Here is a 55,647-nt window from a genome sequence, read left to right on the forward strand (position 1 = left end):
GCGCTGGACGAAAGTTTTCCCGCAAGCGACCCGCCCTCGCAGACGCAGCCCTGACGGTCGACGCTCTCCGCCGACGTGCGTGCTTCCAGAGCGCCTGCGGCGCTCCTCATCATGAGGAGGTGGGGGGTGAATGAGGAGGCGGGGTGAGGCGCCTTGAGGCGAATCGAAAGACCTCCTCATGCTGGGGAGCCTCGCGCAAGCGAGGCCTCTCGAAGAACGAACTTCGCCTGAGCCGCATCGCGCTCCTTAACGAGCGCAGCCTATCGTGCTTGCGGACAGCGCCGGATCGGGCTTCAACCGGAACGTCATGTCGACCCGCAACCTCGACGCCGTGTTCGCGCCCCGCTCCGTCGTCCTCGTCGGCGGAAGCCCGCGGCCGGGCAGCGTCGGGCGGGCGGTGCTGCAGAACCTGCGGAACGGCGGCTTCAAGGGCCCGCTGCGGCTGGTCAATCCAGATTACGCAGAGCTCGACGGCGTCCAGGCCTCGCCCGATTTCGCAAGCCTTCCCGAACCGCCGGACCTGATCGTCGTCACCACGCCGCCGCCCACCATCGCGGGCGTGATCGACGCCGCGGGCGCCGCCGGGGCGCGGGCGGCGGCCGTGATCACCAAGGGCCTCGGCCGAGGGCCGGGCTCGCTCAGGGATCACGCCGAACAGGCGGCGCGCAGGCACGGCATGCGGCTGATCGGGCCGGGTTGCCTCGGCGTGCTCAGCCCGCACGTGAAGCTCAACGCCAGCTTCGCGCCGCAGGCGCTCGCCGGCGACCTCGCGCTGCTCTCCCAGTCCGGCGGGTTCGTCTCCTCCACCATCGAGTGGGCGACCGCCCGCGAGATCGGCTTCTCGGGGATCGTGTCGTTCGGGGACATGGCGGACGTCGATGTCGACGACCTGCTCGACCATTTCGCGATCGATCGCCGCACGCGGGCGATCGTGATGTATCTGAACGCGGTGTCGGACGCGCCGCGCTTCCTCTCGGCCGCCCGCGCCGCCGCCCGCGCCAAGCCGGTTGTCGTCATCAAGGGCGGCCGGCACGCGGCCGGCGCCCGCGCCGCGGCGACCCACAGCGGGGCGCTCGCGACCTCCGACGCGGTCTACGACGCCGCCTTCCGCCGCGCCGGCCTGCTGCGCGTCGCCGACCTCGCGGATCTGTTCGCGGCGATCGAAACCCTCGCGCATGTCGCCCCGACATCGGGCAAGAGGATCGCGATCGTCACCAACGGCGGCGGCCTTGGCGTGCTCGCGGTCGACCGGCTGATCGATCTGGGCGGCAGACCGGCCCAACTGTCCGACGCGACTATCGACGCGCTCGACGCGGCGCTGCCGCCCGACTGGTCGCGCGCCAATCCGATCGACCTCGCGGGCGACGCGACGCCTGAGCGCTACGAGGCCGCGGTGGCTGCGGCGCTGGCCGACGCCCAGGTCGACGCGGTGGTCGCCATCCACGCGCCGACCATGCTGTCGGAGGCCGCGCCTTGCGCCCACGCCATCGCCGCGGCCTCGGGCCGCGCCCGGGGGCGCACCTACCCGCCGAAGCCGGTGTTCGCCGCCTTCATGGGCTCTGAGACCGCGCCGCGGCGGATTCTGGAAGCGGCGCACGTGCCGTTCTTCCGCACCCCGGAAAGCGCGCTCGCCGGCCTGATGCACCTCGTCCGCCACGTCGAGGCGCAGGCGGCGCTGGTGGAGACCCCGCCCTCCGCCCCAGAGAGCTTCACGCCCGACCCTGCCCGCGCCCGCGCCGCGATGGACGACGCGCTCAACACGGCGCGCGAGTGGCTGTCGCCCACCGACGTCGCGGAGGTGCTGCGGGCCTACGAGATCCCTGTGCTGCCGCATGCCGTGGTGGACACGCCCGAGGCCGCGGCGGAGGTCGCGCGCGGTTTCATCCGCGCGGGAAGCGCCGCGGTGATCAAGATCGTCTCGCCGGACCTCTCGCACAAATCGGCCGTGGGCGGCGTCAGGCTCGCGCTCGACACGGCGGAGGCCGTCGAGGAGGCGGCCAGGGCCATGCTCTCCCGCGTCGCCGCGCGCGCGCCGCAAGCGCGCATCGAGGGGCTTCTGGTGCAGCCCCACGTGCGGCCCGACGACGGCGTCGAGACCTTCGCGGGCCTGTTCGACGATCCGACCTTCGGCCCCGTCGTGGCCTTCGGCGCGGGCGGAGGCGCGGTGGAGATCGTCCGTGACGTCGCCCTCGCCCTGCCTCCGCTGCACCATGGACTCGCCCGCGAACTCATCGGCCGCACCCGTGTCGGGACCGTGCTCGCGGGTTACGACGGCGCGCCGGCCGCGAACGTCGACGCGGTGGCGCAGACGCTGGTGAAGCTCGCGCAGCTCGCCGCCGACATGCCGGAGATCGCCGAGCTCGACGTCAACCCGCTGATGGTGACGCCGCAGGGCGCGGTCGCGCTCGACGCCCGTATCCGCGTCCGCCTCGCGCCCCGCAACCGCCGCGCGGGGCCGGCGAACCTGCGCCTCGCCATTCGGCCCTACCCCAAGGAGTTCGAGACCGGTCTGACCCTTGCGGACGGCTCAGAGGTGCTGGTGCGTCCCGTGCGGCCGGAAGACGAGCCCCAGGTCGCGGCCTTCTTCCGGGCGGTCGCGCCGGACGATCTCCGCCAGCGCTTCTTCACGCCGGTGAAGGAGGTGCCCCGGCCCTTCATCGCCCGCCTGACGCAGATCGACTACGCGCGGACCATGGTGCTGCTCGCGATCGACCAGCGGCAGCGCATCCTCGGCCTCGCCCAGATCCACGCGGACGCCGACGGCGTCGAGGGCGAGTACGCGATCCTGCTGCGCTCCGACCTTAAGGGCCGCGGTCTCGGCTGGCGGTTGATGCGCACGCTGATCCGCCTTGCGGAGACCGAACGGCTGCGGCGGATCACCGGACAGGTGCTGGCGGAGAACTCGACCATGCTGTCGATGTGCCGCGCGCTGGGGTTCACGGTGAAGGTCGATCCCGACGACGTCGGGGTACGGCTCGTGACGCTGGAGCTGGGACGCGGCGAGAACGTGAGGGCGGTCGCGGAGTAATCAAAAATAGGACAGGTCCTCGCGCTCCGCGGTCGCCCCGGGCTTGTCCCGGGGCCCATCAGCCCGCCGTTCGCGCAGACAAATGAGCCGGCGGGGTGATGGATTCCGGCACTTCGGCCGGAATGACGGCGTGGTTCATTGCGTCAGAGCAGGCCGACACGCGCTCGCCGCCGGTATCCCCCGCTGCTCAAAACGCCTTGAACGTGATCAGCGTGTGGGTGTCGCGCACGCCCGGCGCGGTCTGCACATGCGCGCCGACGAAGTGGCCGACGTCGACGCCGTCGTCGACGTGGTACTTCACGATCAGGTCGTAGTCGCCCGCGGTCGAGTAGATCTCGGAATGCAGCTCGAGATCGGCCAGATGCTCCGCGGTCTCGTAAGTGCGGCCAAGCTCGCATTTGATCTGCACGTAGAAGGTCTGCATCCGCCTCACGCTCCGTCGCCGCCGGGGGCCGGACCATACGGCGCGAGCGGTCGGATCGGCAACGGATGGCGCGCGCCGCCTTTCGCTTGCTATGACGGCGGACCCTGATCGCCTCGACCGAGGTCCGCGCATGCCCGCTCTCGACATCCTCTGCCTCGGCGAACCCTTGGCGGAACTAAACGAAACCGAGCCCGGACGTTTCACCCTCGGGTGCGGCGGCGACGTCTCGAACGTCGCGATCGCCGCCGCGCGGCTCGGCGCGCGGTCTGGCGTCCTCGGCGCGATCGGCGACGACGCCTTCGGCGAGGCCCTGACCGCGCTGTGGGACGCGGAGGGCGTAGACCGCACTTACATGAGCCGCGACCGCGACGCGCCGACCGGCATCTATTTCGTGACGCACGGGCCCGACGGCCACCGCTTCAGCTATCGCCGCGCCGGCTCGGCCGCGAGCCTCGTCGGGCCGGACCGCATCGCGGCGGAGGCGATCGCGGCGACACGGATCCTGCACGCCTCCGGGATCAGCCAGGCGATCTCGACCACCGCCGCCGACGGCGTGTTCGCGGCGCTGGCGAAGGCGCGCGACGCGGGCGTGGTCGTCTCCTACGACACCAATCTCAGGCTGAAGCTCTGGCCGCTCGCTCGGGCGCGCGCGACGATCCGCGAGGCGCTGACGCTGACGGACCTCGCGCTGCCGGGCCTCGACGACGCCGCGCTGCTGTTCGGCGTCGAGGACCCCGACGCGATCTGCGACGCCATCCTCGCGCTCGGCCCCAAGGTGGTGGCGCTGACGCTCGGCGCCCACGGTTGCCTGGTCGCGACGCCGGAGCGGCGCGAGCGGATTGCGGCTCACCCGGTGCAGGCGGTGGACGCGACCGGAGCCGGCGACGCCTTCGACGGCGCGTTCCTGACGAGCTACCTCGACGGGCGCGACCCTTTCGCGGCGGCGCGGCGCGCGAACGTCTCCGCCGCGCTGTCGACCCGCGGCTACGGCGCCATCCCCCCGCTGCCGCGGCGGGCGGAACTCGACGCTGAAATCACGCGCGAAGGGGCTTCACAGTTAACCGCCGGTTAGCCCAGAGCGGCGTCCGGCGGGGATGTTGAGCGTCGGTTCAGACCACGGCGGCCGACGCCGGACCCCACGCCCGTTCGGGGCGGGAAGGCGCAGGAGCCGACGCGCGCGCGGCGACCGGCGCATATTCGATGACGCCGAACCACCCCATCCCGCGGTAGGTCTCGTAGCCCGGCGTCTTGTGGAAGGCGATCAGACGCCCGGAATTGTCCGCGTAGAGGCCGGAGTCGCGCCCGCCGGTCGCGAGCGGAAACGCCTCTCCGAGAGCCGCGCCTCGGGTGCCGGCGATCACGCGATGACCGGCGTCGAGCAGCAATACGCGGCTCTGCGCGGCCTCTTCGGCGGTGAGCCTTACGCCTTCCACGATGGAACGCGCTTGCGGCTCCCAGTCGAAGTGAATCGCGAGGAAGCCCAGCGGCTTGCCGTGCGGCGCGCCGTCCTCGCGCACCGAGGCGACGTAGGTCGCGACCTGCGCGCCTCCGAGCTCCGCGCAGCGGTCGATCTCGGCGACCGCGAAATCGTCGCCCGAGGCGAGGCTCTTCGCCTTGGCGAACCAGCGCGTCCGGCTCGCGTCCGCGCCGCGCGCCGTGAAGCGCTGCGGCCGACCGTTCGCGATGACCCGGCCGTTCAGGTCGCAGAGCCAGAGGTCCAGATAAACCGTGTAAGCCGACAGGATCACCCCGAGGCGGCGCTCGGCGTGCGCGACGGCCTCTGGCCGCGGCGCCGCGGCGCAGTCCACCACGGCGCTGTCGGTGGCCCACCACCGCACGTCGCAGGTGCGCTCGTAAAGATTGCGATCGATGATCTCCACGGCGTTCAATGCGAGGTCGACGAAGCGGTCGCCCCGCGCGGCGGAGGCGAGACCGGCGACCGCGTTGCGAAGATCGTCGACGCGGGCGCCGACGTCGCCGCCGAGGCCCGCCGCAAGCGTCTCGATCTCCCGCGCGACCCCCTTCACCTCCTCCGCGACCACCGCAAATCCGGTTTGGCCGGCATGGGCCGCCTCGATCTGGGCATTCAGCGCCAGCAGCCGCATCCGCCGGGTGATGTTCTGGATCGCCGCGATGTTGGAGCGGGCGGCCTCCTTCAAGCTTTCCGCCGCCTGATCCACCACGATTCCCAAGGATTGCCCCGCCTGCGTAGCCATAGCGCCAAGCTTCCCCGACTAAGTACAAACACTGAGCCGAATGAGGGGATTGCGGGGGTTAGCTGGGAGTTAATTGCGCCGAGGCCTCGTGCGGCGACACCTGCGGCAAAAACGACCCTGAATTAATTTTAGGCAGATTCGCTGGTCCGACGTGAGCGCCGCTCCGTCCAACCTGCGCCGCCCCTGTTCCTTACGCCGTGAACCAGTAACGCGTGAGGTGGAAGAACATCGGCGCGGCGAAGATGATCGAATCCACGCGGTCCAGCACGCCGCCATGGCCGGCGATGACGTAGCCCCAGTCCTTGGCGCCGAGGTCGCGCTTCACAGCGGACAGGACGAAGCCGCCGAAGAAGCCGGCGACAACGATGACGAGGCTCATCCCAGCGGCCTGCAGCGGCGAAAACGGGGTGAGTCCGTGGAGCGCAACACCGATCAGGACCGCCGTCACCCAGCCGCCGAGCAGGCCTTCGACCGTCTTCGACGGGCTGACGTTGGGCGAGAACCGTGTGCGGCCCATCAGCTTGCCGAAAACGTACTGGGCGACGTCGGAGAGCTGGGCCACCACGACGAGGTAGAGCACCAGCATCGCCGGGTCGGTCCCGGTGTCGAGCATCATCAGCGCCGGGGCGTGGCTGAGCATGTAGACGGTGAGCATCAGCCCCCACTGCACCTTGGCCTGCCGCGCGAGGAAGTCGGTGACGTCGCCCGCGAGGGTCGATATCGCGGGCAGGATCAGGAAGGCGTAGACCGGGATGAACACGGCGAAGAGGCCGTACCAGCCGGTCCCGAGCAGCAGGTAGTGGATCGGCAACGCCACGAAGAACGACAGGAACAGCGCGCGGTGGTCGCCGGCGCGCGACGGCGCGAGCGACCAGAACTCCCGCAGCGCCATGAACGACAGGCCGGCGAACAGCAGCGTGGTCGCGGCAGGTCCGAGCGCCAGCGCGCCGCCGAAGACGATCGCCATCACCCACCACGAGCGGGTGCGGGCGTTGAGGTTCTGGATGGTGGCGCGGCCCTCCGGCGTCGTCGCCCGCCGCTCCAGCGCGCGGCCGACGATGGTGGCGGCGGCGAGGATCGCGATCACGCCGACGAGCACCCAGCCGAAGGCCGCGCTCACGCGGGAGCTCCCTTGCGGCGCGGCGCAAGGCTTTCGACCGCCGCGCGGGCGCGGGCGAGAAACTCGGCCTTGGGCTCGCCCGGCACGGCTGTCAGCGGCGGACCGAACCGGGCGGTGCAGGTGAGCGGCACGATCAGGAATGAGCCCTTCGGCATGACGCGGGCCAGATTGTCGAGATGCACGGGGATCAGCTCGGCCTCCGGATGCCGCTCCGCCAGGCGATGCAGCCCGCTCTTGAACGCCGCGACCTCCTCGCCGGCGCCGCGCGTGCCCTCGGGGAAGATCAGCACCGACTCCCGACGGGCGAGCGCCTCGTCCACAGGGGCGAGCGGATCGCCCTCGCCGCGGCCGTCGCGGTCGATGAGCACGGCGCGCAGGCACTTTTCGGCGATGAAGCGCTTGAGCGCCGAGCCGCCCCAGTAGTCGCGCGCCGCCACCGGCCGGGTCCGCCGGCGCAGCTCCGGCGGCAGCGCGGAGATGACCGCGAGCGTGTCGAAGTGGCTCGTGTGGTTGGCGAAATAGATCCGCGAGCGGGGCTCGGGCGCCGTGCCCACCCATTCGCCGCGCGCGCCCACAAGGATGCGCACGAGCACGATCAGGATCTGGCGGGCGAGAGCGGCGGCGCTCATTGCGCGCGGAGCTTCGCGGCGATGGCCGCGGTGCGCGTCACGCAGGTGACAAGGCCGCCCGCGGCGATGAGCGCCACCGCGACCAGCAGCGACCAGCGCGTGTCGCTGAACGTCCACTCCACGCTCTGCGCGACCAGCGCCGCCGTCAGCGCCGCCATGCGCCGCTGCTTCGCCATGACGCCGGAAAAGTCCTGCGGCAGTCCCAACGATCCGCCGAAGACGCGGACATAGGCGGTGATGGCGGCGGCCAGCGCCGCCGCCCAACCGAGCCAGGGGTGGCCCGCGGCGTAGCCGAGGGGCACGAGCAGGAGCGTGTCGGCGATGCGATCGGGAAACTCGTTGTAGATCGCGCCCACGGCCGATTTCTTGCCGCCCTCGACCGCGACCATGCCGTCGAGCAGATTGCACACCAGCCGGAGTTGGACGCAGGCCGCAGCCGCGAGCCAGGCGAGCGGCGTGTGGCCGGCGGCGATCAGCGCGCAGCCGAGGCCCGCGAACAGGACGGAAGCGACGGAAATCTGGTTGGGCGTGACGTCGGTGCTGGCGAGGCCGCTGGCCAGCCGTATCGCCCAGCCCGACGAGCGGCTCGCGATCGGCCGACGCGCCGGCCCCTCGCCTGTGTCTAACGCCCCGGGCTGCACCCGATCGTCCCCCGCCGAAAAGCCGGCCTCCCCGCGAGGCCTCGGTGCGAGTTACACCAAATCAGGCGCAGGCTGTCGACCTTTCGCCGGAACGGCTCGGCGCCGCGGCCGGGAACACGTCCGGCGCTCGCGTCCGCCTGACTCGCGACACAGGAGCGGATAGAGTGGGCGGATGGATCCCCGCCCTCCCCTCGCCGCCCACGACGCCCAGGCGCTGCTCGACTGGTACGTCGCCATGGGCGTCGACGCCGCGCTGGAGGATGTCGGGCAGGATCGGTTTGCGGAGAGCGCCGCGAGGCTGCGGCCGCCGCCGGCCGCGGAGCCCCTCCCCGCCCAGCCCGCCGCGCGGACGCCCGCTTCGGCGGCGGCGCTGGCCGCGGCGCCCGACGAGACCGCCGCCGCGGCGCGACAGGCTGCGGCCAGCGCCGCGACGCTCGACGACCTGCGCGCGATCCTCGAGGGCTTCGACGGCTGCGCGCTGAAAGCGACCGCGAGCCGGACCGTGTTCGCGGACGGGACGCCGGGCGCCCGGCTGATGCTGGTGGGCGAGGCGCCGGGCCGGGAGGAGGACCTGTCGGGCCTACCCTTCGTCGGCCGCTCCGGCCAGTTGCTGGACCGCATGCTGGCCGCAATCGGGCTGGAGCGCTCGGAGGTCTACATCGCGAACGTCATCCCGTGGCGCCCCCCCGGCAACCGCACGCCGACGCCGCAGGAGACGGAGACCTGCCTGCCCTTCATCCGGCGGCAGATCGAGCTGGCGCAGCCCGAGGTGCTCGTGGCCCTCGGCGGCGCCGCGGCGCAGAGCCTCTTCCGCGCGAAGGACGGCATCCTGAAACTGCGCGGCAAATGGCTCGACTACGACGCCGGAGAGCGCCGGATCCGGGCCATGGCGACGCTTCACCCGGCTTATCTCCTGCGCAGCCCCGGGCAGAAGAAGTTCGCCTGGCGCGACCTCAAGGCGATCCGCCGCGTGCTCGACGGCGGCTGACACGAAGGCCCAGCCGGCGTCACGCCGCGGCCGGCGCGCTCCGCGCTCGCCGCACGAGCCGGATCAGCGGCGGCGCGAACCAGATCGCAAGCGTCGCGATCCCGCAGGCGGCGGCGATCGGGCGCTCGAAGAAGGCGAGGAACGAGCCTTCGGACTTGATCATCGAGGTGACGAAATTCTCCTCAAGCATCGGCCCGAGCACGATGCCGAGGATGCACGGCGCAATCGGGATGTCGTTCTCCTCCATGATGAAGCCGAGCACGCCGAAGCCGAGCATCAGCACCACGCCATAGGCGGCGTTGTTGGTAGCGAAGGCGCCGACGATGCAAAACGCCAGGATCGCAGGCATCAGCAGGTTGCGCGGCACCCTGAGGATCTGCTTGGCAGCTTTGATCGCCGCCCAGCCTAGCGGGATCATCGCCACATTCGCCAGGATGAAAATGATGAACACCGCGTAGATCATCTGCGGGTTGTTGATGAAGATCGTCGGGCCGGGGTTCAGGCCCTTTATGTAGAGCACGCCGATCACCACCGCCGTGATCGAGTCGCCGGGGATCCCGAAGACCAGCGCCGGCACCCAAGCCCCGGCGAGCGCGGCGTTGTTCGCCGAGGTGCTCTCGATGATGCCCTCGACATGGCCGGTCCCGAACTTCTCCGGAGTTTTCGAGAATTTGCGGGAGGTCGCGTAGGACACCCAGGCGGCGATGTCCGCGCCGGCTCCCGGCAAGGCGCCGATCGCGGTCCCCATCACGTTGCCGCGAAGCTGCTGCGGCCAGTACTTGACGAACATCCGACCCCAGCCGGTGAAAAGGTTCCCCACGGCGGCCTGCGGCGCCGACCAGCCGGCCGTGCCGTGAACCATGACGCGCAGCACTTCCGACACCGCGAACAGGCCGATCATCGCCGGGATGAAGTCGACGCCACCCATCAGGTCGACGCTGCCGAAGGTGAAGCGCGGCACGCCGGCGGGGTTGTTGAGCCCGACGGTCGCGATCAGCAGGCCGAGGAACAACGAGACCAGCCCCTTGGTGGCGGAGCCCGATCCTATGAACACCGCGCAGGTGAGGCCGAGCAGAGCGAGCCAGAAATACTCGAAGGACGAGAACTTGAGCGCGACTTCGGCCAGCATCGGCGCGCCAATGATCAGCACCGCTGTGCCGAACAGGCCGCCAAGCGCGGAGAAGAACAGGTTGGCCCCGAGCGCGATCTCGCCCTCGCCCTTGCGGGTCATGGCGTAGGCCTCGGAGGTGTAGGCGGCGGAGGCTGGGGTTCCGGGAATGCGCAGCAGCGTGCCGGGGATGTCGCCGGCGAAGATCGCCATGGCCGAGCACGAGATCATCGCGCCAACCGCTGTGATCGGATCCATGAAGAACGTCACCGGCACCAGCAGCGCGATCGCCATGGTGGCGGTGAGCCCCGGTATCGCCCCCACGAACAGGCCGAAGGCGGCGGCGAGGCCGATGACCAGCAGGACATGCCCTTGAAACACGAGCCCGAAGGCGGCTTCGATCGCCTGCATCGCGGGTCTCCCTAGAACGGCAGCAGGACGCCGCGCGGCAGCGGCACCCTGAGCAGCAGCGTGAAGGCCTGGTGGATCACCACGGCGGTGGCGACGCCGACGACCAGCGCCACCCAGGGTTTGGCGTCGAGCAGGAGACAGCAGCCGGTCACCACCGCCGCCATGGCGAGGAGGAAGCCGAGGACCGGCGCGAACAGCACGTAGCCGGCCACCAGCGCGAGGCAGGCTGCGAGGTTGAACCAGGCGCGGCCGCTGCGGCACCAGTCGCCGCGCGTCTCGCCGGGCTGGGGCGGCTCCGCGACGCGGCGGCGCCGCACGCCGTCGAAGACGAGCTTCAGCCCGCAGCCCGCCAGAAACACGGCGACCACCGTCGGGAACACCGAGGCGCCGTACTGCTGGCCGGGGATCGCTGGAAAGGCGCGGGCGGCGTAGGTCGTCGCCGCCCCCAGCCCGACGAGGGCGGCCCCGATGATGGCGTCGTTCACACGCATGCGGCTCTCTTCTCGACCGGCGTGGCGGGAGCGCTCAGCGCGCGAGGCCGACCTTCTTCATGACCGCCCCGAGTTCGGCGTCGCCCTTCGCCATGAACGCGCCGAACTCCGGCCCTTCGGCCCAGACCGCGCCGAACCCCCGGCTGCTCATGAAGTCCGTGTATTCCTTGGACTCGTAGACCTTCTTCAGCGCCGGGATCAGAACCTTCTGCACGTCCTCCGGCAGGCCCTTGGGCGCGACGATGCCGCGCCAGGCCCCCATCTCCCACACCACCCCCACGGTCTCCTTCAACGTCGGCACGTTCGGGAAGGCGGCGTTGCGTTCCGCTCCCATCACCGCGAGGCTCTTTACGCGCCCGGCGTCGATCAGCGACCGCGCCTCGGGGATCGAGCAGGGGACAATCTGCACCCCGCCCGCCACCAGATCCTGCAGGCCCGGCGCCGCGCCGTTCGAGGGCACCCACGGCACCGATTGAGGATCGATCTTTAGTTCGGACAGCATGGCGGCCATGGCGAGATGCCAGATGCCGCCCTGCCCCGTGCCGGACGCCTTCAGCTTGCCAGGATTGGCCTTGATCGCCTCGATCAGCGCCTTGATGTCCTGGTGAGGCGAGTTCGACGCCACCTGCACCGCCGCGATGTCGTGGTTCATCAGGGCGAGCGGGGTGAAGTCGGCCGGGGTCAGAGGGGTCAGCCCCTGCCAGTGCATCATCCCGATCTCGACCGTCGCGATGCCGATGGTGTAGCCGTCCGGAGCGGCGCTCGCGATCGCGGTGTGGCCCACGACGCCGGAGCCGCCGGTGCGGTTCACCACGCTGACCGGCTGGCCGAGTTCCTTCTCCAGCAGCGAGCCCACGATCCGGGCGACGGCGTCGGTTCCACCTCCCGCGCCCCAGGGGACCAGCAGCTGGATTGGGCGGTCGGGATAGGCGGCCCGCGCCGGCGCGGCGAACGGCAGCGTGGCCGCGAGCGCAAGGCCGGCGACGAGAGTCCTCAGCAGCTGGCGACGCATGGTCGGCCCTCCTCCTACGGCGCGTTTCGATCCCATTGGGCTCGCCGTTTGCGACGATGCCCGCCGCCCGGCGAGGCCGGCGCGGCTTTTGTAAGATGCGAACGGTAGGGAGCGGGCTCCGTCCCTGTCAATCAAATGTTCGATGGCCGAGCAGTTGATTCAGGCGACCAGCGCCGCGGGGGCGCAATCAGTGATACCCCTCGCCCTCGCGGACTTTGCCGCGGAACAGCCAGTACACGAACACGGTGTAGCCGATGATGATCGGGAAAAGCACGATGGTGCCGGCCCCGAGGAATATCTGCGAGGCCGGCGCCGCTGCCGCGTCCCAGAAGGTGATGGTCGGCGGCACCAGATAGGGCCAGGTCGAGATCGCGAGGCCGACGAAGCCGAGCAGGAACAGCGCGATCGACCCCAGAAACGGCAGGATTTCGCGCCCAGCCTCCAGCCCGCGCCACACTCCGAAAGCGACAAGCGCGGTCAGCACGGGCGCAGGCCACAGATAGAGAATGTTGGGCAGCGAGAACCAGCGGTCCCAGATCCGGTCGATCGCGAGCGGCGTCCAGAGGCTGACGAGCGCCATCGCCCCCAGCATCGCGACCAGCAGGCCGGGCGCCTGCGCGCGGGAGCGGCGGGCGACCTCGCCGTCGGTCTTCATGTTGAGCCAGGTCGCGCCGAGCAGCGCGTAGCCCAGCACCACGCCGACGCCGCAGACCAGCGAGAACGGCGTCAGCCAATCGAGCGGGCCGCCGGCGAACTGCAGCCCGTTCGTCGGGGTCGGCCGCACGTCGATCCCCTGCAGCAGGCCGCCGAGGATCAGGCCCTGGCAGAAGGCCGCCACGATCGAGCCGCCGGCGAAGGCGACGTTCCAGACGCCCTTGTTGGGCTTCGCCACCCAACGAAATTCAAAGGACACGCCGCGGAAGATCAGCGCCAGCAGCATGACGATGACCGGCAGGTAGAGCGCCGGCATGATCACCGCGTAGGCTTTGGGGAACGCCACCCACAGGCCGCCGCCGCCCAGCACCAGCCAGGTCTCGTTGCCGTCCCAGAACGGCGCGACCGTGTTCATCATCTGGTCGCGCTCGTGTTCGGTCTTCGTGAACGGGAACAGGATCCCGATGCCGAGGTCGAACCCGTCGAGCACAACGTACATCGCGACGGCGCCGCCGATGATCAGCCCCCAGGCGAGCGGCAGATACCATTCCATGGACGTGACGCTCCCTCAGCTTCTCGCACGCCAGCGGCGCAGCAATTCATGGAAAGGACTGGACGACTGTAATTTCGCCAACGATCGACGCGTTGAACGCCGGCAACTCTTCCGCCGGTATCCAGTACTCAAGATGATCGCGACCGCCGGCCTCCTGCGGCGCATAGGTTCGGAGAAAATCCTCGCGAACCTCGAAGCGAGTGACGTAGCCCGCACCGCTGGCGGGGACGTTCCAGTCCCGCGCGATCTTCGCTGCGTACTCCTCGGTCAGCACCGGATAGAAGATTGGCTGATCCGGCAGCCGAGGCGGAAAGGCGCGGGACCCCGCCGCGCGTATGAGGGCGAGTTCCTCCGGTCCAACGGGTCGCCACAGAGTCACTGTGCGTGGCGCGTCGCTCACCGCGCGGGCTCCATCGCGCCGTCGTGGACGACCTCGCCCACGGCCTCGCCAGCGCCCGACAGCGGACGGTTGGGCTGGCCGTGGCGCGGCGGGGCGGTGACGGTCGCGTCGGGGCCGCGGTTGATGAGGCGGTTCACGTAGTAGACGCCCATCGAGAAGACCACGCAGTAGACCAGCACGAAGAGCGCGAGCGAGGTCCAGACCGCGCCTGCCGTGACCGGGGAGACGGCGTCAGCGGTGCGCAGCACCCCATGCACCACCCAAGGCTGGCGGCCGGTCTCGGTGGTGATCCAGCCCGACAGGATCGCGACGAAGCCGAGCGGCCACATGCAGGAGGCCGGCCACTGGAACCAGGTCGCCTCCCACAGCGTCCCCCGCCGCCACAGCCAGGCGCCGACGAGGCCGGTCGCGATGAACAGCATCCCGATCGCGACCATCAGCCGGAAGCCGAAGTAGGTGGTGATGAGCGGCGGCCGCTCGTTGGCCGGAAAGTCCTTCAACCCCTTGATGCGTCCGTCCCAGTGGTGCGTCAGGATCAGGCTCGAAAGGTTGGGGATGGCGAGTTCGAAGTCGGTGCGCTCGGCTTCCGCGTTCGGCCAGCCGAAAAGCGACAGCGCGACCGGCTTGGAGCCGTCCCAGTGCGCCTCCATGGCGGCGATCTTCGCCGGCTGGTGCTCCAGCGTGTTGAGGCCATGCGCGTCGCCGACGAAGAGCTGCAGCGGAGCGACGATCGCGATCATGCCGACCGCCATGCGCACCATGGTGCGCGCGTCCTCGCCGAACCGCTTCTGCAGGAGGTAGCGGCACCCGACCGCCAGCACGACCACCGCCGTGGTGAGGTAGGCCGCGATCATCATGTGGGCGAAGCGGTAGGGGAACGAGGGGTTGAAGATGATCCTCACCCAGTCGGTGGGATAGGCGATCCCGTCCTTCATCTCGAAGCCGGCCGGCGTGTGCATCCAGCTGTTGGCGGACAGGATCCAGAAGCCCGAGATCGCGGTGCCGACCGCGACCACGCAGGCCGAGGTGACGTGCAGCCACGGCGGCACCCGGGTCCAGCCGAACAGCATGATCCCGAGGAAAGTCGCCTCGAGGAAGAAGGCGGTCAGCACCTCGTAGCCGATCAGCGGGCCGATGACGTTGCCGACGACCTCGGAGAACCGGCTCCAGTTGGTCCCGAACTGGTAGCTCAGCACGATGCCCGAGACGACGCCCATGGCGAAGGAGACCGCGAAGATCTTGGTCCAGAACCGGGCGAGGCGGTGATAGCGCTCAGCCCCGGTCTTCGACCACAGCAGCAGCAGCGTCGCGATGTAGGCGGAGGTCCCGATCGAGAAAGCCGGGAACACGATGTGGAAGGAGACCGTGAAGGCGAACTGCAGCCGCGCGAGGAAGGTGGGGTCGAAATCCATCCGCCGTCTCCCATCCAGGCGCCGGGCGCCTCGCGTCGCCTGCGTCCGCTTGGTCGCCCGACCATAGGCGCCGCGGGCCGGCTTGCACAGACCGCCTTTTGAACGGTTCGAAGGCTTCACGACCGCGCGTAGCAAGCGGCGAAAAGGGCGCTAGATACGCGCTCTGACGGGCGATGATTTGCAGGGGAACGGCCATGCGCTGGGAGGATTTCCGCCGGAGCGAGAACGTCGACGACGAGCGTGGCGGCGGTGGCGGCGGCTTCCGCTTTCCCGGCGGCGGCGGCGGCATCGGGATCGGCGGCCTGATCGTGGTGGGCCTCGTCTCCTGGGCGCTGGGCGTGGATCCGCGGGTGATCCTTGCGGGCCTCGAGACTGTCCAGGGCGGCGGCTCGGGCTACTCGCAGCAGGAGCGGCCGAGGGGCGACCCGAGCCAGCTGTCCGAGGAGGAGAAGAAGCAGGGCGAGTTCGTGCGCGCCGTGCTGGCCCAGACCGAAGACGTGTGGACGCCGCTGTTCAAGGACAGCGGCAAGGCCTACGACAAGCCGCGGCTGACGCTGTTCTCCGGCCGCACCAGCACCGCCTGCGGCATGGGCGCCTCCGCCATGGGGCCGTTCTACTGCCCCGGCGACCAGCGCGTGTATCTCGACACCGAGTTCTTCGACGAGCTCGCCCGCAAGTTCAAATCGCCCGGCGAATTCGCCCGCGCCTACGTCATCGCGCACGAGGTCGGGCATCACGTGCAGAACGAACTCGGCATCATGCGTTGGGCGAACGAGCAGCGGCAGCGGGCGCGCTCCGAAGAGCAGGCGAACGCCATTTCGGTGCGGATCGAGCTGCAGGCGGATTGCTTCGCGGGCGTTTGGGGCTATTGGGCCAACAAGCGCTTCAACATCCTCGAGGACGGCGACGTCGAGTCCGCGCTGACCGCCGCCACCCAGATCGGCGACGACACTCTGCAGAGGCGCTCCGGCGGCGAAGTCGTGCCGGACAGCTTCACCCACGGTTCCTCCGCGCAGCGGGTGAAGTGGTTCCGCACGGGCCTGTCTTCGGGCGATCCGAAGAGCTGCGACACCTTCAACCAGCGCCAGCTCTGACGCGCCGCGCCTTCGGGGACGCGACCAAGGGACGCGCCGAACGGGCGCTCTCCCCGTCGCCTCCTGGAGGGCGGGCCCCGGCGCTTCAACCCCGCCGCGCCCAAAGTCACGCCGCGGCGACGCTTTCACGCGTCGCTTCGGGTCGTTCAAAGCTGATCACGTCGCCGCGCTGGTCGCGACGTCGAATTAGACTACTTCCTAAGTAACGCATTGTTCCAGGAAGCTCTTTCCAAGCAGCACCACCTTCCTTTACTTATCGCGCCGCCGAACGGACACCGTCGGCGACGCCATACCAGGGAGATGGACGATGTGGAGAGGCTTTGTGCTGGCCGCGGCCGCGTTGATGACGATGGTCGCCGGCGCGGAGGCCGCTGAGGTCGAAGTGAAGCTGCTCAACCAGGGCGCCGAGGGGCGCATGGTGTTCGAGCCCTCCTTCGTGAAGATCAATCCCGGCGACACGGTGAAGTTCGTGGCGGCGGATCCGAGCCACAACGCCGAGACCATCCCCGGCATGCTCCCGGACGGGGCCGAGCCCTTCAAGGGCGAGTTCAACAAGGACATCTCGGTGACCTTCGACAAGGAAGGCGTCTACGGCGTGAAGTGCCTGCCCCACGCCGGCATGGGCATGGTGGCGCTGGTCGCCGTCGGCGCGAACTACCCCAACGTCGACGCCGCCAAGGGCGTAAAACAGACCGGCGTCGCCAAGAAGAAGTTCGAGGCGCTGTTCAAGAAGCTGGAGGAGACCAAAGGCGCCGCCGCGCAGTGACGCGTGATCGCTCCGCCGACTTGTCCGTGAGCCGGTGGCTTCGCTGGTCTTCGAGAGTTCCACGCAGATAATCGGGACGGCGGGTGACGCTCCCGCCGTCGCCCGGGCCTGTCCTCAGGCCCATCGCCCCGCCAGTCGAGGCTGTTCCAAACCGGCACGCCGATGGATTCCGGCGGCGCGGCGGAAATGACGGCCTGGTTCGGCGCATCGACGAAACCTTGAATAGCCCAATCCTTCGTCGCCGCGCCGAAGCGCGAAGGCTTCAGCCCGCGCGACGGGACGGCGCGCCGATGCGGGCCTCCACGATGGCGAGCGCCGCCGCGAAGGCTTGGTCAGCGTCGAGCGTCGTGGTGTCGAGCAGCACCGCGTCCGCGGCCTGCGCCAGCGGCGCGACCGCGCGGCCCATGTCACGGGCGTCACGGGCCAGGATGTCGGCGAGGATCGCCGCCTCGTCCGCAGGTTCCCCCCGGCCGGCGAACTCCAGCGCGCGGCGCCGCGCGCGCTCCTCCGGCGCGGCGGTGACAAAGATCTTCGCCTCGGCATGCGGGCAGATCACGGTGCCGATGTCGCGGCCGTCGATCACCGCGCCGGGCGGCTCCGCGGCGAACCGTCGCTGAAAGTCGAGCAGCGCCGCACGTACTTCCGGCACGGCCGACACTACGGAGGCGCCCGCCCCGGCAGCCGGACCGCGCAGCGCGGGATCGCCCAGAGTCTGCGGATCAAGCGCCTGCGCGGCCTTGGCCGCCGCCGCCGCGTCGTGCACGTCGCCGCCGCGAGCGATCAGCGCCAGCGCCACGGCCCGGTACAGCAGGCCGGAATCGAGGTGGGGCAAGCCGTAATGCGCCGCAATGCGCCGCCCCAGCGTGCCCTTGCCGGACGCGGCCGGCCCGTCGATCGCGACGATCATGCGCCGGCCTCCAGCGAGATGTCCGCGCCAAGGCCGCGCATGAGGTCCACGAACGCGGGGAAGCTGGTCGCGATCATGGCGGCGTCGTCGATCGCGACCGGCGCGTCGGCCGCCAAGCCGAGCACCAGGAAGCTCATGGCGATGCGGTGGTCGAGATGGGTCTTCACGGCCTCGCCGCCGCCCGGCGCCCGCCCCCGGCCCACGACGATCAGGTCCTCGCCCTCGATCCGCGCCTCGACCCCGCAGGCGACGAGGCCCGCATGCACCGCCGCGAGGCGGTCGCTTTCCTTGACGGTTAGCTCGTGCAGCCCCCGCATGCGCGTCTCGCCCTGCGCGAAGGCGGCGGCCGCCGCCAGCACGGGGTATTCGTCGATCATGGTCGGCGCGCGCGCCGCAGGCACGTCGACGCCCTTCAGCGCGCTCGCCCGAACCACGAGGTCGGCGACCTCTTCGCCACCCTCATCGCGCAGGTTCGTCAGCTCGATGTCGGCGCCCATCTCGATCAGCGTCGCGATGAGGCCGGTGCGGAGCGGGTTGGTCATCACGCCCTCGAGCGTGACGTGGGATCCGGGCGCGATCAGAGCCGCGACCAGCGGGAAGGCGGCTGAGGATGGGTCGGCAGGCACCACCACATGGGCGGGCGTCAGCTCCGGCTGGCCGACGAGCCGCACCAGCCGTCCGTGCTCCCCATGCGGCTCCACCGTAACCTCCGCGCCGAAGGCCTTCAGCATGCGCTCGGTGTGGTCGCGCGTGGCCTCGCGCTCGATCACTACGGTCTCGCCCGGCGCGTTGAGGCCGGCGAGCAGCACAGCCGACTTAACCTGTGCGGAGGGGACGGGCGTCTCGTAGGTCAGCGGCAGCGCCGTCTCCGGGCCCTTCAGCGTCAATGGCAGGCGCCCGCCCTCGGCGGCGGAGACCACGGTCGCGCCCATGAGGGCGAGCGGATCGAGGATGCGGCGCATGGGACGCAAGCGCAGCGAGGCGTCGCCGTCGAAGGTCGCCTGGATGGGATGGCCGCCGACGACGCCCATCATGAGGCGCGACCCGGTGCCGGCGTTGCCGAAGTCGAGCGGGGCGTCGGGGCTCTTCAGGCCGCCCACGCCGACGCCGCGCACGCTCCAGCGCCCCTCGCCGAGCCGCTCGACGGTCGCCCCCAGCGCCGCGCACGCCCGGCCGGTGGCGAGCACGTCGTCGCCCTCGAGCAGGCCCTCGATGCGCGTCTCCCCGACGGCGAGCAGGCCGAGAAGCAGGGAGCGATGCGAGATCGACTTGTCGCCGGGAACCCGGACGCGGCCCCGAAGCGGACCGTTCGCACGGGAGACGGCGGGCTGGGGGACGACGGCGGACGACACGGGGGCGCGGGCTTTCACAAGGGCTTGGACGGAACTTTCACGCCGGCGGGACCCTTGGGACGGTGGGGATGGGCCGCGGCGGCGCATTGGCTCTTGACAGCCCGGTCCCGCCACGTCAATCCACCGCCTCGTTTCTCGACAGCAGGGATCCATCCCCTTGGCCAAGCCCGAACTCGGCGTCAAACGGACCTGCCAGGCCTGCGGCGCAAAATACTACGACCTGGCGCGCGATCCGATCGTCTGCCCGAAATGCGGGACGCAGTACGTCGCGACCGTCCTCGTCTCCAGCGCGGCGGCGGTGCGCGCGGCCAAGGCCGAATCGGCCCGGGCGAAGGCTACGGCGGCGGCCGACGAGGACGAGATCGAGACCGACGAGGAGGCCGAGGTGGAGGCGATCTCGCTGGAGGACGCCGACGAGGAGGCGACCCCCGCGAAGAAGGTCGCAGGCGGCGACGACGATGACGACGTCGATGTGGACATCGACGACGTTGAAGCGGACGACGAGGACGAGGCGGACGACGAAACTTTCCTTGAGCCTGATGAGGATTCCGACGACGACATGACGGAAATCATCGGCGATCGGGAAAAAGACGAAGAGACTTGAACCGGCCTCCGAAACATGGTTTGAGATGCGCCGCTTCGGGTCGCCGAGGCGGCGGCGCCAGCCGGGGTTGGCCCGGACGGCGGCCTCCCCGAACGGGGCGGCGAGCCAGAACTGCCCGGTCCGGCGGATGCGTTTCCCAACGCCGCCAACCAAGGACCGACAGCCCGGTGGGGCCATAGCTCAGTTGGGAGAGCGCTTGAATGGCATTCAAGAGGTCGGCGGTTCGATTCCGCCTGGCTCCACCAATCACTCCCTGAAAACTCCCCGTTCTGACGCCAGCGGCAATGTCTGCGAGCTGTCCGCGACTTAGCTCCGCCCGTTTGGCCCGCGCGCGTCTCTGACGCGCCTCATTCGCGCCGTATGGCCGTTTTTCGACGCGCCTGTCTCCGCCGCCGTCGCGCCATGTCGTACGTGACGGTTGATGGCGCCATCGCCAGAAGATTCTCAGCGGCCGCACGGATGCAGAAAACCGCCGGCGCTTTTAGCCGGCGGCTTCATTGATTCGGGGTCGACGAGAATCGCCGGTTATCGGGAGGGCTGCTCGAGTCCGATCGCCCGCCACTGTTCGGACCAGAGCATCGGCGCATCCGCGAGCACGCTTGCGGTGACGCCGCGCGGCAGGCGGCCTTCCGCGATGGCTGTGACGATGTCAGGCGCGAGGAAGGCGTAGCCGATCACCCGATCCACGTGACGACGGGTGCAGCCCTGGCGCTGCGCCAGCTGATCGAGGTCGAGCGTGGAGGAGCGGCTGAGCTCCCCGATCCACTTTCGGCCAAGCGCGATCCACCGCAGCAGCACCGCGCGGGCCTCCGCCTTCATCGGACGGGCCGTCGCATCAGAGGCCGCGAGGATCTGCCGGCCGCAGGTCCGGCGCGGCGACGGCAAGCGAATCACCTCGCCATCCGCCAGCGTGAGCTCGATCTCATCAGCGGATGAGGATCGCGCGCCTCAGATGCTCCGCGACCAGCGCTGTGTCGTCGAGGCCTGCGATGTCCCTCAGTCGCAGGACAGCCAGGATCGCCTGCTCGATCTGCGGCGCCGAGGTGCGCTTCACTGATCCCGCCTCGGCGCCCCTGCCCTGCGCGATCACCGACGAGACGTAGTAGCGGTAGACCACGCCCTTCCGGTTCGTAGCGCTGCTCGGAGTCATCGGATGCCCACGATCGTCGATCAGCCTTCCGAGCAACAGCGCGCCAGAGGCCGCTCGACTGGTTGTCTGACCGCTGCGGTTCGCCGCGATCCTCCCTTGCACCGCCTCGAACAGTGTTGGGTCGACGATCGGAGGATGCTCACCGGGATAGCTGCGGCCCTTGTGGTTGATCTCCCCGAGATAGACCCGGTTCGCCAGCAGATGCGCGAGAGGTCCGTTTGTCAGCGGGACACCGCCGGCGACACCGCCTGACTTGAGGATGCGCGTCCGCGTGACGACGCCCTGCTCCCTGAGCTCTCGCTGCAGCGCCGAAAGCGACCCGAGCGCGAGGTAGCGCTCGAAGATCAGCCGGACGGTCGCGGCCTCCGCCTCGTCGATCTGGAGCTTCTTCGCCTCGACGCGGTAGCCGAGTGGCACCACCCCGCCGACCCAGATGCCCCGCTTCTTCGACGCCGCGATCTTGTCGCGGATGCGCTCGCCGGTGACCTCGCGTTCGAACTGCGCAAACGACAGCAGCATGTTGAGCGTCAGCCGCCCCATGCTCGTCGTCGTGTTGAAGGACTGCGTCACAGACACGAACGACACGCCGCTGGCGTCGAACAGCTCGACCAGTTTGGCGAAGTCCGCAAGCGAGCGCGTCAGGCGGTCGACCTTGTCTACCACGATGACGTCCACCCCGCGCGACCGAACCAGCTCGAGCAGCCGCTGCAACGCCGGACGCTCCATCGAGCCGCCGGAGAAGCCGCCGTCAGAAAACACGCCGTTACGAACGAGCTTCCACCCCTCCCCCGCCCGGCTGCGCACGTAAGCCTCGGCCGCCTCCCTCTGAGCGTCGAGCGAGTTGAAGTCCTGCTCCAGCCGGTGGTCGGTTGAGACGCGGGTGTAGACCACGCAGCGGCGCACGGTCAGGACAGGACGGCTCACGCCGCCCTCCCCTTGTCCCCCAGTCCGAAGAACCGCGGACCGTTCCAGCGTACGCCGGTGATGGCCAGCGCCACCTCCGACAGGCTGCGGTAGATACGATAGCGGTAGCGAGCTGAGCGTCTGGCCGCTGTGGGGGCTTAAGGGCGCGCGGCGACGTCTCTTCGAAGCACGCGTGCGAGATAGGGCGCGGTGCGGCTCTCCGGGCAGGCGGCGACCTTCGCCGGCCGGCCGCTCGCGACGATCCGCCCGCCTTCGTCGCCGGCGCCGGGGCCGATGTCGATCACCCAGTCGCTCGCCGCCGCCACGGTCATGTCGTGATCGACCAGGACGACGCTGTTGCCAGCGTCGACCAGCGCATGGAGCTGGCTGAGCAGGCGCTCAACATCGGTCGGATGGAGGCCGGTCGTCGGCTCATCGAGCACATAGAGCGCGCCGCCGCGCTGGGAGCGCTGCAGCTCGGTGGCGAGCTTCACCCTTTGCGCTTCGCCGCCTGAAAACTCGGTCGCGGGCTGTCCGAGGCGCAGATAGTTCAGCCCGACCTCGCGGAGCACCTCGAGCGACCGGCGGACGTTGGGCGCGTCGTCGAAGAACTCCCAGGCTCCCCCGACGGTGAGCGCCAGCACGTCGGCGATGGTCTTATCCCGGTAGCGGATCTCGAGCGTCTTCGGGTTGTAGCGGGCGCCGCGACAGGCGGGACAGGGAGCGTAGACGCTCGGCAGGAAGAGCAGCTCCACCATCACGAAGCCTTCCCCCTCGCAACGCGGGCAGCGGCCCGTGGCGACGTTGAACGAAAAGCGTCCGGCGTCGTAGCGGCGCTTCCTCGCTTCTGGCGTCGCCGCAAAAAGGGCGCGGACATGGTCGAACAGGCCGGTATAGGTGGCGAGATTGGAGCGCGGCGTGCGGCCGATCGGCTTCTGGTCGACCTCGATCAGCCGCCTGATCCCCTCGAGGCCGACGATCCGTCCCTCCGTCGCGCCGGCGGGACGGTCCTCCAAAGCGGTTTCGTGATCCGGCTCCTCTTCCGCCGCGGTCGAAGCGCCGAGGGCGGCGGAGACCAGTTCGACCAACGCTTGGCTGACAAGACTGGATTTTCCAGAGCCGGAAATCCCGGTGACGGTCGTCATCACGCCGAGCGGGATTTCGCAGGCGACCTGCTTCAGATTGTTGCGAGAGACCCCCTCCAGTCGCAGCCAGCCGGCGGGCTCGCGGTTCCGGCTCGGTGTCCCACCGCCGACGTCGAACAGATGGCGCCTCGTCTCGGAGGCCGCGACCGCGCGCAGACCCTCGATTGGGCCGCTGTAGAGGATCTCGCCGCCATGCTCGCCGGCGCCGGGGCCGACGTCGACGATCCAGTCGGCGCAGCGGACGACGTCCATCTCATGCTCGACGACGAACAGCGAGTTGCCGACCGCCTTCAGTCCGTCGAGCGCGCGCAGCAGCGCCTCGGTGTCGGCGGGATGAAGCCCGGCGGAGGGCTCGTCCATCACATAAACGACGCCGAACAGGTTGGAGACGACCTGGGTCGCGAGCCTCAAGCGCTGCAGCTCGCCAGGCGACAAGGTCGTGGTGCCACGTTCGAGCGCCAGATAGCCGAGCCCGAGGTCGAGCAGCACCGACAGCCGGCGGCGCAGATCGCCGGCGATGCGCTCGACGACCAGCGCCTTCTCCGGATGGGTCTTTCGCAGCGCCTTGAGCTTGCCTGCGTTCGCTTCGGCGTAGGGCGCGAAGATCTCCGAGAACCGGGCCATGGGCAAGCGGCTCATCTCGGCGAGGTCGAGGCCCGCGAATCGGACCGCCAGAGCTTCGCGGCGCAGCCTCTTGCCGTCGCAGACCGGGCAGAGCCGGGCGATCATGAAGCGCGCCGCGCGCTTCTTCATCATCGCGCTCTGTGTGGTCGCGTAGCTGTGGGTGACGTGGCGCTTGGCGCTTGAAAAGGTGCCCATGTAGGCGGGCTCGATCTTGCGCCGGATGGCGCGCTGGATCTCGTCGCGGCTCCACCCGGGATAGACCGGGACCTGAGGCTGCTCGTCGGTGAAGAGGATCCAGTCGCGGGTCTTCTTGGGCAGGGCCCGCCAGGGGGTGTCGACGTCGACTCCAAGGCTGACCAGAATGTCGCGCAGGTTCTGGCCGCCCCACGCCGTCGGCCAGGCGGCGACGGCGCGCTCTCGGATGGTCTTCGTCGGATCGGGAACCATCGAGGCTTCGGTGACCTCGTGGATTCGGCCGAGGCCGTGGCAGCGCGGGCAGGCGCCCTCGGGCGTGTTGGGCGAGAAGGATTCGGCGTCGAGATGGCCTTGGCCCGGCGGATAATCGCCGGCGCGCGAGTAGAGCATGCGCAGCAGGTTCGAGAGGGTGGTGACGCTGCCGACCGACGAGCGGGTCGTCGGCGATCCGCGCTGCTGCTGCAGGGCGACCGCCGGCGGCAGGCCCTCGATCTCATCAACCTCGGGCGCCTCCATCTGGTGGAACAGGCGACGCGCGTAAGGCGAGACTGATTCCAGATAGCGCCGCTGCGCCTCGGCGTAGAGGGTAGAGAAGGCGAGCGACGACTTGCCCGATCCCGACACGCCGGTGAACACCACCAGAGCGTCGCGCGGAATGTCGACATCGACATTCTTGAGATTGTGCTCGCGCGCGCCGCGGACGCGGACGAAGGGCAAGGCGGAGGGGGAGTCCTTGATGTCGCGCACGCGAGGCGCCCTCAGGCGCGAGCCGCAAGCTCTTTGATCAACGCCCTGGCCGTAGGCGCCGAGGACGCCGGGTTCTGGCCGGTGATCAGCAGGCCGTCCTGAGCGACATAGGGTTGCCAGTCGGCGCCCCTTGAGAACAGGCCGCCGTTCCGTTTGAGCTCGTCCTCGACCAGGAACGGGACGACGCCCGTCAGCCCCACGGCCTCCTCCTCCGTGTTGGTGAAGCCGGTCACGTTGCGGCCCTCGACCAGCGGCTTGCCGTCGTCGGCCTGCGCGTGACGGAGCGCGCCGGGCGCGTGGCACACGAGGGCGACGGGCTTGCCGGCCGCGAAGGTCGCCTCGATCAGCGCGATCGAGCGGGGGTTCTCCGCCAGATCCCAGAGGGGACCATGGCCGCCGGGATAGAACACGGCGTCGAACGTCTCGTGCGAGACCGTGTCGAGCCGGGCTGTCGCCGCAAGCGCGGCCTTGGCCTCGGCGTCGGCTTCGAAGCGCCTCGTGTCATCGGTCTGCGAGTCAGGTTCGGCGCTCTTTGGGTCGAGCGGCGGCTGGCCTCCTTTGGGCGACGCGAGCGTGATCTCGGCGCCCGCGTCCTTGAAGGCGTAGTAAGGCGCGGCCAGCTCCTCAAGCCAGAAGCCGGTCTTGCGGCCGGTGTCCCCAAGGCTGTCATGCGAGGTGAGCACAATCAGAATTTTCACGTCGTTTTCCTCTTCGGCTGGCGCTCAGTGGGGGACAGTGACGACAATTTTCCCGAACTGCTGGTTCGACTCCATGTAACGGTGCGCCTCGACGATTTCGTCGAGCGGGAAGGTCTTTGCGATGATGGGCTTCAGGCGCCCGTGGGCGAGGCCATTTTGGATGAAAGCCGATGCGCGGGCCATCCGCTCTTCGTCCCGGACGAACTCGAACAGCGTGTAGCCACGCATCGTCAGCGCCTTCTGCAGGGCCGCGATGACCGGGAATGGCGTGGGAGCTGCGGCGAGAGCGCCGTAAACGACGAGGACGCCGTGATGGCTCATCGCCTCGGCGAGCGTTTCGACTTGAGGTCCGCCGACCGGGTCGAACACGAGGCGCGCGCCCTTGCCGCCGGTTGCGCGGTTGACCGCGGCCACCAGGTCCTGCTCGGACGTGACGATGACATGCGCCGCGCCGGCGCCTTCCAACGCCGCCGCCTTGTCGCGCGTCCGGGTCGTCGCGATCGAGATCGCGCCGACGCTGTTCGCGACCTGGATCGCCGCGAGGCCGACGCTCGAGGACGCCGCCGGAATGACGACCGCGTCGCCCTCCCCGAGGCGACCGATGTCGATGAGCGCGCCCCACGCCGTTAGGTAGGCCATCCAGATCGCGGCCGACTCGATCGGCGAGGCCCCGGTCGGGCGCCGCAGGACGCTGTAAGCCGGCACGATGGCCGTGTCGGCGTAGACTCCGTAATCGTTCATGGAGAAAGCCGGGATGACGCTGACGGGATCGCCCGGCGCGAAACCATCGACCTCGTCTCCGACAGATTCGACCGTCGCGGAGGCTTCGTAGCCGAGGCGCGCCGGCAACCGCGGCGTTTCGAGGTAGGCGCCCGATCGGAACATCGCTTCGGCGCGATTGAGCCCGATCGCCTCGATGCGCACGCGGAGCTCCGCTCGTCCCGGATCGCCGACCGGGAGGTCGTCGAACTGCATCACCTCCGGTCCGCCAGTGCGATGAAACCTGACCACCCGCGTCATGGCGACGTGTCCTTCCCTGGCGACACCGAGCGACCGAGTGCGCTCCACACGTGCCAAAGCGCGCCCCGCCCGCGCCGGAATAGCTACCACCGCTTCCGGCCGATCGCGCCGCGCGTCCTCCCCGTCTGCCCATCAGCTCGATGTCTGCACGGGTGGAAGCGGCCGCGAACTGCGGTCCGCTGAGATTTGAACCGGCGCCGAGACCTCGCGATGTCGCCCCTACGCATCAGGTCTCAGGCACGAGCACGCAGCCCTGACGATCGTCAATTCTTCAGACCTTCTTTCGATGCTCGCGGTCGGGCTGAGGGTGCAAGCGTCGATGCGTAATCTTCGCTGCGACGCGTATCTGGCGACGACGTGCGGCCAGTGGTCGTCGCGCCAAGGACGACGAACCGGCGGGGATCCGGTCGCGCTCGGTTCCTGACGCTCGTCAATGCCGGCCCGGCGTCAGTTCGGTACAAGGCGCTGCAGATTGCCGGCTCAACCGGCCGCCCGATCGATACGACCGCGCTGCGTCCGTTCGGTCCGGGATGATCCGGTGATGCGGCGGGCGAGGTGATCGTGGCGGCCGGGACCTTGCCTGCCTTCTCGGCCATCACGGAAGGGATCGCGCGCCGGAGCCAGATTTCATCGAGACGCCTGGCGGCGCCTCTCGGCAGAGGTCCGCCAAATACAGCGCACGGCTGCGAATGCCCCAGCCCGCCGCGGCGTGGCAAGGAGACCCAGATGTCCGACTCGACCGGCGACCGCCAGCCCGAAGCATCTTCAGAGATGGTGTTCGTCGCCTGTCCGGTCGATGCATCCGTGAACCGCGTCCCCCGCGCGAAACTCGACCGCGGCCCGAAATGCGGGACGTGTCATGCCCCCCTTTTCGTGGGGAAGGTCGTCGATCTCACCGGCGCCATCTTCGATGCGCACGCGCTCAGGAGCGACCTTCCGGTCGTGATCGACTTCTGGGCGGAATGGTGCGGTCCATGCCGGATGATGACGCCCAATTTCGAGAGGGCGGCGCCGCGGCTGGAGCCGCGGGTGCGGCTCGGCAAGCTCGACACCGAGGCGGAGCCCGCCATTGCGGGGCGCTACGGGATCCGCAGCATTCCGAGCATGATCATGATCAGGAAAGGCGAGGAGATCGCTCGCACGTCAGGCGCTATGCCGACGGCCGCGATCGTCGATTGGGTCGAGCAGGCGCTGAAGCGGACCTGACGGCCCCCCTGCACGCTCTGTGCCGGTGGCGAAAGCGGCAAGCGCCGCTCTGGGTCATTCGCGTCCGTCGATCTGCCGAGCACGGATGCGCGCGCCCAAGGAAAGCGCTTGCGGCTCGATCGTCGCCGATTGGCGGCGGCCCGCCCTGACGACCGTCAAGGCCGGGCGGGGCTGCGTCGTACATGTTCGACTGTCCAGCAGGGAGGTCCGCCATGGCGACCATTCATCGACTCGAGAAGATGTTTCGGCGGGCGGGCGATCTCGCCCTCGACAAGAGCGATCTCGAACGGCTCGAGAACTTCCTTCGCCGCAAGGTCCAGGACCTCGTCCTTCGCGGCGAGGCGAACGCCAAGGCCAACGGCCGCGATGTGGTCGAGCCCTGGGATCTCCCCGTCACCAAGGGGCTCCAAGAGACGATTCACCGGTTCCGGCAGATCGACGCCGAACTGCAGCTCACGGACTACCTTAGCGGGCTGACAGCGTTGCCGCCAACCGATCTGGCTATCGGCGACAATACCGGGGCCCGGTTGCCTGAACTTGCTGGAGGATTGTGCCTCGCCCTCGCGGAAACGTTCAGGATCACCGACCCGGATCTCAGAAATCCGGCCGCCAGGGATTGGGACCGGGCGTATCGTTTGTTCGACGTGCTCCTCTAGCGGCGGACTGTCGCTCCACAGGAAACGATTGGGCCGAAGCCGATCGACGGGTGAATGCCTGCTTCGCCCCGCCGCCTAGCGTAGGTTGCCCGCATTGAGAGGTGGCGCGCCGCCGCCTTTCCCCAGGCGCGGGAGCACCTCTCGGCCGATCTCCTCCAGCACCTCGCCGGCATCGCGTCGTCCATACTTGAGGTTGAGGATGACGTGATTGACGCCGACGCCGGCGAGTTCATTCAGGAAGGCGAGCATGAAGTTGCGGCCGGCCCGGAACCCGAGATGAATCGCCCGGGGGGGCTCCGCGGGTTCGTCGGCTAGGTCGACATAGAGCGACTGCACGAAGGGCTTGAACACGCCTGGCGACCTAACCTCCACGGTTGAGCGCCATTTCGCGACCAGCTCCGCCTGCTGCGCGAGACCACGTGGATAGGTGATCCAACCGTCCGCATTCTCGGCGATCCACTCAAAGCTTTGGCGGCTCGAACCGGTGATCAGGATCGGCAGGCGAGCGACAGGTTTGGGCACGAGGTCCGCCGTCCCCGTCAGCGCGCCATAGCTCGACTGGATGCGGGGGAATTCCTCCGTGAGGACCCTGCGGATCGTCGACAGGTTGTCGCGAAAGAGGACGTCGCGCCGATCCCAGTCGACGCCGAACGCCGGAAACTCGACCGGGCGGTCGCCGGAGGCGACCCCGAGGACGAACCGGCCGCCGGTCAGCTGGTCGACCGATGCGGACGCCTTCGCGGTGTGGAGCGGGTGGCGCAAGGGAAGAATGATCGATCCGGTCGCAAGCGCGATCGTCGAGGTGTGCGCAGCGATCCAACCCAGCCACACCCAGGGATCGAAGATCTGGCCCAGATCTCCGAAACTCGGATCCCGCAGAGGCACGTCTCGTGTCCAGAGGCCTGCGAAGCCGAGCTCCTCGGCGCGCCGAGCGAGCCGCGGCTGATCGCGCATGCTGGGCTCGTCCCTTTCGAAAGCCTCGATAGGGAAGAACACTCCGAGCGATAGTCGGCCAGGCGAGAACATGCGCCCAAAACCGGGGGAATCACTTGTGGACGCAGCTTTGTTTGCTTTCAGCATGATGCATCATTCTGGTTGGGCCGGGCATCGACGCCATGACGATCGTCAGTTGTTTGACGGGATGGGAAGCTGCGACATCAGCCTCGTGCGAGGTCCGCAGGGTCTGATCACCGACACGCGATAGCCGCGTGCGGCCATCGCGGCGACCCGAGCCAAGCGCCCAAGTGTGGAAGCCGCTGAGCGCGCGGTCCGCCCACGAAGGGCCTCGAAGCTCGGGCGAACGGATTCGTGCGGGAGGCTGGATTCCCGGCGGGAGCTCGGCCACCGCCAGAAACCCAGTTTGGGGCCATGTGCGGACGCCAAGCCTCTCCCCGACATGCCCCCGTGTAGCTCCACAGCCCGCGGGGCTGACACCCAACCGTCGCCCCATCGCCGTGTTGGTCTCGCCCTCAGCCGACCGCTCAGCCTCAGCGGCGCGCCCGGCCTCGATCTGCTCATGAGCGACGGCCAACGACGAGGACACGGCGGTGGACGTCGCGCGGGCTTTCATCGCCCGCACAGCAAGTTCGACCTCGCCCGCGGTGTTGTCTTCGCGTTCTCGATCACGTTCGTGATCGCATCTGCGCCGTACTCGACGCCGAGACTATGTCGATCAGCCCAAAAGAGGTTTCCCTCGTATCTCACCCGACCGCGCTCCGGGCGGCCGCAAGGTGGCGTGCGATCTCCTCGACCCGGAGCCCAATCAGATCCTTGGCGATCGATCGCGATTGCAGCCTGATCTGAACAGGCAGCGCTTCGCGCAGGAACGCTAGGAAAGCCGGCGGCGACACGATCGTCAGCTGATGCGCCCAATGCGCCGCGTTGATCTCGACGAGCGCGGCGGCGATCTCATCCGCAAAGCGTTCCTTAGCCAGGCGATGCCAGTCCGTCTGCTCCATGGCGCTGCGTTGACGCCCGACGCTTTGAAAGGTGCGGCCGGGACGGTCGGCGCCCTGTTGGCCGGTGGGTGGATTGTCGGGCGCCTGAAACACGCTGCGCAGTTGCAGGCGCGGTCGCAGCAACGAGCCGAAATCGTCGAAAAGCAGGGCTTTTCGGCTGTCACAGACCAGGATCGTTTTGCCTTTTCTCATCATGGGCGATTGTGATGCGACCCTGCGGATCCGCTTTGACGATCGTCAGTTTTGCTCCGCCGAGTCGCCAAAATGGCCCGTCGCGCCCCACCGACGAGCTAGCTTTCTTTCGGCGAGCCTGCCCAGATAAGAGGCTGGCAAGCTGCACTTGAAAGGAAAGCGTCGCTGATGAGTTTTCTTCCCCATGTGTCGGCGCTGACGCGCGAGCGGATCGCACGGGAGTTCGACGACCTTGGCCCCGATGCCTGCATGATGGAAATCGTCGACGCCATGCGGCGCGACAATCCGGAGCTTTTGGAGATGGCGCAGAAATGCGCCGAGGATGTCGGCGAGGCTCCCAGGGTGATGGCCGGCTTCGGCATGTTCTACAAGGCGCTGGCGTTCGAGGCCGCGGTCGCGCTGGGACATCAGACGATGAGCGCGCTCCCGCGGGTCGCTCCCGAGACGCGGGAAAAGATCGTCCGAGAGATCGACGAGCATGGCGCCGAAGCGTTCACGGTCCGCTCCCTGGACAATCTCGAGAGGACCAATCCCGAACTGATGCAGATGGCGCATCAGTTCGGGGCTCGGCACGCGGACTATCTTGGCGTCATGCAGGGCTTCGCCCTGATGCACCGGAGCCTCGTCGTCCAGTCCGGCGCCGACAAGTCCAAACTGCATTGATCGTCGACCGTCGCCGGGCTTCGCGCCCGGCGGCGCGCGGCGCGAGGCGAGACGTCACGGCTTGTACTGGAACTCCGGCAACTTCCCGAGAGCCTCCTTCGAACCGCCGGCCAGCGTGATCTTGGCGCCGTCATCGCTGATGTTAAGGCTGGCGTAGGGCACCGCAACCAAGTGGCCACCTAGGCCGAGGAAGCCGCCCACCTGAAGAACGGCGAACAGCTCCCGCTCTTTTGTGATGATGAGATCGTCCAGCGAGCCGATTTTTTCGCTCTTGTCGTTCTCGACCTTCGCGCCGATGAGCTTGGACGCCTGATAGCCTTGCCCGACGGTTTTTACGTCGACGACTACGAGACGAACGGCTTGGGCTTGGGCGGCGCCAACCAACCCTGCAAACATTCCGGCCGCCGCCCACAGAACATAAGCTGAGGCGGCGCGGCGATTTAAGGCAGAAACGGGCGCAGAGACGCCGCATCTGGCTCGGCCGACATGTTGCGATTGCTTTGCGGATGCCATGGCATGCTCCTCTCTTTCAGGATCTAATCTGGCGGGTGGAGCGACAGTGACCCTTTGTGGGGGCCATTGCGTTGACGACCGTCAGTTCCTCGAGGAAGAGCTATCGCGCCGCCGCCGGGAGGAGCCGATCGCTGGCCTCTTCAAGTCCGAACAGGCCTTTGGGCGCGCCGGTGAACTCGGCCGTCTCCGCCGCCGGACCCGCATTCGGCGGCACTCCGTCAAAAGAAAATTGCGGAACGCCAAAGCGAAGTTCGCGACTGACGCGCGCCTGAGCCTGTCTTTTGAAGATGAGTTCATATGCCGACGCGGTCGCGTAGCTCTGGGCTAAGTTCGGCCCGCATAGCGGTGACGACGCGCCCTGCTTCCTCCTGGGTCAGCCCGGAAAGCAGAAGGGTTTGGTCGGCGAGGCCGAGGCCGGCCGCCAGATTCTCGGGAAATACGACGCTTGCGCCAGCCTCGACGAAATCTTCGACGCCACGATCGTCGTTGGTGCTGACGATGCACGCGACGGTCGGGTTCTGCCCTCGGGCGAAGGCCACGATGCGCTCGACGATCGGGCGATGGTCGAAGGTGACGATCACCAATCTGACGCTCGTGATGCCGGCCGCCGAGAGAATCCGGTGGTGGCCGGCGTCGCCGTGAACCACATTGTGGCCGAGGCGCTGAGCTTCCTTGAAGCGCGCATGGTCGGACTCGATCAGGATGTGCGGGAGCTTGGCGGCTTCCAGAGCCGTCGCCACCAGCCGGCCGACGCGGCCGCAGCCGCACAGCAGGATATGTCGATCAAGTCCCGCGGCTTTAGCGCGTAGCTCCGTTTCTCCGGCGGTCATCCGCGCGCGCCAGCGCTCGGAAAACCGTGCGAACATGGCGTTGCGCTGGATGAGCAACGGCGCGAGCCCCATGGTCAGCGCCAGAGCGATCAGCACGGGCTGGCCGATCGCTACGGGCATCAGCCCGGCCGCCATGGCCAGCGTCAACAGGAGCAGCCCGAACTCTCCGCCGTGACCGAGGATGACCGCCATCCGGAGCGAGGTCGCGAACGGACGGCCGAGCAGCGTGCAGACGGCGAGAACGACGATCGGCTTTCCGACAAGGAACACGGCCGCCCAGGCGAGAATGACTCCCGGATGCTCGAGGATCAGACTGGGATCGAGCGACATGCCGATGGTGATGAAGAACAGCCCGACCAGCACATCGCGGAAGGGCCGGATGTCGTCCTCCACCCGATGACGGAAATCGCTCTCGCCGATCACCATGCCGGCGATGAAGGCGCCGACCGGCAGCGCGAGGCCGGCGAGATGAACAAGATACGCGGCGCCCAGAGCCGCAAGGAGCGCGGCGAGAAGAAACAGGTCGCTGGAGCGAGATTTCACCACTCCGGCGAACAGCGCGCGCACCACCGGGCGTGAGATCATTGCGGCGGCGACGAGTGCGAGGGCGGCGAGCCCGAGATGCCGCAAGAGGTCGAGCGGCGCGACGGAGTCCTGTCTCGACCAGCTGTCGAGCAGCACGAGCAAGGGAATGGTCGCCAGGTCTTGGAACAGCAGGATGCTTATCGCGCCCCTGCCATGATGCGTACTGAGCTCGCCCTGTTCGGCGAGCTGCTTGGCGGCGATCGCGGTCGACGACATGGCAACTGCGCCGCCGAGCAGCACGCAAAGCCGCGGGTCGAGACCGAACACCCATAACGGCGCCGCCACCGCCGCCATTGTCGCGCCGACCTGCAGGCCGCCGGCGAGAAGCACGTCGTACCGCGCCGCGAGCAGCGTCGACGGCGAGAACTCCAGCCCCACCATGAACATCAGGAAGACGAGGCCGAGCTCGGCAAGGAAGCGCGTCTCGTCGCCCGCCGCGATCAGGTCAAGAGCATGCGGGCCGATCGCCACGCCGGCGACCAGATAGCCCATGACCGCGGGCGCCCCCCATGCCGCGAACAAGCCGACGGCGAGGGCCGAAGCGAGGACCAAGAGCAGGCTCTGGGTGAGCAGGGCGTCATTCATGGCGGGTTGCGGTTCCCAGGCTGGCCGCCTGCGGCGTCAGCGGGTCAGACGTTCGGCCCGACGCATCCGCCGGGCCGTCGCGAACCGAAGCCGCCTCAAGATCAGATGCGAATCGTGATGCGGTTTTCGACCTTGGTGACGCCGGGGGCGCGCCAGGCCGCGCGTTCGGCTTCCTGCCGCTCGGCCCAAGATCTGACGGAGCCCCTGAGGATCACCTCGCTCCCGTGAGCTTCAACGGTGACCTGGTCGGCGTCGACTTCCGCGCTGCGGCGAAAGGCGTCCTCGATCTTGGCCTTGATCTCCGTCGCGCTGACGCGCGGCTTGAGGACGATCATGTTGCTGACGCCCTTGATGCCGCGAACGCGCCGCACGGCGTCTTCCGCGCGCGCGCGCTGGTAGTTCCATTCCGCACTGCCTTCGAGCGTGACCCAGCCGTCCTTCACCACCACCTTCATGGTCTCGTGAGAGAAGGGCAGCTCGTTTTTAAGCGCCGCCACCGCGTCGCGCGCGAGCTCCGGATCGGGCCGTTCGCTGCCGCTCGGCAGACGCACTACGATGTCGTTGGCCACGCCCATCACGCCGCTGACGCGCTTCACGTCACGTTCGGCCTGCCATTTCTGCGTAAAGCTGCGGACGAAGCCGGTCAGGGTGACGACCCCGCCTTTGACCGACACGGCGATGTCGGTCGCGTCGATATCGGCATCCCATTTGAGTTCGGCTTCCACGTCGCGTTTGATGTCGGCGTCGGATTTCATCTCGCTCTCCCGTGCTGTCGATCAGCTTTGGAACCGCAGGCGCGGTCGTGGGCTGCGTAGCCTCAGGCTGGCTTGGACGTCGCGGGGGCGCCTTGACGGTCGTCAGCTTTCCCCGGCCAAGCCTCTTCGATGAGCGTCATGAGGGCACGCGCTGCTGAAGGATCGCCTCCAAGCGACGGAAGCGCTCTTCAAAGCGTCGACTATGCTTGTCGAACGCCACGCCCCGCGGGGAGCTGCGAGAACCACCGCGTGATGACGCGGGAGCGAGATCAAGCCATTGCGACTCGCGTTCATGGCAGTCTCCGGACATGCAAGGCCCGCCCGAGGGCGGGCGGGGGAGCATGATAAGGTGGCCTGCCTGAGCGAGACGCGATCCAGATATTTTGGTATTCACACTGCATCGCTGAAGACTTTACGGCTCTCAGCGACTGAGAGACGTTCGTGCTCCCGCCTAAAAACGGGAGATTTCAATGCCGAAGTTTCATTTTAACATCTATGATGGCATAACTTTGCTAGATGAGACAGGCATAGAACTGCCCTGATCTGACGTTCCGCCGAGAGGCGATCCGCTACGCGGCCACTCTGCTCGAAACTGCGGGCAAAAAGGATAGGCTTGGGCAGGACTAGTGGATGGAGGTTACTGACAGCGAGGGGTTGATGATGTTCCGGCTCGACTTTGTCGTGACGGATGCACCTGCGGCCGCAAGCGCCTCAAAACAGAAAGCCTAGCGTGGCGCTGTCGTCTGTTCATCGAATTTTCTCCTGTCGTCACCCGCCCTGCCCGACGGGTTGGCATCGGCCAGTCGGCGATAAGCAGCAGCCTCGCGGCTTCGAATATTGACTGGCGACGAGTTGCTCACGCGCGCGCCCGACCCATAGACCAGGTTCAAGCGCCGCTTCGTAAAATGAATCGAAGATCTTCGGCCACTCGAGCATCGGCGCGCCTCCGGATGGCGTGCACATTCTCATGGATTGCATAGAGGCTTCAACGCAGCCGGAGACTGGATCAGCCGGCTGTCAGGGCCTCAGGCGCGTTCTCGGTCAGCTCCGACATGGAGAAGCTGCGGATGCGCTCGATCTCTTCGGCGGGGATGTCATCCTCGTCGCGATCGCAGATCCGCGAGAGCGCAATCGGCTGCAGCGCCCATTCCGCCATGCGCAGGTAAAGCACCGTCCCTTTCGAGGCTCCCTCCTCTAGGTCGGCCAGGTGCCGTTCCTCGAGGTTCGCCGTGGCGAGCGCCTCCATGATCTGGTCTCCGTGGGGCAGCGTCTCGTGCTGATGGAGAACCAGAAATTTGGTGTTCTCGCGGGTGAGGAAGCTCCCCGTGAGCGCGCGTTTCACCCAAGGACGGGCCGCTCCGGCTGAGATGTTCTCCAGGATCGTAGCAGCGCCCAGGCGCACGAACGGTCGGTCAACCACGATCTACTCGAAATATGCGTGCCAGAGCTCAACGTCGAATGACACGGGGAGCGGCTTAAGGCCGAACTGGAGGAGGTCGCTGGCGGCCACAAGGTAGTGCAGCTCCTCCTCGCTCGCGAAGTCGACGAGAAAGGCGCGAAGCCGGCGCCGGCGAGCAAGATCCGGGTGGGCGGCGGCGGACAGGAAGTACCGTTGGACGCCCCGGGTGAGGTGGTATTGAAACGAGAGGTAGCGGATGTACTGATCGACGGTGGTTTTGCCGCCGTTGCTCAGCACGCTCTGAAAAAGTTCGGCGAATAGGACCTGCGCATCTGCGATGCGCCCTTCAATGCGTTCCATGTCGGTCACGCGAGCGTTTGTGAAGCTGCGGATTTGTAGGGCCGTTCGGCAACCGGGGCGTCCCTTGTGTCGAGCAACATTGTAAAAAGCCCACCCGCGCAAGCATCCTCGGAATAGAAACCGGTCTCGATGAACCCCTGGCGCTGGAAGAACGGGATTAGGGATTGGGCGGTCTGCATCAGGCAGTAGCGCCAGCCGCTACTGACCGCCTGCAACCGGGTGAACGCTATCAGGTCGACGGCATGACGCCAGGAGTGCCGCGGATCGCGAACGAGACGGGTGCAGGTCAGGGGCGCTCTGGATCGATGCAAAGGACCCGCGCCGTCGCCTGAAAGTGCTCCGCGCGCGGATGCTCCGAGCCAAGGACCGGGCCGACCCTCATGGCGGCTGTAATCCCTAGGCTGTCAACCGCGTAAATGTTGACCGAAGAGAAGTCCGGTGCCTCAAGGAGGCAGCATGGCACGCTGACCGCTGAAGAGTAGCGCTTGCCCTGAGCCTGGACGAACTGCCGGTGCCGCAAAGCGCCAATCTGGCGAAGTCGCCCGAAGGTGTCCGCGACCCGCACGTGCGGGAAAGCGACGCGGTTCTCGACTAGCGCATCGCGAAGTGGAAGAGGCGACAGTTCCTTAAAGGTTTTGGTAGTCGAAAGGATTTCTGCGTAGGGCGCGAGGTCAGGACGCGCGCCAGCGTCCTCAAGTTCAAGCATCGCTAGGTCGCTCCCGGAACCGGCCGTTGCGCCGTCGCCTTTAAGGTGACGGGCTCGGCCGGCTCTGGCATCAATCATTTGCACTACGTATGGACGCGGAGTGCCGAGGCTCTGACTTAGCGTCAGGGGGTGAGGTTATACACGCGGCGGGCGGTTCCAGGTGCCGATCAACACTGATGACAACTCGGGACGCAAGCGCGTGTCCGCTCGTGGCCACTTTTAGCCACCAAGGTGGCGAAGTCGCGTGTTCCCTTCCGGTACCGAGCCGCCTTCCGCGCTTGACGCTACAGCGTCATGGCATGCACAGCGCTCCAGTGTAACCAGAAGTGCAACAGGCAGTTCAAAGTCGATCGGCATCGTACGTGCTCGCTTTTCTCACTCAGACTCGCAGCGAACAAAGCCCGCCCGGCGGTGCCGGCGCTGCGCTCGCGCCTGCAGACCTTCACTACCTCGGCGAACTGGGTACGATCGAACAAGCTCCCGCTCGAAGGCAACATCGTGAAGCGCGAATGGCTGCGGTTCTACGACGAAGCGCCCAGGGAGCTTGATTTGGGCATCGCGAGCTGGAACACGGCCTTAACGCTCTCAGAAGCCCCCGACTGGTCAGTCGGGACGGTGTGGGGGGCGAAGGGCCTAGATTTTTATCTGCTCAAGTGCCTCCGCATCCGAGCGATGTTATTCGGACGAGGCCACAACCTGGCTATTGGCAGTCGGCCGCGGTTCGTTCCTTTGGTCGCAGGAGCGGTTGCTCACGAAAACCATGACGCTGATGATCGCCATTGCGGCGACAACGAACACGACGAGGGACCTGCCGTGGCTCGAGGCCGGTCCCTCCGCGGGAAGTGTCCTGATCTTCTTCGTGCGTCTTAAAGTCGTCTCGCATCCGGGGTTCACGAAGCCGGCGCCGTCACGCCGTCGCGCGCGGCATGGAAGGAGGTAGCGGACACTCCGATCCTCGGCGGCAGGCGGTCTACTCGGCGGCCTCACGTCGCTCCGCAGGCTCCAGCGCGGCGGCGACGGCCTCGTCGACGCGCTCCAGCCAGACGAACTCGAGCTGGTCGCGCGCCTCCTTCGGGATGTCGTCGAAGTCCCGCCGGTTTCGCGCGGGCAGCATCACCCGCTTCAGGCCCGCGGCGGCGGCCGCCACGACCTTCTCCTTGATGCCGCCGACGGGCAGAACGAGCCCCCGCAGCGAAATCTCGCCCGTCATCGCCGTGTCGCTGCGGACCGTGCGTCCCGTCAGCAGCGAGGCCAGCGCCACATACATCGCGACGCCGGCGCTCGGGCCGTCCTTCGGGGTCGCGCCCGCCGGCACATGGACGTGGATGTCGCTCCGTTCGAACATCCCCGGCTCCACGCCAAGCGCGTCGGCGGTGCTCTTCGTTAGGCTGAGGGCAGCCTGCGCGCTCTCGCGCATGACGTCGCCCAGCTGGCCTGTGAGGGTGAACGCGCCCTTGCCGGCGCTCCGAGTCGCCTCGATGAACAGGATGTCGCCGCCGACCGGCGTCCAAGCGAGGCCGGTCGCGACGCCCGACGTGCTGGTGCGCATGGCGACTTCGCTCTCGAACCGCGCCGGCCCGAGGATCGCCACGAGATCGTCGACGCCGATCCGCACCTGCGTCGCGCTTCCGTCGGCGATGCGCAGCGCCGCGTTGCGCAGCGCCCGTCCGATCTCGCGCTCGAGCCCGCGCACGCCCGCCTCGCGGGTGTAGTCATGCACGATTCGGCGCAGCGCCTCGGCATCGATCGAGGCCTGATCCGGCGTCAGCCCGTTCGCCTCAAGCTGGCGGCGCACGAGGTACCGCGCGGCGATCTCCAGCTTCTCCCCCTCGGTGTAGCCGGCGAGGCTGATGACCTCCATGCGGTCGCGCAAGGGGCCAGGGATCGTGTCCAGCATGTTGGCGGTGGCGATGAACGAGACCTTCGAAAGGTCGAAGGGCACGCCGAGATAGTTGTCGCGGAAGGCGCTGTTCTGCTCGGGATCCAGCACCTCCAGCATGGCGGCGGACGGATCGCCCTGGATGCCGCGGCCCATCTTGTCGATCTCGTCCAGCATCATCACGCAGCCGCGCGAGCCCGCCTTCCGGATGCCCTGGACGATGTTTCCGGGCAGCGCCCCGACGTAGGTGCGGCGGTGTCCGCGGATCTCGGCCTCGTCGTGCACGCCGCCCAGGCTGACCCGCACGAACGGGCGGTCGAGCGCACGGGCTATCGACTGGCCGAGCGAGGTCTTGCCGACGCCGGGCGGCCCGACGAAGCAGAGGATCGGAGCCTTCCCGTTCGGCGCGAGCTTGCGAACCGCGAGATACTCCACGATGCGGCTCTTGATCTTCTCGAGGCCGAAATGGTCCTCGTCGAGGATGCGGCGCGCTTCGCCGATATCGATCAGCTTCGCTTCGGGCGCCTTCCAGGGCAGCTCGATCAGCCAGTCGAGATAGGTGCGGATCATGCCGCTCTCCGCGGCGGCTTCAGGCAGGCGTTCGTAGCGGCGCAGCTCCTTGCGGGCCTGGTCGTCGACCTCCTTAGGCATTTCGGCTTTGGCGATCGCGGCCGAGAGCTCCGCCACCTCCTGCGCTTTGCCTTCGTCTTCGCCGAGTTGCCGCTGGATAGCGGCCATCTGCTCGCGCAGCACGGCTTCACGCTGGCGCTCGTCGAACGTCGCCTTGGTCTGACGCCCGATCTCCTGGCTGATCCGCAGAACCTCGATGCGCTCGGCAAGCAGCCGGGACACCTTCTCCATTCGCGCGGCGAGATCGATGGTCTCGAGGATCTCCTGTTTCTGCTGCGGCGAGACGTCCAGGTACGCGGCCGCAAGATCGGCGAGCGCCGCGGGCGAAGCCGCCTGTTGGATGGCGGCCACAAGTTCCGTCGGCGCCTGAGGCAGGAGGTTCACGGCCTCCAGAGCCTGCGCCTGGAGGTGCAGGAACCGGGCTTCGATCTCCGGAGACCGGCCGTCCGGCTCAGGGATCTGCAGCACGCGGGCCACGAGGAAGGGGGTCCCGGGATAGTAGTCGAGCGCGCGCATGCGCTGCACGCCCTGCGCGACGATGTGGTGCGAGCCGTCCGGCGCGGTGACGTAGCGCAGGATATTGGCGACCGTTCCGACCGTGTGCAGGTCGCCGGGCGCGGGCTCGTCCACCTCCGGATCGCGCTGCATGACGACGCCGATCTGCCGCTCCTCCCGGATCGCCTGCTGGATTGCGGCGACGCTCTGGACGCGGCCGATCGCGAACGGCGCGACGAGGTTTGGGAACAGGACGGAGTTGCGCACCGGCAGGATGATCATCCCGTCGGAGGGAAGGTCGGGGCGCGCGCCGCCGGCAGTTGGGGCGTCGGCTGCGGCGGGGCCGCTCTGATGTTCCATGCTCATGACGCGTTTCAATCCGCTTTGGCCAGCCCGAAGACGAGGCAGCCCTGCGCGGCGGCCCGGCGAACGCCGGCGTAGCGGCCGGCGGGAAGAGGGATGCGGCGTTCGAAACGGCCTTGCGGCAGCTCGAGACGGTGGATGACCGCGTCGCGCAGCTCCGGCGGCAGCGTCCGGCGCCCGGCGACAACGAGCGCGCCGTCCTCGATCGCAGCTTCGACCTCGTCGGGGTCGACCCCCGGAAGGGCTATGAGGATCAGCACCTCGCGCGCGGTCTCGATCATGTCGACCGGCGGCTCCCAGGACGGCGCCCGCGGCGTCGCGGTCTTGAGCGCAAAGACCTGCCGGTGCATGCGCTCGGCGCGCGCGAGGCTCTCGACCGCTTCGGCGAGCATCCAGTTGAGCGGGTCTCGGTTCGACACGTGCGTTCCTTGTTGAAAGATCAGGACGACGGCCCTTCAGATCGGGGCCCGAACGACCGATGACAAGCGGCTGTGCGAGCCGGGCATGCCACCCGTCCCTTTCGCAAGTTTGCGCGGGTCGAAGACGAGCCGCTTCCGACCGTCACGCGAGACCCGCCCGTGATCCGTCCTGGAACGTGATCGCGCGCCGCGCGGCCCCGACGCGCAGGGCGGCGGCCGGCCCGCTCGCTTGGCCTCAGCGGTCCTGCTGATACCCTTGATGCGTCGTGTTCTGCTTCACGTCGCCGAGCTGGCCGCGCTGATCGGGGGCGCTGGTCTCATCGCCTCTGGCCGAACCGCTTTTCAGGGGAGCCCACTTTTCGTCGCCGGCGCCCTTTTGGCTTCGGTTCTCCGCGGGGACCGGCGGCGTCTTCTTGACCGTCATTTTTCTGGCTCCGAGTTGTCGGATTCGGGGTCGCGGGCGTGAGGGTTTTCCTGCATCTACTCGGTCTGAGCGCGTTTGCTGTCGTAGCCGCGCGTCTCCGGGTGCCGAGACTTGTCGCGGTTCGACAGCACCATGTTCTCGCCGATCTGGTCGTCGGGAGCGTCCGTCATTGCGCCCACGCCCGCCTGCTTGCCCTGGGCGCCCGCGCCCATGTCGTGTTTGCTGGCTTTGGCCATCTCGAACCTTTCCTGTTCGCCTGAACCGAAAAGAATCTCGCGGCGAATCATGTTCCCCGCCGCGCCAGCCTCTCCGCTTCAGCGAGCCAGCTCCGCTGAACACCCGCAGAAGCGCCTCCTTCGGCTCATCGGCCGTGAACCGCGAAACGGGTTCCGGTCAAGCGATCGGGTGGCCGTGCATTTCGGAATCAACAATCTGCGCGCCCAGTCGGTTAAGTATGTCCGCTCTTGGCGGCCAACGGCTGTCGGCTGAAGTCGTATGTCGATCCACACGTCTAAACGTCCGATCTTGGACTTCGCCAAGGCCGAGACTTCGCGAAATGTAACTTCTGACGCAGAGCGGCGATCCTGCTCCTAAGGAAGCGCGATTCCAGAATGGTTGCGAACGCGTCGTGCCGTTCCGGTGCCAGGGAAGGCGTCTCATGGAGGACTCGAAGGATCTTCGCGCTGACCTGTCGGCGCGGCCGTCCCGTGAGGGGCGTGCATCGCGCCCGGCTGAAAGGCGGCGGACAGGACTTGCTGTCGTCGGCCGCTAGGTCCTCATGCTTCATGGAGCGCCGAGCGCTCTCGCCAGCATCGATGAGCTAACCCAACCCGCTAACGGTTTGACCAAGGAAAGCCCGGCTGCTCCCCAGCAACCGGGTGACCTCGCGCCGCTCGAAACGGAGAGGGGCGGAATTCCGTTCCGACGCCTTTCCCAGGCGGGGGACGATGCGCAAGGCAGTAGGACACAACCAGCCCGCGCCCGAGAGCCCGCGCTTGTCGACCGACCAGAACCTACTTGCGCAACCTGTCAGTCGGCTGTCGGGAGAAGCGATCGCCAGTGGGTCAGCCGCCGAGACTGAGCTAGATCCGTCTGAGGGGCGCACGCTGCGCGAGGCGAAGACGTGACGGAACGGATGCGTGGTAGCGTATGAGGCTGCTTCTTGTCGAAGACAGCGCAAGGCTGCGTTCGCTCGTGAGCGAACTGGTAAAGGCAGCGGGTTGGCGGATCGACACAGTCGGCGGGATCGGCTCTGCGGAGACGGCGATCGCCAGCATCAGCTATGACCTCATCCTGCTCGACCTCAGCCTCCCGGACGGTGACGGGGTGTCATTCATCCGGTCGATGCGGACCGCCCGGAATGCGACGCCAATCATTGTGCTTTCAGCCCGAAACGCCATCGACGACCGCATCGGCGCGCTCGACGCCGGAGCCGACGACTACCTGACGAAACCCTTCAATAGCCGGGAGTTGCTCGCGAGAGCGCGCGCGATGATGCGCCGCGCGCCGCTGTCGGCCCAGCCGGTGATCGAGGCGGGCGCGCTCCGGTTCGATCCGGCCGACGCCTTGGTGACCTGCGCAAACGAGCGACTTGCGCTCACGCCCCGCGAGCGCGCGGCTCTTGAAATTCTGATGCGGAGCGTCGGCCATGTCGTCGTGACCCAGCGCCTGGAGACCGCGCTGTCGCAGTTCGCCGAGGAAATGAGCCGCAACGCCATCGAACTCGTCGTGTCGCGGCTGCGGCGCAAGCTCGCGCCGTTTCCGACCGGCGTCGCGATCGAAACGATCCGCAGCGTCGGCTACTTGCTTCGTGAAACGACATGAGCGGCTCCCGCGCCAGCAACGAATCGCTTCGGCGGAAGGTCGTCCGCCAAGTCTGCCTGTTCGCGGCGGTCGCGATGATCGCGCAGTTCGCGCTGACGATCGGGCGGTATGCGAGCGACGTGGACCATATTTCGGACCACCTGCTCGACATCGAGATCGGAGCCCTCGCGGCCGGCCTGACCGTCGAAAACGGCAAGCCGGTCTTCACCCTGCCGCGCAGCCTTCGCGCCCGCTACGGCGGCGGCGAGACCGGCTACATCGCGCGCATCAGAACGCGCGCAGGAGTCGTCCTGTTTGAAAGCTGCGACGCCGTTTGCATGGCCGCGAGGCTTCCGCAGGAAACGCCCGACACCCTCTCGTGGCTTCGGCGCAGCCGCGACGGCTATCCGATTTCCGTCGCGGGCGGCCGAACGTTCGAGCTCGCGGGCCAATCCGTTCTGGTGGACATCGCGATCGAGCAGGATCCCGCCGGTCGCGTTTGGTCGGTGTTTGGCGAAGAGCTCGTGGAGGAGATGCTCCTGCCGACGGCGATCACCCTCGGCTTCGCGCTCGTCGCGTCGCTCTTTGCAATCCGCCGGTCGCTCGCGCCGGTGAAGGCGGCGGCTGCGAAAGCGGAAGCTCTCGACCCGGCCGGGCCCTACGTGCGGGTCGAGACGGACGGGATGCCGCTTGAGATCGCGCAGTTCGCCGGGGCCATGGATCGCGGCTACCGCAGGGTGCGCGAACTCATGGAGGCGCAGAAGGTCTTCACGGCGGCCATTTCGCACGAAGTTCGCACGCCGCTGGCGATCGTCAGGCTTGAGCTCGAAGCGATCGACCATGAAAGGGCCAGAGCCGCGATCAAGGAGATCGACGATCTGGTGGCTTTCGTCGAACAGCTCACGGCGCTGGCGCGGATCGAGGCGGCCGAGCGCCCGTCGCTCGTTCCGACCGATCTGGACGGCGTGCTTCGGGACGCGGTCGCCGCCATGGCGCCTTGGGTCTACGACCGCGGCGGGACGATTGCGTTAGCGGACAGCGACCCCGGGGGGCGGCTCGTGTTGGGCGACGCCACCCTGCTCCGCAGCGCTGTGCGCAACCTGATCGAGAACGCCGTCGAACACGGGGGCGCGGGCGTCTCAGTGGAGGTCAGAAGCGGCGAAGGCCCCTCGATCGTCGTGAGCGACAACGGCGACGGCGCGCTGCGCGACGATGAAGCAAGCTTTCTAAATACGCGCAGGGATGGGAGGCTGGGTTTGGGATTACAGATCGTCCGCCGAATCGCTTCGCTGCACGGCGCGAGGTTGACCGTCTCTCAGGACCGCCCCGGTGGGGTGCGAGCCACCCTGACGTTCAACCCTTCGAGCGAGCCGTCGGCGACAGCAAAGCGGAAGCCTCACGCCGTGTAGCGTCGCAGCGTCGTCAGGTCGAAGATGCCGCTCGGCGCATTCCAAAATGAGCCCAGACAGCCTTCAGGCCTGCTAGTTGCAAGCATGCTTGGTTGCGGCCGTCACGCTATCCGCAGGTTGGGGCACATCATTCCCGCCTTGCGTCAGCAAGGACGCCGGACCCGCTTCTAGGAGCCATAGCAAAAAGCGCGTCCCACGGCGTGGGCGACGGAAACACCTCTTCGAGGAAGGCCAGGAACGCCTTCACGTTCGGGTTTCCGCGCCGGCTCTCCGGCCACGGCGCCGTGACGACGGAGCGTTCGACCGCGAACTCACGCAGAATCGGCACAAGCGCGCCGCGCTCGACATACGGCGCGGCAATGTACGTCGGTGAGCTGCCGATACCCCCGTCCGCCGCGAGTATCTCCGCGACTGCGTCGCTGAAGTCTGTGACGATGCCGGCTTCCGGCGTGATCTCGACCGTACGCCCGCCTATTCTGAAGGGCCACCGCTGGGCCTGTCCCGTGCTCTGGAACCGGAAGTTCACGCATCCGCCGTCTCGCGCGCCCGCATCGGCTATGCGCCTTCGCCTCTCAGGGCTATCTGGCGCGCGATGGCGCCCCCGATCACCCGGACGAACTCGTTCGCCATGTTCCGACGCGCAACCAGCGAGTCCGCTTAGAGCATTTGTCATTAAGGACCGCTTCTGGCGCCAAGCGGAAGCGCCTACTCGTCGAAGTTTATCGGATTGCAGCACTGGCAACGCTCGGAATTGAACCCGTAGCGCGCCAGTTTCCGATGATGCGACCACGCTGCTCGACGCTTTACCGGTCACACGCCGTTGCGTTGCAGGAAGTCGCGAATTCTGCCGGCGATCTCGGCCGAATGCGTCTCAAGCGCGAAGTGGCCCGCGTCGATCAGGTGGATCTCGGCCTTCGGCAGATCGCGCGCATAGGCCTTCGCTCCTGGGGGGATGAAGAAGGCGTCGTTCCGCCCCCAGACCGCGAGCAGCGGCGGCTGATGCTTGCGGAAGTAGGCTTGGAACTCAGGGTAGCGCTCGACATTGGTTCGGTAGCTCAGGATCAGGTCGAGCTGGATATCCTGCGCCTCCGGGCGGCGCATGTAGTGCATGTCGAGCGTGTAGCCGTCGGGCGAGACCCGGCCCTCCGGCGCGCCATGGGTCCACTGGAACCGTATCGCCTCGTCGGTCAGCGCCGCGCGGCAGGCCTCACGGTTGTCCGGCGTCGGGTCGCGCCAGTAGCGCTGCCAGGGCTCCCATTCCTGGCTGAGGCCCTCATCATAGGCGTTCCCGTTCTGGCTGATGATGGCGGTCACCCGCTCCGGGTGCGCCATCGCGAGCCGGAAGCCCGTGGGCGCGCCGTAATCGAAGACATAGAGCGCATAGCGGGTCAGTCCCATCGCCTCGACGAAGCCCTCGATCACCTCGGCGAGCCTGTCAAAGCTGTAGGTGAAGGCGGCGCGTGGCGGGGCGACCGTGTTGCCGAAGCCGGCGAGGTCCGGCGCGATGACGCGATACCGGTCCGCCAGCAACGGCATCAGGTCACGGAACATGTGTCCGGCTGTAGGAAACCCGTGCAGCAGCAGAAGAACGGGCGCGTCCGGACGGCCGGCCTCGCGGTAGAACACCGTCACGTCGCCGACTTGTTTGGTCCCGAAGCGCAAAGCCGCTGCGTTGTCGGCGGAAGCCGGCCCCTGATCCGCGGCCGCCGCCTTCGGCGCAGCCGCCGCGTCGATGACCGTGAGGCCCGTCAGGCCCAGGCCTGCAATCACGGACCGCCGCTCAACACCCTTCTCGATCGTCGTCATGGCCTCGCCTTTCGCTTCGCCTGTGTCTCCATCGAGGACAATTTAGTCATTGCGCAAATCCGCATAAGAGACATGGATGGCACTGTGTTATTTCAGGAACTGAAATCATGGACCGGCTCGACGCGATGATGATGTTCGTCGCGACGATCGACGAAGGGTCGCTCGCCGCCGCCGCCCGCAAGCTGGCCTGCTCGCCCGCGACGGTGACGCGGGCCCTGCAAATGCTCGAGGAGCGGCTAGGAGAACGGTTGATCCACCGCAACGCCCGCCGCCTGCGGCTGACGGAGGCGGGCGAAGCGCAACTGAGGGTCTACCGGACGGTGCTGGCGGAGCTCGACGCGGCGGACACGCGGTCGGGCGGGACGATCGACGGGATGATCCGCGTGACGGCGCCAGAGCTGTTCGGCCGGCTGCATGTCATGCCCGTGGTCGAGTCGTTTCTGTCCGCTCATCCCGCGGCGCGCGCCCGAACGCTGCTGCTGAACCGAGTGGTCGACCTGGTGGAAGAGGGCGTGGACGTCGCAGTGCGGCTCGCGCCGCTTCCGGATTCCGGGATCGTGGCGACGCGGCTTGGCGAGGTGCGCAAACTCGTATGCGCCTCGCCGTCCTACCTCGAAACGGCCGGTGTCCCCGCGACGCCCCAAGATCTGAAGACCCATGCCTGCGTCGGCGATCAGGACGGCGACGCCGGCGCGCTTTGGCGTTTCGTGGACCCGGCCGCGAAGCGGACCAAGCATTTCTCCGTGCCGATCAAGCCACGGCTTTCGCTGAACTCCGCCGGCGCGGCAATTGACGCGGCGGTCCGCGGACACGGCGTCTGCAGCGCGCTCTCGTATCAGGTGGCCGAGCACCTCGACGCGGGCCGGCTGGTGACTCTGCTCGACCCATTCGAGCCGGAGCCGACGCCTGTCAGCCTCGTGTTCCATCCGGTGCCGCGCCGGAATGTGACGCTCCGCGCGTTCATCGACCATGCGACGCCGCGCCTACGGGACAGGCTCCTCGCCGTCGCGCAGCGGACCGGAACGCCGCGCAACCGGGTGCTGACCCCGTGACGCTAGCCCCTTTGGAGCTGTGTTCGCGCCGCGGGTCCGCCGGGCCCGTTCGCGGTCCCGTCTGATGGAGGAACGGTGGAGATGACCTGAGGACTTGGTGCGCGCATGCACCGCCTATGTGCGGTCGAGCCGATCGAGAACCTTCTCGGGCGCAATGTTCCTTTCGGCGTCCTTGACTTCCGCTTTATTCCTCACTGGGATGTCAAGCTTATCCGCGATCTCGCGGACCATCTGTATTAGCGTTGTGAGCTCTCGCTCCGTCAGTAGGTTGACGTGCAGATCCAGCTCCGACCGGCGTAGCGCTTGGGCGGCGTCGCGGTTTTGACTGATCAAGACGAAGGTCGACAGAAAGATCGCCTCCACCGAAGCCACGGTGGCGAGAATGACGAAGGTCGGGTCGAAGGGCGCGAGGCCCGGCACCGAGCCGGTGTTGACGCCCACCCATGCCATGACGACCGCAGCGTGAATGTAGACAAACGCCATGCTGCCGCTCACAGCGGTGATCTTCTCTGCGATCGCTTGACCCAGAGAGCTCTTAGCGTCTCTCTCTTCCTTCCGCCGCTCGAGCGTGCCGATGTTCCGGTCCAGGACGGGGCTTAGATCTTCGTTCGCGGTCTCGTGGGTGACCCGGCTGTCAGTTCGATCGGACCCGGTCTTCATCTCAGTGGCAATCCCCTATTGCTCTGGACCTCGTCGCCTCAGGCGGCTGCCCTTGTGGCGGCGGGGGCCTTTCGCCCGTGCTGCGGGAGGTCAAAAGCATGGAGCCGCCGTCATGTTCCGGCACGCTCGCTTATGAGGAAGCGCTTCGACGCCTTCGCGCGGACCGCGATAGCGTTTCGTGGTCAGCGCTGCATATCCGCCTTCGACGAACGAGAGCACGCCGCTGCGAAGGCGCAGCGTGAGCGTGACCAATACGTCGTGGCGTTCAAGTCTTCGGTGCTGACCGCGCTCGAAGACGTCGAGAACCCGCTGGTGTCGCTCGCCAAGGAGCGCCAGCGGAGCGGCCAGCTTGCGACCGCCGCCTCGAGCTATCGCGAGGCCGCGCGGCTCTCCCGGGAGCTCTATCGCGCCGGCTCGGCCGACTTCCTCGACGTGCTCGACGCCGAACGCTCAGCCTTCGAGGCGGAGGATGCGTTGCTTCAGAGTCGAGCCTCGGCCGCAACCGACTACGTCGCGCTCAACAAAGCGCTCGGCGGCGGCTGGGATCGACCCGTCGACGCCTCGAAGCCTGAAGTGGTCGACGCCGCGACGGCGACGGGGCCGAGGCTGGCGGCGCGACCATGAAGACGGAGAGGCGCCTCACTGAGAGATGTGGATCCGAGCAGGCCCGTGGCGGTCGAGAACGCTGACCGTGACGTCCGAACCGTGGCGAAAGAGGCGCAAGTTGACCTCGGACTCGCCCAGTCGCAGTCGCTTGATGAGAAGCTCGTCCATGAACCGCGGCAAGGTCGGGTTGATGAAGGCGATTTCGTCCTGCTCATGCCGGAGTTCCAGCCCAAGGCAGGCGCGCAGCAGGGCGAAGGGCGACGCCGCGGCCCAGGCCTGCGGCGAACAGGCGACCGGATAGGCCACGGGCCCGCGATGCCGTTTCCGGACGAAGCCGCAATAGAGTTCGGGGAGGCGCCGCTCCTCTTGATAGATCGCCGCCTCGAACACCGCTTCGAACACGCGGGTCGCATGGTTCATCAGGCCGTAGCGCCCGAATCCGCATCCGAGCAGGGCGTTGTCGTGCGGCCAGATCGAGCCGTTGTGATAGGACATCGGATTGAACCGCTTCTCGGCGCGAGACAGCGTGCGGACGCCCCAACCGGTGAGGTTGTCGGTGTTCATAAGAGTGTCGGCCACGCGCGCCGCGCGCTCGGGAGACGCGATCCCGGCGAAAAGCGCATGGCCGGCGTTCGACGCCACCACCCGGCAGGGGCGCTTTGCGCCGTCGAGCGCGAGCGCGTAGGTCCCGAGATCCTCGCACCAGAACTGCTGTTCGAAGCGCGCGCGGAGCGTTTCGGCCGCTCTCGACAGGCGCTCCGACTCGCCCGTATGGCCAAGCGCCGCCGCCATCGTCGCGGCGTGGCGATTGGCGGCGAACATGTAGGCCTGCACCTCGCAGAGCGCGATCGGACCATCGGCGGCCGCGCCGTCTGCGTGGAAGACGCTGTCGTGGCTGTCCTTCCACCCTTGATTGGCGAGGCCCTGATCGGTCTTGCGGAAATATTCCAGGAAGCCGTCGCCGTCGCGATCGCCGAAGCGGTCGCACCACTCAAGAGCGGCCTCTATGTTCGGCCAGATCGCCTGCAGCAGCGCCTTATCGCCGGTCCGTTCGAAATACATGCCGGCGAGCATGATGAAGAGGGGCGTGGCGTCGACCGTGCCGTAGTAGCGCCGGAACGGCACTTCGCCGGTGCGCGCCATTTCGCCCAGGCGCCGTTCGTGGAGGATCTTGCCGGGTTCCGCGTCGGCGGCCGGATCGAAATCGGTCGCCTGCGTCCGAGCAAGATGTTTGAGGACGCCCGCCGCGATTTTGGGCTCGATCCAGAGCTTCATCATCGCGGTGATGATGCCGTCGCGGCCGAAGACGGTGCTGTACCAGGGGATCCCTGCGTAGGGATAGGGACCGTCCTCGGTGTTGGTCAGCAGCATCGACAGGTCGGCGGTGGAGCGACAGATCACTTCGTTGAAGAGCGCGTTCGACGTCTCAATCGTCGTGATCCCGGCCGTGTTGGCGCGGATCTGCCGGCGCACGTCGCGAAACGCCGTCAGGAAGTTCGGCGCCGGATCCCTTGAGCCTTCTTCGAATTCCGTGCGCACCAGGATCGAGGCGCGTTGCCTCGGCTCGAGCGTGATGAGGAAGCTCGCCCGGTTTGGCTCAAGCCGCGCGGGCGGGGGCTCGAAGACGAGGCGCGTGCAGCGGGTCACGCCATCGAGGCCCTCGTACCGGAAGCCTGCGCGATCGACCCCGGTCTCGCTTGAGGAAACCATTCCGCGCCTCAGGCGCCCTATGCCGCGCACCTCGAAAAGATCACGGAAATCGGCGTCGAACAGGAAGTCGATCCGAAATTGCCGTTCGTGCGTGTCGAAGTTCCGAAAGCCGATCCGCTCGTAGCAAGCGTTCGACCACAGGAACTTCGTCCGCTCGACATAGATGATGTCGCGCGGGAGAGTCGCCTCTCCCACTTGGCTGTCGGGGTTGGTCAAATCCACCGTCAGCGCGGCGTTGTCGTCCTGAATCGCCGAGCCAAGCAGCAGGAGCCGCCGTCCTTCGAAGCGCATCTCAAACTTCGAGAGATAGCGGGTGTCGTTGTAGAAAAGGCCTTCCGCTCGGCCGGGCTCGGTCCCCATGTCGCCATAGGCGTCGAGCACAGCGAACGCATGGTCCTGCTTCAAGGCGCGCAGCGACCCCTCCACCAGCGACGTCTGAGCCGTGATGTAGTGTTCCGGCAGGTGCTCCTCGCGTTTGGAGCGATCTCCGGCGGGCCACGAGGCGGACTTCATCGAGCGCATCCGGACGCGGGCAGGGAGTATCTCGACTCGATTTCGAAGGGTGGAATCCGGTTCTCCCGACGTCCGCCCGCGGCGTGAGGGGGCACGGAGATCCCGCCGGCCCGAGCATCAATCCGGATCGGGCGACCGCGGGCGAGCAAAGCGTCGTACAACCTGCAATATCTCGCCGCCATCTGCTGGACGGTGAACCCGGCCTCGAAGTGGCCGCGCACCGCTTGGCGCGATAGGGCGCTCGCTTTATGGACCGCGCTTACAGCCTCCTCGACGGAGGACACGAGGAAGCCGGACACGCCGTCGGCGACGACCTCAGGAACCGAGCCGGTCGGCCAGGCGATCACCGGCGTTCCAGCGGCCATGGCTTCGATCATCACCAGCCCAAAGGGTTCGCACCAGTCGATCGGAAAGAGCACGGCCAAGGCCTCGCCGAGGAATCTAGGTTTCTCTTGGTCGCCGATTTCTCCGACGAATTCGATCAGCGGATGATCCATCAGAGGTTTGATGCACTCGTTGAAGTAACTCCGATTGGCGACAGAGATTTTGGCCGCGATTTTCAGAGGCACGCCGGCCCGCTTGGCGATCTCGATCGCGCGATCCGGGCGCTTCTCCGGCGACATGCGTCCGAGGAAGACGAGATGGTCTCCCCCCCGTGGATTCAAAGGGATCAAGTCCGGCGGGAGGCCATGGTGGATCGTGGCGGCGACATTAGCGCCGATCGGCATGCTGAGCCGCTGGCTCTGCGAGATTGAAACGAGGGGGAGCTGCGGAAAAGCTCTATAGACCGGATGACAGTCAGGAAGATCGACCCGCCCATGCAGGGTCGTCACCGTCTTCGAAGCGACGTCTTGGAACAGGGGAAACTGGATCAGATCGGTGTGGAAATGGAGAAGATCGAAGTCGTCGGCGAGCCGACGCACCTGATCGAGCAGAACCAAGTGACTGGCGAGATGGTCCTCGACGCCGGCGAGCCGCAGCGCCTTCGGGCACAGCGGACACAACCGCGCCGAGGTCTTTGAATCGCCGCTTGCGAACAGCGTGACCTCATGGCCCTGCCGCACGAGCTCCTCGGTCAGCCAGGACACCACGCGTTCGGTTCCGCCATAAAGCAGTGGCGGCACGCTCTCCGCCAGCGGCGCGATCTGAGCGATCCTCATCGGCTTTTCCTTGTTGTGTTGCCGCCGAGCGCGCGCTGCTCGTCTAAAGCATGGGAAGTCGACCCGGCCGGGGACCACGCGGGAACGCCGCGTCGATCCGGGCGAGCTCCGCCGCCGTCAAACGAAGCGCGCCTGCGCCCGCGTTGTCGGCGGTGTGCTCGGGGCTGGACGCCTTGGGGATCGCGAACAGCGACGGCCGCCGCAGCAGGAACCGAAGCGCCACTTGGCGCGGGGTCGCGCCATGGCTTGCGGCGATATCTTCGAGAACTTGGCCGCCCGCCGTGTTCGGCCCCGGAAAGTCGCCATGGCCGAACGGGCTGTAGGCGACCGTGGCGATGCCGTGCGCCTCGCACCAGGGCAGGACGGCGTGCTCGATGGCGCGCTCCTCTAGATTGTAGAGGACCTGATTGCAGGCGATGCGGCCTTCGCCGCCTGCGTTCCAGGCGTCCTCAAGGTCCGGCGCGTCGAAGTTGCTCACCCCCCAGGACAGGATCTTGCCCTGTGCGCGAAGCCGCTCGAAGGCGGCGAAGGTGTCCTCGAGCGGGTGCGACCCCGGCCAGTGGAGGAGGTAGCAGTCCAGCCGGTCCGTGCGCAGGCGCGCGAGCGAGCGCTCGCAGGCCGCCACGGTTCCCTCGCGCGAGGCGTTGCTTGGGACGACCTTGGAGACGAGGAAGACCTCGTCGCGCCGCCCGCCGATCGCCTCGCCGACCACCGTTTCGGCGTCGCCGTACATCTCGGCCGTGTCGATGTGGGTCATCCCCAGATCGAGGCCGCGGCGGAGCGCGGCGACCGCGGTGGGCCGGTGCGCGTCGTCGATGTACCAGGTTCCCTGGCCGATCGCCGCGACCTCGCGCAGCGCCGGACCGAAGGGCCGCCGCTCTATGGCCTCCGGCCCCGAGGCGGAAAGCCGCCCCGGCGCGGCGTTGGGGCTCATTGGGCCGCGGCCTGCCGCGATGGCGAGCCGACGCTCGCCAGCAGCTTGATTACCTCGCGGTTGAAGGCCGGAATGTCGTCGGGCTTGCGGCTCGTGACGAGGCCTTGATCAACGACGACCTCCTCATCCACCCACTCGGCTCCCGCGTTTTCGAGATCCGTCTTGAGCGACGGCCAGGAGGTCAAGCGCCGTCCGCGTGCGGCGCCCGCCTCGATAACGGTCCACGGCCCATGGCAAATCGACGCCACGGGTTTGCCCGCGTCGAAAAAGGCCTTTGCGAACGCGACGGCCTTCTGGTCCATCCGAAGCGCGTCGGGGTTGATGACGCCGCCCGGCAGGAGAAGCGCATCGAATTGATCTGGCGACGCCTGGTCGAGGGGCACGTCGACGGGGAGGTCGTCCCCCCATTCCGTGAACTTCCAACCGCGAACCTGACCGTCCTTGGGCGATACGATCGAGGTGTCCGCGCCGGCCTCGTCGAGCGCCTTGCGCGGTTCTGTCAACTCGACCTGCTCGAAGCCGTCCGTAACGAGGATGGCGATCTTCAGTCCGTTGATGTCGGCCATATCGTTGCTCCTTCTGACGTAATCTGTGGGGCGTCCGCCGCCGTTACTTCGGAAGCTTCGAGGCGAGCACGTCGACTTTTGCGATCGAGATTGGCTCGGAGAACAGGTCGGACTCCCGCTCTTTCAGAGCCTGCGCGACGCCGCCGGAAAGATGGGCTTGCCGGCCCCCCTCGTCGGGAAAGGCGTCGAAAACGCCGAACGTCGACGGTCCAAGCCGAACCGCGAACCAAGCTGTCGTCGCCGGCTCCTGCTCGACGATCGAGAGACCGCCGCGCAGAAAGTCTTCTACGTCGGCCTCTTTTCCGGGCTTCGCTTCCAGTCGTACCATCAGAGCTTTGGTCACCATGGCGGACCTCCTTCAGTGGCGAGCGGTTCCGCTCCAAACCCGGCGTCGGCCGCCCCCAAAGCGGAGGCGGTGACGATCGTGAAGGCCTCCTTGCCCGCAGGCGCGGCCGGTTGCCGACAGAGCGCTGAGGATCGGCGACCAACGTATGCGCCCGCCAGAACAAGTGGCCGGCAAGGCCTATGTCGCCGGCGCGGGCCACCGACTAACCACGTCGTCAGCTTCGCTCGCTGCACCCAGTCGGCTCTTTGCTCAAGCATCTTGTAGCCTCATAGCGATGACGTCTTGCTGAACTACGGGCTGTGCGCATTCTTCCGCTTTAGCGCGCCGATCGCTGAACTCAGGACGCCAAATCGCTATGGAGGGAATTAAGCGTTAGTTCTTCGGAAGGCCTATCCGGCAGGTCCCCTAGTAGGTTTCCTTATTAAGGCCGTTTGAGCGCTATGCGCGTAAGCCCTATGCGTTGGTCGCGGCGTAGCGAGGACCGCGAGGACGCTGGCTCATCTCAAGCTGGGGTCACGCCGACCGCTCCGCGGGACTTGGCCCGGACGTCCGGGGCGCAACGCGGGATTGGACCGGACGAGCTGCGGCCGCGCCGCCGAGCAGGAAGCGCAACGCGACCATCTCGAGGACGCCGGCCTTGACCAGACTTACGGGTCGTTCGGCGCAGTGGTCGACGGTACGGCCGGCGGCGCCGCCGCGGACCGAAAGGCGTTTGGAAGGAGCCGCGGCGGGCGACGACGTCCGCCCAGCGATCACGCCTCCCCCCGGCGGTCAGCTGGCGATCCGTCGCCGGCGTCATCGGCTGCGCTGACTCCGTGAGCAGCTCAAGGTGGACGGCTCGGCCGCCCTCAGCGCCCCGCGGCCTTCAGGATAAGCGCTGCGATCGCGTCGGGCTGGGAGATGAGCGACAGGTGGCTCGCCTTGACCTCGATCGTCGTGGCGCCCATGCGCTTCGCCATGAAACGCTGGAGATCCGGATTGATCGTGCGGTCGTCGGCGGAGACGGCGTAGAAGCTCGGCTTGGACCTCCAGGCCGCGTTGCTGGTCCTGCCCGCAAGCAGCGCCTTCTGGAACGGCTGCTGCACGGCGTGAAGGACGAGCGCCTTCTCCCGCGGCAGGTCGCTCGCGAAGTCCCGGAGGAACGCCTCGCGCGTCAGCCGACCCTCTTCGCCGTCGAAGACGATGCCGGCGCTTGCGGGCGGCGTCGGGTAAGTCTTTGCGAGCGCCGTGTAATCTTCTCCGGCGTCGGGGGCGCGAGCGGCCACATAGACGAGCGACGAGACCTTCGGATGGACGCCGTTCTCGGTGACCAGCACGCCCGAGAAGGAATGCCCGACCAGCACCGTCGGGCCGTCCTGGCGGTCCAGCACGCGCTGGACCGCCAGGACGGCCTCAGGCAGCGTGGTCAGTGGGTTCTGCACCGCCGTGGCGTTCATTCCCGCCGCCTGAAGCCGCGCGATGACCTCGGTCCAGCATGATCCGTCGGCGAAAAGGCCGTGAGCGAGGACGATATTGTCGGCCCGGACCAGGCCGGCGGCGGGCGTGGCGAGTGCGGGCTTGGTCGAGGCGGCGGCCGCGACCGCGGCGGCGAGAACGGTGTTGAACGTGCGGCGGTCCATCACGATCGGCTCCTTTCATGACATCCTTGGCGTTCGCACGACGGAGGCCGTGGCGAAGCTGCGTCGGAAGACCCAGCCCTTCTGAAGTGCCGTGGAACCGAGCGGGGATCGATCAGATCATCAGATCCGGCGCCTATACGTGCGTATGCCGGCCTCCAAATCCCCGTATGATTTTGCGCGCTTCCTCGTCATGTCACTGATCTCTTGATCAAAGGCCGAGGCGGGAGTCTAAGGCTTGAGCTGAGGAGCGCCTCTCACGCCCGAGGGGCGTGGTACCTCTGAAGGGCTCGCGCGGCGTCGCTGCGGGCCGCGGAGCCGATGCGAGGCTGCCCTCGATGCGATTGGGGCGCCTGTGGGGGAAGACGTTGACGATAGCAGCGACCGAGCCGGCGACTCCGGTCTGGCCCCGTAGCATAACCTTACGCGTGCTGGCGGGGGCTCTGGCGCTCGGAGTCTTCTTCATCGACGCGTTCACGCCGCTTCAGAGCGCGGTGGCGGTGCTCTACGTCCTCGTTATCCTGATCGCCGCCAAAGTTTCCGAGACCGATCTGCT

General features: G+C 67.7%; 53 protein-coding genes, 1 tRNA gene and 2 pseudogenes (2 of these 56 running past the window's edge). 16 read left to right on the forward strand and 40 right to left on the reverse strand.

Features of this window, described 5'->3' with window-relative positions; translation table 11 throughout:
• Both METY_RS13750 and METY_RS13755 read left to right on the forward strand, forming a co-directional pair.
• Positions 1–54 carry the final stretch of a LutC/YkgG family protein gene (locus tag METY_RS13750; protein ID WP_103121965.1) on the forward strand. Its footprint begins 900 nt before the window's first position, so only the last 54 of its 954 coding nucleotides appear in the window; its start codon lies off the left edge, out of view; its stop codon occupies positions 52–54.
• A 253-nt stretch (positions 55–307) separates the two neighbouring features.
• Positions 308–3,028, forward strand: coding sequence for a bifunctional acetate--CoA ligase family protein/GNAT family N-acetyltransferase (locus tag METY_RS13755; protein ID WP_103122047.1), 2,721 nt, complete (start codon positions 308–310; stop codon positions 3,026–3,028).
• Between the two features lie 187 nt (positions 3,029–3,215).
• Here the strand turns inward: METY_RS13755 and METY_RS13760 are convergent, their stop codons facing one another.
• Positions 3,216–3,452 carry an Lrp/AsnC ligand binding domain-containing protein gene (locus tag METY_RS13760; RefSeq protein ID WP_020186136.1) on the reverse strand — a complete coding sequence of 79 codons (237 nt, stop codon included), beginning with the start codon at positions 3,450–3,452 and terminating at the stop codon, positions 3,216–3,218.
• Positions 3,453–3,582: 130 nt separating this feature from the next.
• Here METY_RS13760 and METY_RS13765 point away from each other — a divergent pair, with 130 nt between their 5' ends.
• Positions 3,583–4,524, forward strand: a complete 942-nt coding sequence (locus METY_RS13765; protein ID WP_103121966.1) for a sugar kinase — start codon at positions 3,583–3,585, stop codon at positions 4,522–4,524.
• Between the two features lie 37 nt (positions 4,525–4,561).
• Here the strand turns inward: METY_RS13765 and METY_RS21620 are convergent, their stop codons facing one another.
• The 4 genes from METY_RS21620 to METY_RS13785 form a co-directional block, all read right to left on the reverse strand.
• Positions 4,562–5,668, reverse strand: a complete 1,107-nt coding sequence (locus tag METY_RS21620) for a methyl-accepting chemotaxis protein (RefSeq protein ID WP_103121967.1) — start codon at positions 5,666–5,668, stop codon at positions 4,562–4,564.
• 190 nt (positions 5,669–5,858) lie between these two features.
• Positions 5,859–6,767, reverse strand: a complete 909-nt coding sequence (locus METY_RS13775) for a phosphatidate cytidylyltransferase (protein ID WP_444849092.1) — start codon at positions 6,765–6,767, stop codon at positions 5,859–5,861.
• Positions 6,768–6,784: 17 nt separating this feature from the next.
• Complete coding sequence (locus METY_RS13780) at positions 6,785–7,417, reverse strand: lysophospholipid acyltransferase family protein (RefSeq protein ID WP_103121969.1); 633 nt, start codon at positions 7,415–7,417, stop codon at positions 6,785–6,787.
• Positions 7,414–8,058 (reverse strand): CDP-alcohol phosphatidyltransferase family protein, encoded by a 645-nt coding sequence (locus tag METY_RS13785; RefSeq protein ID WP_244593650.1) that lies wholly within the window; start codon positions 8,056–8,058, stop codon positions 7,414–7,416. The genes METY_RS13780 and METY_RS13785 overlap by 4 nt, the downstream gene beginning before the upstream one ends.
• A gap of 172 nt (positions 8,059–8,230) precedes the next feature.
• On the opposite strand from METY_RS13785, the gene METY_RS13790 reads away from it, so the two are divergent.
• Positions 8,231–9,046, forward strand: a complete 816-nt coding sequence (locus METY_RS13790; protein WP_103121970.1) for a uracil-DNA glycosylase — start codon at positions 8,231–8,233, stop codon at positions 9,044–9,046.
• A gap of 19 nt (positions 9,047–9,065) precedes the next feature.
• Here the strand turns inward: METY_RS13790 and METY_RS13795 are convergent, their stop codons facing one another.
• The 6 genes from METY_RS13795 to METY_RS13820 form a co-directional block, all read right to left on the reverse strand.
• A complete protein-coding gene (locus METY_RS13795; RefSeq protein WP_103121971.1) occupies positions 9,066–10,565 on the reverse strand; it encodes a tripartite tricarboxylate transporter permease in 1,500 nt (499 codons plus the stop codon).
• A gap of 11 nt (positions 10,566–10,576) precedes the next feature.
• Positions 10,577–11,056, reverse strand: coding sequence for a tripartite tricarboxylate transporter TctB family protein (locus METY_RS13800; protein ID WP_103121972.1), 480 nt, complete (start codon positions 11,054–11,056; stop codon positions 10,577–10,579).
• A gap of 34 nt (positions 11,057–11,090) precedes the next feature.
• Positions 11,091–12,068, reverse strand: coding sequence for a tripartite tricarboxylate transporter substrate binding protein (locus tag METY_RS13805; protein ID WP_103121973.1), 978 nt, complete (start codon positions 12,066–12,068; stop codon positions 11,091–11,093).
• 187 nt (positions 12,069–12,255) lie between these two features.
• Positions 12,256–13,275: a cytochrome d ubiquinol oxidase subunit II gene (gene cydB, locus METY_RS13810; protein WP_103121974.1), complete on the reverse strand. Its 1,020-nt coding sequence runs from the start codon at positions 13,273–13,275 to the stop codon at positions 12,256–12,258.
• A gap of 46 nt (positions 13,276–13,321) precedes the next feature.
• Positions 13,322–13,675: an ADP-ribosylation/crystallin J1 gene (locus tag METY_RS13815; RefSeq protein ID WP_103121975.1), complete on the reverse strand. Its 354-nt coding sequence runs from the start codon at positions 13,673–13,675 to the stop codon at positions 13,322–13,324.
• Positions 13,672–15,087 carry a cytochrome ubiquinol oxidase subunit I gene (locus tag METY_RS13820; RefSeq protein WP_103121976.1) on the reverse strand — a complete coding sequence of 472 codons (1,416 nt, stop codon included), beginning with the start codon at positions 15,085–15,087 and terminating at the stop codon, positions 13,672–13,674. Before METY_RS13820 ends, METY_RS13815 begins: the two co-directional genes overlap by 4 nt.
• Positions 15,088–15,281: 194 nt before the next feature.
• On the opposite strand from METY_RS13820, the gene ypfJ reads away from it, so the two are divergent.
• Both ypfJ and METY_RS13830 read left to right on the forward strand, forming a co-directional pair.
• Positions 15,282–16,181, forward strand: a complete 900-nt coding sequence (ypfJ, locus tag METY_RS13825) for a KPN_02809 family neutral zinc metallopeptidase (RefSeq protein WP_103121977.1) — start codon at positions 15,282–15,284, stop codon at positions 16,179–16,181.
• 307 nt (positions 16,182–16,488) lie between these two features.
• Complete coding sequence (locus tag METY_RS13830; RefSeq protein WP_200819684.1) at positions 16,489–16,947, forward strand: pseudoazurin; 459 nt, start codon at positions 16,489–16,491, stop codon at positions 16,945–16,947.
• A 262-nt stretch (positions 16,948–17,209) separates the two neighbouring features.
• Here the strand turns inward: METY_RS13830 and cmk are convergent, their stop codons facing one another.
• Entirely contained in the window at positions 17,210–17,854 is a 645-nt protein-coding gene (cmk, locus tag METY_RS13835) for a (d)CMP kinase (RefSeq protein ID WP_103121978.1), read from the reverse strand.
• A complete protein-coding gene (gene aroA, locus METY_RS13840) occupies positions 17,851–19,206 on the reverse strand; it encodes a 3-phosphoshikimate 1-carboxyvinyltransferase (RefSeq protein WP_103121979.1) in 1,356 nt (451 codons plus the stop codon). Before aroA ends, cmk begins: the two co-directional genes overlap by 4 nt.
• A 157-nt stretch (positions 19,207–19,363) precedes the next feature.
• Here aroA and METY_RS13845 point away from each other — a divergent pair, with 157 nt between their 5' ends.
• Together METY_RS13845 and METY_RS13850 are read left to right on the forward strand one after the other, a co-directional pair.
• Positions 19,364–19,810: a TIGR02300 family protein gene (locus METY_RS13845; protein ID WP_103121980.1), complete on the forward strand. Its 447-nt coding sequence runs from the start codon at positions 19,364–19,366 to the stop codon at positions 19,808–19,810.
• A gap of 169 nt (positions 19,811–19,979) precedes the next feature.
• Positions 19,980–20,055: transfer RNA gene (locus tag METY_RS13850), tRNA-Ala, on the forward strand.
• 280 nt (positions 20,056–20,335) lie between these two features.
• Here METY_RS13850 and METY_RS21785 read toward each other — a convergent pair.
• The 6 genes and pseudogenes from METY_RS21785 to METY_RS13875 form a co-directional block, all read right to left on the reverse strand.
• Positions 20,336–20,704: a resolvase gene (locus METY_RS21785; protein WP_444849088.1), complete on the reverse strand. Its 369-nt coding sequence runs from the start codon at positions 20,702–20,704 to the stop codon at positions 20,336–20,338.
• A gap of 31 nt (positions 20,705–20,735) precedes the next feature.
• Positions 20,736–21,884, reverse strand: coding sequence for a recombinase family protein (locus METY_RS13855; RefSeq protein ID WP_444849089.1), 1,149 nt, complete (start codon positions 21,882–21,884; stop codon positions 20,736–20,738).
• Positions 21,881–21,988: pseudogene (locus METY_RS13860) on the reverse strand (DUF2924 domain-containing protein); the annotation flags it as partial. The gene METY_RS13855 and the pseudogene METY_RS13860, both read right to left, overlap by 4 nt.
• A gap of 33 nt (positions 21,989–22,021) precedes the next feature.
• Positions 22,022–24,574 (reverse strand): excinuclease ABC subunit UvrA, encoded by a 2,553-nt coding sequence (locus METY_RS13865; RefSeq protein ID WP_103121981.1) that lies wholly within the window; start codon positions 24,572–24,574, stop codon positions 22,022–22,024.
• Between the two features lie 11 nt (positions 24,575–24,585).
• Entirely contained in the window at positions 24,586–25,272 is a 687-nt protein-coding gene (locus tag METY_RS13870) for a type 1 glutamine amidotransferase domain-containing protein (RefSeq protein ID WP_103121982.1), read from the reverse strand.
• Positions 25,273–25,296: 24 nt separating this feature from the next.
• Entirely contained in the window at positions 25,297–26,292 is a 996-nt protein-coding gene (locus METY_RS13875) for a zinc-dependent alcohol dehydrogenase family protein (protein WP_103121983.1), read from the reverse strand.
• 726 nt (positions 26,293–27,018) lie between these two features.
• Here METY_RS13875 and trxC point away from each other — a divergent pair.
• Together trxC and METY_RS13885 are read left to right on the forward strand one after the other, a co-directional pair.
• Positions 27,019–27,498: a thioredoxin TrxC gene (trxC, locus tag METY_RS13880; RefSeq protein ID WP_444849090.1), complete on the forward strand. Its 480-nt coding sequence runs from the start codon at positions 27,019–27,021 to the stop codon at positions 27,496–27,498.
• A 212-nt stretch (positions 27,499–27,710) separates the two neighbouring features.
• Entirely contained in the window at positions 27,711–28,154 is a 444-nt protein-coding gene (locus METY_RS13885; RefSeq protein ID WP_244593651.1) for a DUF1931 family protein, read from the forward strand.
• A gap of 75 nt (positions 28,155–28,229) precedes the next feature.
• On the opposite strand, the gene METY_RS13890 is transcribed toward METY_RS13885, so the two are convergent.
• Both METY_RS13890 and METY_RS13895 read right to left on the reverse strand, forming a co-directional pair.
• On the reverse strand, positions 28,230–29,234 hold the full coding sequence (locus tag METY_RS13890; RefSeq protein ID WP_103121984.1) for an LLM class oxidoreductase: 1,005 nt from the start codon (positions 29,232–29,234) through the stop codon (positions 28,230–28,232).
• 620 nt (positions 29,235–29,854) lie between these two features.
• Positions 29,855–30,307, reverse strand: coding sequence for a host attachment protein (locus METY_RS13895; RefSeq protein WP_103121985.1), 453 nt, complete (start codon positions 30,305–30,307; stop codon positions 29,855–29,857).
• A gap of 165 nt (positions 30,308–30,472) precedes the next feature.
• On the opposite strand from METY_RS13895, the gene METY_RS13900 reads away from it, so the two are divergent.
• Complete coding sequence (locus METY_RS13900) at positions 30,473–30,967, forward strand: hypothetical protein (RefSeq protein WP_103121986.1); 495 nt, start codon at positions 30,473–30,475, stop codon at positions 30,965–30,967.
• A 54-nt stretch (positions 30,968–31,021) separates the two neighbouring features.
• Here METY_RS13900 and METY_RS13905 read toward each other — a convergent pair whose 3' ends face one another.
• From METY_RS13905 to METY_RS13955, 10 genes are all read right to left on the reverse strand, one after another.
• Complete coding sequence (locus METY_RS13905; RefSeq protein WP_103121987.1) at positions 31,022–31,480, reverse strand: PRC-barrel domain-containing protein; 459 nt, start codon at positions 31,478–31,480, stop codon at positions 31,022–31,024.
• Positions 31,481–31,773: 293 nt separating this feature from the next.
• Positions 31,774–33,480 (reverse strand): cation:proton antiporter domain-containing protein, encoded by a 1,707-nt coding sequence (locus METY_RS13910; RefSeq protein ID WP_103121988.1) that lies wholly within the window; start codon positions 33,478–33,480, stop codon positions 31,774–31,776.
• Positions 33,481–33,581: 101 nt separating this feature from the next.
• Positions 33,582–34,235, reverse strand: a complete 654-nt coding sequence (locus METY_RS13915) for a BON domain-containing protein (RefSeq protein ID WP_103121989.1) — start codon at positions 34,233–34,235, stop codon at positions 33,582–33,584.
• Positions 34,236–35,241: 1,006 nt separating this feature from the next.
• The gene (locus METY_RS13925; RefSeq protein ID WP_146035724.1) at positions 35,242–35,655 is read right to left on the reverse strand and encodes a hypothetical protein; all 414 of its coding nucleotides are present in this window, start codon (positions 35,653–35,655) and stop codon (positions 35,242–35,244) included.
• Between the two features lie 3 nt (positions 35,656–35,658).
• Positions 35,659–36,003 carry a hypothetical protein gene (locus METY_RS13930; protein ID WP_103121991.1) on the reverse strand — a complete coding sequence of 115 codons (345 nt, stop codon included), beginning with the start codon at positions 36,001–36,003 and terminating at the stop codon, positions 35,659–35,661.
• A gap of 277 nt (positions 36,004–36,280) precedes the next feature.
• Complete coding sequence (locus METY_RS13935) at positions 36,281–36,700, reverse strand: hypothetical protein (RefSeq protein WP_103121992.1); 420 nt, start codon at positions 36,698–36,700, stop codon at positions 36,281–36,283.
• A 970-nt stretch (positions 36,701–37,670) separates the two neighbouring features.
• Positions 37,671–40,070 (reverse strand): endopeptidase La, encoded by a 2,400-nt coding sequence (gene lon, locus METY_RS13940; RefSeq protein WP_444849091.1) that lies wholly within the window; start codon positions 40,068–40,070, stop codon positions 37,671–37,673.
• An 8-nt stretch (positions 40,071–40,078) separates the two neighbouring features.
• Positions 40,079–40,486, reverse strand: coding sequence for an Hsp20/alpha crystallin family protein (locus tag METY_RS13945; protein ID WP_103121993.1), 408 nt, complete (start codon positions 40,484–40,486; stop codon positions 40,079–40,081).
• Positions 40,487–40,721: 235 nt separating this feature from the next.
• A complete protein-coding gene (locus METY_RS13950; protein ID WP_103121994.1) occupies positions 40,722–40,910 on the reverse strand; it encodes a hypothetical protein in 189 nt (62 codons plus the stop codon).
• Positions 40,911–40,966: 56 nt separating this feature from the next.
• Complete coding sequence (locus METY_RS13955) at positions 40,967–41,146, reverse strand: hypothetical protein (protein WP_103122053.1); 180 nt, start codon at positions 41,144–41,146, stop codon at positions 40,967–40,969.
• A gap of 913 nt (positions 41,147–42,059) precedes the next feature.
• On the opposite strand from METY_RS13955, the gene METY_RS13960 reads away from it, so the two are divergent.
• Both METY_RS13960 and METY_RS13965 read left to right on the forward strand, forming a co-directional pair.
• A complete protein-coding gene (locus METY_RS13960) occupies positions 42,060–42,734 on the forward strand; it encodes a response regulator transcription factor (RefSeq protein WP_103121995.1) in 675 nt (224 codons plus the stop codon).
• Complete coding sequence (locus METY_RS13965) at positions 42,731–44,122, forward strand: sensor histidine kinase (protein WP_103121996.1); 1,392 nt, start codon at positions 42,731–42,733, stop codon at positions 44,120–44,122. Before METY_RS13960 ends, METY_RS13965 begins: the two co-directional genes overlap by 4 nt.
• Before the next feature lie 127 nt (positions 44,123–44,249).
• On the opposite strand, the pseudogene METY_RS13970 reads toward METY_RS13965, so the two are convergent.
• Positions 44,250–44,651 (reverse strand): annotated as a pseudogene (locus METY_RS13970) (LysR substrate-binding domain-containing protein); the annotation flags it as partial.
• Between the two features lie 281 nt (positions 44,652–44,932).
• Positions 44,933–45,928, reverse strand: a complete 996-nt coding sequence (locus METY_RS13980; RefSeq protein ID WP_103121997.1) for an alpha/beta fold hydrolase — start codon at positions 45,926–45,928, stop codon at positions 44,933–44,935.
• A 107-nt stretch (positions 45,929–46,035) separates the two neighbouring features.
• Here METY_RS13980 and METY_RS13985 point away from each other — a divergent pair, with 107 nt between their 5' ends.
• Entirely contained in the window at positions 46,036–46,980 is a 945-nt protein-coding gene (locus METY_RS13985) for a LysR family transcriptional regulator (protein WP_103121998.1), read from the forward strand.
• Positions 46,981–47,094: 114 nt separating this feature from the next.
• Here METY_RS13985 and METY_RS13990 read toward each other — a convergent pair whose 3' ends face one another.
• A complete protein-coding gene (locus METY_RS13990) occupies positions 47,095–47,640 on the reverse strand; it encodes a DUF1003 domain-containing protein (RefSeq protein ID WP_103121999.1) in 546 nt (181 codons plus the stop codon).
• A 132-nt stretch (positions 47,641–47,772) separates the two neighbouring features.
• Here METY_RS13990 and METY_RS13995 point away from each other — a divergent pair, with 132 nt between their 5' ends.
• The gene (locus tag METY_RS13995; protein WP_103122000.1) at positions 47,773–48,264 is read left to right on the forward strand and encodes a TolC family protein; all 492 of its coding nucleotides are present in this window, start codon (positions 47,773–47,775) and stop codon (positions 48,262–48,264) included.
• A 15-nt stretch (positions 48,265–48,279) separates the two neighbouring features.
• Here the strand turns inward: METY_RS13995 and METY_RS14000 are convergent, their stop codons facing one another.
• The 6 genes from METY_RS14000 to METY_RS14025 all read right to left on the reverse strand — a co-directional run bounded on the left by METY_RS14000 (position 48,280) and on the right by METY_RS14025 (position 55,100).
• Positions 48,280–50,469, reverse strand: a complete 2,190-nt coding sequence (locus METY_RS14000; RefSeq protein ID WP_244593652.1) for an amylo-alpha-1,6-glucosidase — start codon at positions 50,467–50,469, stop codon at positions 48,280–48,282.
• Positions 50,466–51,629, reverse strand: coding sequence for a glycosyltransferase family 4 protein (locus METY_RS14005; protein WP_103122002.1), 1,164 nt, complete (start codon positions 51,627–51,629; stop codon positions 50,466–50,468). The genes METY_RS14000 and METY_RS14005 overlap by 4 nt, the downstream gene beginning before the upstream one ends.
• A gap of 43 nt (positions 51,630–51,672) precedes the next feature.
• Complete coding sequence (locus tag METY_RS14010; protein WP_103122054.1) at positions 51,673–52,512, reverse strand: aldo/keto reductase; 840 nt, start codon at positions 52,510–52,512, stop codon at positions 51,673–51,675.
• 47 nt (positions 52,513–52,559) lie between these two features.
• Positions 52,560–53,129, reverse strand: a complete 570-nt coding sequence (locus METY_RS14015) for a type 1 glutamine amidotransferase domain-containing protein (protein WP_103122003.1) — start codon at positions 53,127–53,129, stop codon at positions 52,560–52,562.
• Between the two features lie 43 nt (positions 53,130–53,172).
• On the reverse strand, positions 53,173–53,475 hold the full coding sequence (locus METY_RS14020; protein ID WP_103122004.1) for a putative quinol monooxygenase: 303 nt from the start codon (positions 53,473–53,475) through the stop codon (positions 53,173–53,175).
• A gap of 848 nt (positions 53,476–54,323) precedes the next feature.
• A complete protein-coding gene (locus METY_RS14025; RefSeq protein WP_103122005.1) occupies positions 54,324–55,100 on the reverse strand; it encodes an alpha/beta fold hydrolase in 777 nt (258 codons plus the stop codon).
• Between the two features lie 419 nt (positions 55,101–55,519).
• Here METY_RS14025 and METY_RS14030 point away from each other — a divergent pair, with 419 nt between their 5' ends.
• Positions 55,520–55,647, forward strand: the 5' portion of a protein-coding gene (locus tag METY_RS14030; RefSeq protein WP_244593653.1) for a PAS domain-containing sensor histidine kinase. The gene runs 1,726 nt beyond the window's last position; 128 of the gene's 1,854 nt are visible here — the first part of the coding sequence; its start codon is at positions 55,520–55,522; the stop codon falls past the right edge of the window.

The sequence above is a fragment of the Methylopila sp. Yamaguchi genome, assembly GCF_002897035.1.
GTDB lineage: Bacteria > Pseudomonadota > Alphaproteobacteria > Rhizobiales > Methylopilaceae > Methylopila.

What these genes read in the sequence shown, in the direction of transcription:
- METY_RS13755 (WP_103122047.1), top strand. Translation starts at nt 308, where the DNA reads ATGTCGACCCGCAACCTCGACGCCGTGTTCGCGCCCCGCTCCGTCGTC.
- METY_RS13760 (WP_020186136.1), bottom strand. Translation starts at nt 3,452, where the DNA reads ATGCAGACCTTCTACGTGCAGATCAAATGCGAGCTTGGCCGCACTTAC.
- METY_RS13765 (WP_103121966.1), top strand. Translation starts at nt 3,583, where the DNA reads ATGCCCGCTCTCGACATCCTCTGCCTCGGCGAACCCTTGGCGGAACTA.
- METY_RS21620 (WP_103121967.1), bottom strand. Translation starts at nt 5,668, where the DNA reads ATGGCTACGCAGGCGGGGCAATCCTTGGGAATCGTGGTGGATCAGGCG.
- METY_RS13780 (WP_103121969.1), bottom strand. Translation starts at nt 7,417, where the DNA reads ATGAGCGCCGCCGCTCTCGCCCGCCAGATCCTGATCGTGCTCGTGCGC.
- METY_RS13790 (WP_103121970.1), top strand. Translation starts at nt 8,231, where the DNA reads ATGGATCCCCGCCCTCCCCTCGCCGCCCACGACGCCCAGGCGCTGCTC.
- METY_RS13795 (WP_103121971.1), bottom strand. Translation starts at nt 10,565, where the DNA reads ATGCAGGCGATCGAAGCCGCCTTCGGGCTCGTGTTTCAAGGGCATGTC.
- METY_RS13800 (WP_103121972.1), bottom strand. Translation starts at nt 11,056, where the DNA reads ATGCGTGTGAACGACGCCATCATCGGGGCCGCCCTCGTCGGGCTGGGG.
- METY_RS13805 (WP_103121973.1), bottom strand. Translation starts at nt 12,068, where the DNA reads ATGCGTCGCCAGCTGCTGAGGACTCTCGTCGCCGGCCTTGCGCTCGCG.
- cydB (WP_103121974.1), bottom strand. Translation starts at nt 13,275, where the DNA reads ATGGAATGGTATCTGCCGCTCGCCTGGGGGCTGATCATCGGCGGCGCC.
- METY_RS13820 (WP_103121976.1), bottom strand. Translation starts at nt 15,087, where the DNA reads ATGGATTTCGACCCCACCTTCCTCGCGCGGCTGCAGTTCGCCTTCACG.
- ypfJ (WP_103121977.1), top strand. Translation starts at nt 15,282, where the DNA reads ATGCGCTGGGAGGATTTCCGCCGGAGCGAGAACGTCGACGACGAGCGT.
- METY_RS13830 (WP_200819684.1), top strand. Translation starts at nt 16,489, where the DNA reads ATGTGGAGAGGCTTTGTGCTGGCCGCGGCCGCGTTGATGACGATGGTC.
- cmk (WP_103121978.1), bottom strand. Translation starts at nt 17,854, where the DNA reads ATGATCGTCGCGATCGACGGGCCGGCCGCGTCCGGCAAGGGCACGCTG.
- METY_RS13875 (WP_103121983.1), bottom strand. Translation starts at nt 26,292, where the DNA reads ATGACGCGGGTGGTCAGGTTTCATCGCACTGGCGGACCGGAGGTGATG.
- trxC (WP_444849090.1), top strand. Translation starts at nt 27,019, where the DNA reads ATGTCCGACTCGACCGGCGACCGCCAGCCCGAAGCATCTTCAGAGATG.
- METY_RS13885 (WP_244593651.1), top strand. Translation starts at nt 27,711, where the DNA reads ATGGCGACCATTCATCGACTCGAGAAGATGTTTCGGCGGGCGGGCGAT.
- METY_RS13890 (WP_103121984.1), bottom strand. Translation starts at nt 29,234, where the DNA reads ATGCTGAAAGCAAACAAAGCTGCGTCCACAAGTGATTCCCCCGGTTTT.
- METY_RS13895 (WP_103121985.1), bottom strand. Translation starts at nt 30,307, where the DNA reads ATGATGAGAAAAGGCAAAACGATCCTGGTCTGTGACAGCCGAAAAGCC.
- METY_RS13900 (WP_103121986.1), top strand. Translation starts at nt 30,473, where the DNA reads ATGAGTTTTCTTCCCCATGTGTCGGCGCTGACGCGCGAGCGGATCGCA.
- METY_RS13905 (WP_103121987.1), bottom strand. Translation starts at nt 31,480, where the DNA reads ATGGCATCCGCAAAGCAATCGCAACATGTCGGCCGAGCCAGATGCGGC.
- METY_RS13910 (WP_103121988.1), bottom strand. Translation starts at nt 33,480, where the DNA reads ATGAATGACGCCCTGCTCACCCAGAGCCTGCTCTTGGTCCTCGCTTCG.
- METY_RS13915 (WP_103121989.1), bottom strand. Translation starts at nt 34,235, where the DNA reads ATGAAATCCGACGCCGACATCAAACGCGACGTGGAAGCCGAACTCAAA.
- METY_RS13935 (WP_103121992.1), bottom strand. Translation starts at nt 36,700, where the DNA reads ATGCTTGAACTTGAGGACGCTGGCGCGCGTCCTGACCTCGCGCCCTAC.
- lon (WP_444849091.1), bottom strand. Translation starts at nt 40,070, where the DNA reads ATGAGCATGGAACATCAGAGCGGCCCCGCCGCAGCCGACGCCCCAACT.
- METY_RS13950 (WP_103121994.1), bottom strand. Translation starts at nt 40,910, where the DNA reads ATGACGGTCAAGAAGACGCCGCCGGTCCCCGCGGAGAACCGAAGCCAA.
- METY_RS13955 (WP_103122053.1), bottom strand. Translation starts at nt 41,146, where the DNA reads ATGGCCAAAGCCAGCAAACACGACATGGGCGCGGGCGCCCAGGGCAAG.
- METY_RS13960 (WP_103121995.1), top strand. Translation starts at nt 42,060, where the DNA reads ATGAGGCTGCTTCTTGTCGAAGACAGCGCAAGGCTGCGTTCGCTCGTG.
- METY_RS13965 (WP_103121996.1), top strand. Translation starts at nt 42,731, where the DNA reads ATGAGCGGCTCCCGCGCCAGCAACGAATCGCTTCGGCGGAAGGTCGTC.
- METY_RS13980 (WP_103121997.1), bottom strand. Translation starts at nt 45,928, where the DNA reads ATGACGACGATCGAGAAGGGTGTTGAGCGGCGGTCCGTGATTGCAGGC.
- METY_RS13985 (WP_103121998.1), top strand. Translation starts at nt 46,036, where the DNA reads ATGGACCGGCTCGACGCGATGATGATGTTCGTCGCGACGATCGACGAA.
- METY_RS13990 (WP_103121999.1), bottom strand. Translation starts at nt 47,640, where the DNA reads ATGAAGACCGGGTCCGATCGAACTGACAGCCGGGTCACCCACGAGACC.
- METY_RS13995 (WP_103122000.1), top strand. Translation starts at nt 47,773, where the DNA reads ATGAGGAAGCGCTTCGACGCCTTCGCGCGGACCGCGATAGCGTTTCGT.
- METY_RS14000 (WP_244593652.1), bottom strand. Translation starts at nt 50,469, where the DNA reads ATGAAGTCCGCCTCGTGGCCCGCCGGAGATCGCTCCAAACGCGAGGAG.
- METY_RS14005 (WP_103122002.1), bottom strand. Translation starts at nt 51,629, where the DNA reads ATGAGGATCGCTCAGATCGCGCCGCTGGCGGAGAGCGTGCCGCCACTG.
- METY_RS14015 (WP_103122003.1), bottom strand. Translation starts at nt 53,129, where the DNA reads ATGGCCGACATCAACGGACTGAAGATCGCCATCCTCGTTACGGACGGC.
- METY_RS14020 (WP_103122004.1), bottom strand. Translation starts at nt 53,475, where the DNA reads ATGGTGACCAAAGCTCTGATGGTACGACTGGAAGCGAAGCCCGGAAAA.